A 57,671-nucleotide genomic window follows, 5' to 3' on the forward strand; every position below is an offset into this window, starting at 1 on the left:
ATGCAGTGATTATTATGCTTAGCGTCGAATGGAATATTGAAACAATTGATCGAACCGCAATGATTTCAGATATTGTGGAGGAGTTTATAAAATACAAGATTTACATAGACACTCTTCAAGTATCGCCATGTAATATTTTTGTTAGGTTTAACATCTCACCCGATTTTGAATTAGAGAAGTTACTCAGCGATCTGCTGTGCTTACATGACATTCTAAGCATTTCACCGTCTAAAGGCGATATATCTGAAGCGTCACTGGCTAACTGTGGACATATTATTTTTACCAACCAAGGCGTGATCACGCAATTTAATCAGATCGCAGAAAAACAATTTAGCGTCTCGAGAAATGATATTATTGGCGAACATATTTCCTCTATTTTAATTTGGGAAGAAATTAGTGAATTCCTATTAGGCAACATATGTCGAAAGGACATCCAAAATAGAACTAACCATAGTAAAATTAACTGTACAATCCGACCTGTTTTCCAGCATAAAAAATTGACCGGCGGGATTATTTTTATTAACGATTGTACCGTTAACCCGACCTACAATAAAATTTTGTCTCCAAGATTAAAGAACGGACAACCACGCTCTGGGGTCGATGACATCATTTATGCCAGCGCCAATATGTCTGCCTGTCTTGATACGGTAAGAAAGATCGCCAAGAGTAAATATGCCGTTCTTATCCGTGGAGAAACTGGTACCGGTAAAGAGCTAATCGCGAGAGCCGTTCATGACGCAAGTGATCGTAAAGATTGTGCGTTCGAAGCCCTAAACTGCGCGGCTATTCCGGAATCTTTGGTTGAGAGTGAGTTGTTTGGCTATGAGGGCGGTGCATTTAGTGGTGCGCTCAAAGGCGGCAAAATGGGTCTGTTTGAAAGCGCAAACAATGGAACGATTTTCCTTGATGAATTTGGCGAACTTTCTCTTTCGTTACAAAGTAAATTATTACGTGTACTGCAAGACGGTATGATTAAACGCGTCGGTGGCTTGACCGAAAAGTATGTCGATGTGCGAGTTATCGCAGCGACTAACCAGAATTTAGAGCAGCTGATTGAAGAGAAAAAGTTCCGTGAAGATCTTTATTACCGCGTCAACATTCTTCCAATCAATATCCCGCCATTGAGAGAACGTCCGAATGATATCATTCCACTCGTGGATTACTTTACGAACAAGTACGCTGGCGAATTAAATAAAGAAATCATGCTATTACCATGCGCTCTTGATGTACTGACAAACTATTCATGGCCGGGCAACATTCGAGAACTTAAAAATGTCTTGTTGAGAAGTATATTACTGGCAGAAAAAGCTGAAATTTCAGGGTTGGATATTTCAATCCCAACAGAGAAAAATCTAACTGTTAGTACTTGCACTAACACCAATACAGCGGATGGCAATATTAAGGCTATGATAGAAACTCAAGAGCGAGAAATGATAAAAAAATCACTTATATCGCTCGGTTCTGCGAGAAAAGTGGCTAACGAGGTTGGCTTATCGCACACAACGGTTCTCAATAAAATAAAACTGTATGATTTGGAATATCTGTTATCGAGTAAAAAGAAAACGGCTGTGGCTTAAATACCTTTTCTTAAAGTTATCATTAAACTATCACAGATTATAAAAAAAGCGGATTTCAGTCTTTTGGCTGAAATCCGCTTATTTCATTAAGCCGTTAAAATCACTACAACTGGTTAGTGAAGGTGCGGCTAATTACTTCTTGCTGCTGTTCGCTGGTCAGGGCATTAAAACGCACCGCGTATCCCGAAACACGAATAGTAAGTTGTGGGTACTTATCTGGGTTTGCTACCGCATCGAGCAGCATTTCACGATTAAGCACATTGACGTTGAGATGTTGACCCCCTTCAACTCTATGTTCAGTCCCTTCTCCTTCATGATGGAAATAGCCATCAATCAAACCGACAAGGTTCTTCTGCTGGTTAACACCGTCTTTACCGAGTGCATTTGGTACAATAGAGAAGGTGTACGAGATACCATCTTTTGCAAACGCAAATGGCAGTTTAGACACTGAGGTTAGTGACGCAACCGCACCTTTTTGATCGCGACCATGCATTGGGTTAGCCCCTGGTGCAAACGGTGTACCTGCGCTGCGACCATCCGGCGTATTGCCCGTCTTTTTGCCATAAACAACGTTGGAAGTGATGGTTAAAATCGACTGAGTTGGAACAGCATTGCGATACGTTGGTAGCGCTTGAAGCTTTTTCATAAAGCGTTCAACTAGGTCACAAGCGATATCGTCAACACGTGGGTCATTGTTACCAAATTTAGGGTAATCACCCTCAATGTTAAAGTCGATCGCTAACCCTTCTTCATCGCGCACTGGGCGAACTGTGGCATATTTGATCGCTGAGAGAGAGTCAGCGACAACAGACAAGCCTGCCAAACCACACGCCATGGTGCGATACACTTCGCGATCATGCAACGCCATTAACGAAGCTTCATAGCTGTATTTGTCGTGCATATAGTGGATAAGGTTTAATGCGCTCATGTATTGCACAGATAACCAATCCATAAACTGATCAAGGTTCTTCATCACGATGTCGTAATCTAGCACTTCATCCATCAGCGGAGCGGTTTTCGGACCCACCTGGATTTTTAGCTTTTCATCAACACCACCGTTGATTGAGTACAGAAGCGTTTTCGCTAAGTTGGCACGGGCACCAAAGAACTGCATCTGCTTACCGAGAACCATTGGACTCACACAACACGCGATACCATAGTCATCGCTGTCAAAGTCAGTTCGCATTAAATCATCATTTTCGTATTGCAATGAAGACGTCGCGATAGACATTTGTGCGGCATAGTTTTTAAACCCAACGGGTAGCTGTTCAGACCAAAGAATGGTTAGGTTTGGCTCAGGTGCAGACCCCATCGTATGCAAGGTATGAATGTAACGGAATGAGTTTTTACTCACTAATGTTCGGCCATCAAGCCCCATGCCACCAATAACTTCCGTTGCCCAAATGGGGTCGCCTGAAAAAAGAGAGTCAAACTCCGGGGTACGTAGGAAACGCACCATGCGAACTTTCATGATGAAATGGTCAATCAGCTCTTGTGCTTGAACTTCCGTTAGTCGGCCCGCTTGCAAATCACGTTCAATGTAGATATCGAGGAATGTGGCTGTTCGGCCTAGTGACATTGCGCCACCGTTTTGCGATTTAACGGCTGCAAGATACGCAAAATACAACCACTGCACAGCTTCTTGTCCATTCATCGCAGGACGTGAAATATCATAACCATAGTCGGAGGCCATTTTTTTCATTTGCAACAAAGCACGTCTATGCTCTGCTAGCTCTTCACGGCTACGAATAACATTTTCGATATCACGACCTGACTCAAGATCCGATTGAAGTGAAGCAAACTGCAATTCGCGCTCTTTAACGAGGTAATCAATACCGTACAGAGCAACACGACGATAGTCACCGATAATACGACCTCGTCCATAACCATCTGGCAAACCGGTTAGGACACCTGATTTACGGCAACGCAAGATATCTGGCGTATAAACATCAAATACCCCTTGGTTGTGCGTTTTGCGAATATCCGTGAACAGATGTTCAAACTCAGGATCCATCTCCTTACCATAAGCTTCAAACGAGCTGCGGATCATCTTGATCCCACCGTAAGGGTGAAGTGCACGTTTTAATGGTTTATCCGTTTGTAAACCTACGATGGTTTCCAGCGACTTGTCGATATAACCTGGTGCGTGTGCAGTAATGGTCGTCGCGACGTTGGTATCAAAATCGATCGGTGCGTGGGTAGCATTTTCTTGCTTGATACCAACTAGCACTTTCTCCCACAACGCTTTTGTTGCTGCAGTGGCCTCAGCTAAGAAACTCTCATCCCCTTCATAAGGCGTGTAGTTCTGCTGAATAAATTCTCGTACGTTAATGGATGTCTTCCATTCCACGCCTTTGAATCCACTCCATGCATCATTGTAGGGTGATGCTTTTGTATCGATTGGTAATTGCATAAAATTTATTTCCTACGTTATTTTTTAAACATTAAGCGTTGAGAGGCTTATGTCACTTAGACGAATCGCATCAAGTGCGATCATTTTTTCTTCATTTGTTGGGATCACTGCGCAAGTTACGCGAGAGTTTTCAGTGGTGATGATCCGCTCACCAAATCGGTTAGATAAATCGTTCTTTTCCTGATGCAGTTCGATATTGAATACTTGTAAATGTTCGAGAACCAAACGGCGAATGAGAGAAGAGTTTTCGCCAATGCCACCAGTGAAGATGATGCCATCGAGTCGAGATAGCGATGCCGCGTGACCTGCAATCTGACGAGCAATGCGGTGTACGAAGGTTTTTATTGTCACGATTGCTCGTTCATTACCTTGGTGCCACTCTTTCTCTAAGTCTCGAAGGTCCGACGAAATACCGGACAGTCCAAGCAAACCTGATTCTTTGTTCACTATCCGTTCTAAGTCATCGAGTGACTGATTGGTTTGCTTCGCGATCCAGACCATGGCGCCAAAATCCACATCACCGCAGCGAGTGCCCATCATCAATCCTTCCAGCGGCGTCATCCCCATTGAGGTATCGACACTCTTACCGTTTTTTACCGCGCAGATTGATGAACCATTACCTAAGTGCGCAATGACAATGCCACTATTTTGTTTTGGTGTTTTTAACAATCCGTATGCCTGATTAGAAACGTAGCGGTGTGACGAACCATGGAAACCGTAGCGACGAACGTGATGCTTTTCATAGTATTCCCAAGGAAGTGCGTATAAGTACGCTTCTGGAGCCAGTGTTTGGTGGAAGCTCGTATCGAACGCAGCAACTTGCTGAGCAGAAGGAAAGAGTTTCTGCGTCATTTCAATGCCCATAAGATTGGCTTTGTTGTGAAGCGGTGCAAGGTCGGAAACCGAGCGGATTTCTTCAATCACTCTATCGGTAATCAATACGGAGTCTTTAAACAGGTTTCCTCCGTGTGCGACCCGATGACCAATAGCCGCAATACGGTGAGCAAGTTCCCTTTGCTCCAACTCCAACGCGATTGCGATAAACGCCCCTTCATAACCCTGTTGAGTTAACACTGTTTTGGACTCGCCATTGACCGAGATCCAAGCGTTATCGCTATTCAGACCATCAACGATACCCGTCAGTAGTTCTTCACTACTTTGAGCATCGATGACAGAAAATTTCACTGAAGAAGAACCACAGTTAATCACCAATACAATCATTTCTTTACTCGCTTATTTCTCTCAAATCGTTGCTAAACGCTATTTAAATTGGCTGCACTATTCCGATGACTCATCGGTTGCCATCAGAACTTAATTTTATTTACCATCATAAATAGCAAGCTTTGCGCCAACTTTTATCTTATTGAAAAATAAGAAAAATTTAATATTGAGCTAATATATTGGAAAGAAATAAGGTTATCGATGGAAATAAAGTTTCCACACAAGGTTGATTGGATAATTTAAAAACGTGGTTGAATCCTGTCACCAAAATATAAAGAAAATATACTTAAGTAAGTTATTTACACAAGGATTGGAGCAACGAGAACTTCAAAGCGTTGCCTTGTCACTCATTGTCGCTGCGCCAAGCTTCTTGAGGTGACTTGGATGGGGTTAGATTGATGAATCGTCAAACATAAAAAAAGCAGGCTTTCGCCTGCTTATTATTAGTTCATTTCTCTCCCGGGAGCCGGTGCTAACACTTCCCGGTTACCGTTGTGCCCCGGCGCACTTACGATACCTTGCGCTTCCAGTTGTTCAACAATTCGAGCGGCTCGGTTATAGCCAATTTTAAAGCGACGTTGAACGCCCGAAACGGATCCCCGACGCGATTGAACCACATGCTCGACAACTTGATCGAACAGCGGGTCTATGTCTTCATCCGCTTCCATACTCTCACCCGGAAGTAGACTCTCAGGTCCTTGATCGCCACTAATAATCTCTTCGATATAGTTAGGCTTACCGCGCGCTTTCCAGTTGTTCACGACAGCATGAACATCATCATCAGATGCAAAAGCACCATGCACACGAACGGTATGGCTTGAGCCTGGAGGCAAGTAAAGCATGTCACCCATACCTAGTAGCGACTCTGCGCCACCTTGGTCAAGGATAGTCCGTGAGTCTGTTTTGGTTGATACAGTAAAGGCCACACGAGTTGGAATGTTCGCTTTAATCAAACCAGTAATGACATCCACCGAAGGTCGTTGTGTGGCAAGAATCAAGTGAATACCCGCCGCTCGCGCTTTTTGCGCTAGACGAGCAATCAGCTCTTCAACTTTCTTACCTACAACCATCATCAAGTCTGCAAACTCGTCGACGACCACAACAATATATGGCAATTTTTCAAGAAGTGGCGCTTCGGCATCCATGCTATCGCCTGGTTGCCAGAGAGGGTCATGAATCGGGTGCCCCGCTTCGGCTGCCATTTTCAGCTTGTCATTAAAGCCTTTAATATTACGCACGCCAAGTGCGGACATAAGCTTGTAACGACGCTCCATCTCGCCAACACACCAACGAAGTGCATTTGATGCGTCCTTCATGTCGGTGACAACTTCCGCCAACAAGTGTGGGATGCCTTCATAGATTGAAAGCTCCAACATTTTCGGGTCAATCATGATAAAGCGAAGGTCTTCCGGAGACGCTTTGTATAGCATACTCAGGATCATCACGTTTACCCCAACCGACTTACCTGAGCCCGTGGTACCTGCCACTAACACGTGTGGCATCTTAGCGATATCAGCGATTACCGCCTCACCCGCAATGTCTTGCCCCAGCACCACTGTCGTTGGTGATGTCGCATCCTTAAAGACTTGGCTACCAACAACGTCAGAGAAGTACACCGTTTGACGGCTCATGTTTGGCAGCTCTAAGCCAACGTATGGCTTGCCAGGAATCACTTCAACCACTCGCACTGCCATCGCAGAAAGAGAGCGTGCTAGGTCCATAGAGAGGCTGGAAATGCGGCTCACTTTCACCCCAGGGGCGAGGTCGAGTTCGAAACGGGTAATCACGGGGCCTGGGAAAATATCCACCACAGTGGCTTGAATTTTGTAATCTGCCAGTTTTGATTCAACCAAACGAGCAATGGACTCTAATGCATCACGGTCAATAAAGTTCTCACGCTTCTCTGGATGATAAAGAAGATCTAGCGTTGGCAGCGGCTCGGCAGGTTTCGGCAAGTTCACTTCCTGCTGTACCAAGAATGGGTTCTGTTGCGCGACCACTTTGGCTTGCGCGTCAGCAACAAGCGATTGGAAAGCCGCAACGTCAGTATCTGCCGCGTCGTCTAGTTGCTCTGATTCATCCTGAGCGTCCATTACTGGCTCAATGATTGGCTCCGTTGGAATCGTAGGCTGCGAAACAGACTCTATTGTCTCTTCATTTTGCTCAAGATTAGACTCTGCCACATCAAATGTGCTAATGACCGGTTCAACATGCTCACTGTCCGGTGCGACCTGCTGGCTGATCTGCTCTAATGTCGCATGATCAATCAGCGGCTCGTCTTCAACGACATTGTTCCAAGGTAGTTCTTCACTTTGTGGTTGAACAACTTGCGGCTCCTCAACTGGTGTCACCACCATGCTTTCATTTAGTGGCTGAGGCTCACTAATAAAATCTTGTTCTGCCATGTCATTGGAGTTCATGGCATCTTCTTCTAGTTGCTCAATCGTGGCACTCAACTGACGGGTGCGCTCAATAACAGGTTCTTCTGTTGGCACAGTTTGTTGATGATACGGCACGCTCTGAGTGACAACGACTTCTTCGCTCGGAGTTTGAACGACCTCTTCAGTGTGGCTTTCCGCCACAAGCGCGGAATCGGTTTCAACGACCTCAGCAGCTTCGACCACCATAGCTGGGGCTGTAGCGGCAGTCGCAGCGGTTTCCGGCATATGAATATTGTAACGACGAGGTTCCGCAGCCTCTGTAGTATTAGAGGCCGCTGGTTGTGGACGCTCAGTGCGTTCACTATCAAAATCATCGCCGTCTTTTAGCTCTGGTTCAATCGTTTCGTTTCGTTCGCCACGTATCAGGTTCACTACGCGAGTCAAACCTGCGATCGTCCAACCGCCAATCGAATCAACAATTGTCAGCCACGAAACTCCCGTCAATAAGGTAAACCCTGCCCCCCAAAGAAAAAGCAGCACGAGTGTCGTACCAAGGACGTTTAAAGTGGGTAGCGCTAAGCTGGTAAGAACATCACCAATCACGCCACCAGATGAGAAGTACCAAATATCATCAAAGTTGATGTCTGCTAACGCACAGCTTGTCAGGATAAGAATGGTTAAGCCTAGTAGACGGGTTCCCCACAGCATCAAATCAAGAGGTTCATCTTCGCCACGCTTGCGGAGGAAAACCCATGCGACAATAGTAATGATCGCGGGCAAGGTGTACGCCAATGAGCCAAAACTGAAAAACAAAGTATCAGCCAGCCATGCACCAATTGCGCCGCCAGAATTGGCAATTTCGCCTGCCCATGCAGTTTGCGACCATGAAGGATCCGCCGGGTCAAACGACAGTAGTGCGATGGAAAGAAAAATAGAGCCAAGTATAGCAACGATTAAGCTACACTCTTTAAGACGCTCTGGACCTGTTAGGCGAGAAGGTTGAGTCTCTTCTCCAGTCTTGATTATTGTTTCGATTTTATTGCTGTTCTTCTTGAACATAACCAACTTATCTTTAATAGAAAAAAAATAGTCCGAGAGGCAGTACCACTCGGACTATAGATTTAACCATATCAAGGTCAAAAACCCAATTGTCTAACGTCAGAATATCGGAAGGATTTCATTCCAACGCTTGATTTACTGCGATTTGAGTGAAGTGCAGCCCAAAAGGAGCGTCACTGACAGACCAAAATCCCAATTTGCCAATGCAAAATTATGAGGCTGCTCACCCTGCCTAGATTGCTTTATTAGACTCGACATCCACTTACCGTTTCAATGGCGAGCCACGCAAAACAAGGCAAAATCAATTTATCCCAGCGCTCTTATCGTGTTTTGATAACCAATTGGTTGGTCTGCTTAACTTCTTCCATTACCACGTAAGTTCGAGTGTCATTCACTCCAGGTAAACGCAGTAATGTGTCACCTAGCAGTTTACGATATGCACCCATATCTGCTACGCGAGTTTTAAGCAAGTAGTCGAAATCACCTGATACTAGGTGACACTCTTGGATATCGTCCAGCTTCTGAACCGCCGTATTGAACTGTTCAAATACGTCTGGCGCACCGCGATTTAACGTAATTTCAACAAATACCAACAACGACGCATCAAGGTATTGAGGGTTCAGCAATGCTGTGTAACCCGTGATGTAACCCTGACGCTCTAATCGACGTACACGCTCTAAACATGGTGTTGGCGAAAGGCCTACACGCTTAGAGAGTTCAACGTTTGAAATGCGACCATCTTTCTGTAATTCGTTCAGAATATTGCGGTCGATACGGTCTAGATCCTTGGACGGCTTCTTATTGTTGTCTGCCATTTTTTATTCCACCTTATTACTTCCTTGCAAATATATATACTACATCTTTTAAATATTTAGCAACAAATGTCAAACATTTGTTTATATACTAGATATTAAGTCGACAATACTACCCCACATCTAGTCATTACAACCAAAATAAAATGAGGAGTCAGGATGATCATTGGCGTACCTAAGGAAATTAAGAACCACGAGTATCGCGTAGGCATGATCCCAGCAAGCGTTCGTGAACTCGTATCTCAAGGCCACCAAATTTTTGTCGAAACCCAAGCCGGGGCAGGCATTGGATTCTCTGACGATGATTACATCGCTGTAGGCGCATCCATTCTTCCTACTGCTGCTGACGTTTTCGCGAAAGCAGAAATGATAGTGAAGGTTAAAGAACCTCAAGCTATTGAACGAGCAATGCTTCGAGAAGGACAGATATTATTTACATATCTGCACCTAGCACCAGATTTTCCACAAACTGATGAGCTAATCAAGAGCAAAGCCGTCTGTATAGCATATGAGACTGTAACAGATAATATGGGTCGCTTGCCACTACTAGCGCCAATGTCTGAAGTTGCGGGTCGAATGTCTATTCAAGCTGGCGCACAAACTCTGGAAAAATCTCACGGTGGCAGAGGCTTACTGATCGGCGGTGTACCAGGGGTTGAGCCAGCTAAAGTGGTGGTAATTGGCGGTGGTGTTGTCGGAGCAAACGCCGCGCGCATGGCAGTCGGTTTGCGCGCCGATGTAACGATTCTCGATAGAAATATAGATACACTTCGCAAATTGGACGAAGAGTTCCAAGGACGCGCAAAAGTCGTGTATTCAACTGACGATGCAATCGACAAACATGTGCTAGAAGCTGACTTGGTGATCGGCGCAGTTTTGATTCCAGGCGCGGCTGCACCGAAACTTGTCACCAAAGAGCATATTGCGAGAATGAAACCCGGCGCCGCAGTCGTGGATGTTGCGATTGACCAAGGCGGCTGTTTTGAAACCTCTCATGCCACAACGCATGCCGAACCGACTTATATCGTCGATGATGTTGTTCATTATTGCGTTGCCAATATGCCTGGCGCCGTAGCACGAACTTCTACCTTCGCGCTCAATAACGCAACATTGCCTTATATTGTCAAACTGGCCAATAAAGGCTACCGCCAAGCACTACTTGACGACAAGGGCTTCCTAGAAGGTCTAAACGTAATCCACGGTAAAGTAACGTGTAAAGAAGTAGCAGAAAGCTTCGATCTAGAATACGTAGACGCAGCTGACGCTATCGCAATGTTCAACTAATGTTGAATAATATTAAACAAGAGAAAGCGCTCACTTCGGTGGGCGTTTTTTTATGCGGGATGCGGGAAGATTATGCAGGGTTGATTTCCATAAATTAAACGATCATCCCGGAGAGGGAAGACGACCGAGTTGGGGATCTCTTAACGCAAGTCGCGAACTTATGGAGATTCCCTACTCCTTCCTTCGTCAGTCTAGGGAATGACGGCATATTGCATGGTTCTTCTCTAGAACGGCGAAATCCGTTCTAGATTCTCGAAGCAGATCGTTCTGTAGGGCAGCCCGTTCCCTCTCTTAGAACCACCTCTCCAGCGACGTTTTGTCTAACTGGCGGAAAGCACGATTAAGCAACTGAGCCAACTCTTTGTAACGCGGGCGTGATTTCATTGGCTCTAGCGCAAAACCACTTTCTATGATCTTGTGATGAAGCTCGCGATACCATCCTGCTAACGCTGGCGGTAGTTGAGTGTTTGAGCGATTGCCTAACCACCACATACCTTGAATTGGCATGCTGATAGCGAACAACGCTACGATCACGGCTTGAGGCAAAGCATGGTAGTTAGTGAAGGCCATTTGCGTTAACACGCTGATGGCGGCAACGGCGGGCATCACTTTCATCCCAAAACGCGTTGCTTTAATAATACGCTGCTCAGGGAATAGTGGAGCAAGCTCTTTGCGCATCGGCCAAGTATCCATGTACTTTTGTCCGTCACGCAAGCTGTGAACGATACCGACTTTATTATTCATAATACTCTCTCACTTCCAATGAAGGGCGTTTTACTAAAAAAGAGTTGAAAGATTCAACTAATAACGTAAAAATTTGACTAAAGTTAATATTCTTTCAAAATTTTTTTGTTATATTGCTTTATTATCGCTATCCTTTGCAGACCCTCAATCTCATTGTTGCTCTTATTTACAATTTAGGCAACTCTGAGAGACATCTGCAAGGATTGCACAAGTTGATTGCTTGGTAAAGCAACCTCTTTTTATATACGGATTTAAAAGTTTTTTAGTCACAAGTAGTACGCGGTCAAAAAATACCCGACTAGTCTTGTGATAAATTTTCATCCTAACTGATTTTGATACCTTCAGTGGTGAGATCAGAGCGGCGAAATCAGATAGGTTCACGATGTAGTGTTGTGAGCCTTTTTCGAATGAGTCAGCTTTGCTTTCTGCTAGATAGGTATTTCAGACGATTAACAGGTAGTCACTCATGTCTAAGCTAGTTTTAGTTTTAAACTGCGGTAGTTCTTCTCTTAAATTTGCTGTTGTAGATGCGGAAAACGGCGACGAGCATCTATCAGGTCTTGCAGAATGTCTGCACCTTCCTGAAGCACGTATCAAGTGGAAACTTGATGGTAAACACGAAGCTCAACTAGGTGCTGGCGCAGCACACGAAGAAGCACTATCGTTCATGGTAGAAACTATTCTTGCTTCTAAGCCAGAACTTGCAGAAAACCTAGCTGCAATCGGTCACCGTGTTGTTCACGGTGGTGAGCAGTTCACTCAATCAGCGCTAATCACTGATGAAGTTCTAAAAGGTATCGAAGACTGTGCAACACTAGCACCTCTTCACAACCCAGCACACATCATTGGTATCAAAGCAGCTCAAAAATCTTTCCCAGCACTGAAAAACGTTGCTGTGTTTGACACTGCTTTCCACCAAACAATGCCTGAAGAGTCTTATCTATACGCTCTTCCATACAACCTATACAAAGAACACGGTATCCGTCGTTACGGCATGCACGGTACTTCACACCTATTCATCACTCGTGAAGTAGCAAACATCCTTGGCAAGCCAGTTGAAGAAGTAAACATCATCAACTGTCACCTAGGTAACGGTGCATCTGTTTGTGCAGTTAAAAACGGCCAATCTGTAGACACTTCTATGGGTCTAACTCCTCTTGAAGGTCTTGTAATGGGTACTCGTTGTGGTGATATCGATCCTGCGATCATCTTCCACCTACACGACACTCTTGGTTACTCAGTTGAGAAAATCAACACTATGCTAACTAAAGAGTCTGGCCTACAAGGTCTTACTGAAGTAACTTCAGACTGTCGTTTCGTTGAAGACAACTACGGTGAGAAAGAAGAAGCGACTCGTGCAATGGACGTGTTCTGCCACCGTCTAGCTAAATACGTAGCTGGCTACACTGCATCTCTAGAAGGTCGTCTAGACGCTATCACTTTCACTGGCGGTATCGGTGAGAACTCTGGCCCAATCCGTGAGATGGTTCTTAACCGTCTTGGCATCTTCGGTATCGAAGTTGACAGCGAAGCGAACCTTAAAGCTCGTTTCGGCGGCGAAGGTGTTATCACTACAGAAAACAGCCGTATCCCAGCGATGGTTATCTCTACTAACGAAGAGTTAGTTATCGCAGAAGACACTGCACGCCTAGCAGGTCTTTAATCGAATTAACTGGCTAGCCATCGGCTAGCCAGTTTTCTTATGAAGGAAGGTTTCGGGGGCGCAAGTATTCATTTTTCTTGCCCCAAGCATGGAATGCACTGTTAAGCTTTGATCACAATAGCAAAAAGGTACCCATACGAATGTCTCGTACTATTATGCTTATCCCTACTAGCGCTGGTGTTGGTCTAACTAGCGTAAGCATGGGCGTACTTCGCGCCATGGAGCGCAAAGGCGTTAAAGTTTCTTTCTACAAGCCTATCGCACAACCACGTAGCGGTGGTGACCAACCAGATCTAACTTCAACTATCGTTGGCATTAACAGCGATATGAAGATTGGCGAACCAATGATGATGTCTGTTGCTGAACATATGATCGGCGCTGACAACATGGATGAGCTACTAGAAACGGTTGTTGAGCGTTACAACCAAATCAACAAAGATGCAGATGTAACGCTAATCGAAGGTCTTGTACCAACTCGTAAACACCCATTTGCAAACCAAGTGAACGCGGAAATCGCGGCAACACTTGGCGCGGAAATCGTTCTAGTTGCGACTCCTGGCACTGATAACCCAGCACAGCTTAAAGAGCGTATCGAAGTAGCATGTTCTAACTTCGGTGGCACTAAGAACAAGAACATCTCTGGTGTTATCATCAACAAGCTAAACGCACCTGTTGATGAAGCTGGCCGTACTCGTCCAGACCTATCTGAGATCTTCGACGATGCTGACGTTGCAAGCCAAAACCAACTTGAAGTAATGCAGATCTTCAACACGTCTCCAATTCGCGTACTAGGTTGCGTGCCATGGAGCATTGATCTGATTGCGACTCGTGCAGTTGATATGGCACAGCACCTAAATGCTGACATCATCAACGAAGGTGATATCAATACTCGTCGTATTAAGAGCATCACTTTCTGTGCGCGTTCTCTACCGCACATGATTGAGCACTTCAAACCAGGTTCACTACTAGTAACTTCTGCTGACCGTCCAGACGTAATCGTTGCCGCTTCTCTAGCAGCAATGAACGGCGTTGAAATCGGCGCAGTGCTACTAACTGGTGGTTACGATATCCCTGCTGAAATTGAAGGTCTATGTAAGCCAGCATTCGAAACTGGTCTACCTATCTTCAAAGCACAAGGTAACACTTGGCAGACTTCTCTGAACCTACAAAGCTTCAGCCTAGAAGTTCCAGCTGACGATAAAGAGCGTATCGAGTTCATTAACGATCACGTTGCAGGTCACATCGACGGCAACTGGATTGAATCAATGACTGAAGGCACTCAGAAGTCTCGTCGTCTAAGCCCACCAGCATTCCGTTACCAGCTAACTGAATTCGCTCGTAAAGCGGCTAAGCGTATCGTTCTTCCTGAAGGTGACGAGCCACGTACAGTGAAAGCTGCGGCTATCTGTGCTGAGCGCGGTATCGCAGAATGTGTTCTTCTAGGTAACCCAGAAGAAATCCGTCGTGTTGCAGCGCAACAAGGCGTTGAGCTAGGTGCTGGCGTAACTATCATCAACTCTGATGAAGTTCGCGAAAACTACGTAGCTCGTCTAGTTGAACTACGTGGCGCGAAAGGCATGACTGAAGTTGTTGCTCGTGAGAAGCTACAAGATTCAGTATTCCTAGGCACAATGATGCTTGAGAACGACGAAGTAGACGGCCTAGTTTCTGGTGCTGTTCACACAACTGCGAACACTATCGTTCCTCCGTTCCAAATCATCAAGACTGCACCTGATGCGTCAATCGTATCTTCTGTATTCTTCATGCTACTACCTGACCAAGTATTGGTTTACGGTGACTGTGCGATCAACCCAGATCCAACAGCTGAACAGCTTGCTGAAATCGCTATCCAATCTGCTGACTCTGCAGCAGCATTCGGTATCGAACCACGCGTAGCAATGATCTCTTACTCTACTGGTGAATCTGGTAAGGGTGCAGACGTTGATAAAGTACGTGAAGCAACTAAACTGGCTCAAGAGAAACGTCCTGATCTAATCATCGACGGTCCTCTACAGTACGACGCTGCAATCATGGAAAACGTGGCAGCTTCTAAAGCGCCTAACTCTCCAGTAGCGGGTAAAGCAACTGTATTCGTATTCCCAGACCTAAACACTGGTAACACGACTTACAAAGCGGTACAACGTTCAGCAGACCTAGTTTCAATCGGTCCAATGCTGCAAGGTATGCGCAAGCCAGTTAACGACCTGTCTCGCGGCGCTCTAGTAGACGACATCGTTTACACAGTAGCACTAACTGCGATCCAAGCAGATCAAGCTGACCAAGCTCGTGAAAAAGCCGTTAACTAATTAACGCGCTTTTCGATAGCCAAACCCTCGCCTAGGCGAGGGTTTTTTATTATCTGTGCACCATTAATACAACACCATCAACAGCGCTCCGCCTGCGACAACACAACCTATCATCACCGGTGCCACTTTTGCCCATAGCGCTTTATTACCAATACTAACCACCATACCCATTTTGACAATAGTATTGACGGAGGCGGCGATAAAAATACCAAGCGCCGCAGTTTGCACACTTAACTGCTGGGTACTCTGCCGCCCCAACGCCAATGAAATAGCGTCGACATCGGTAATTCCCGATAGCGCTGCCAGAATTAACGTCCCTGCACTGCCAAACCACTCCGACAGCGCATTGCTCAATAACATGATCACCGCCAATACCACGCCAAAGAACAGCGCAGACTGCAACGCAAGCGGATTACCCTTTTGGTTGGGTTGCTCAATGGTCTCGACTCTACTGCTTCGCCAAATCCACCACGCCGGTAAGTAAAGGGCTACCATCATGATCAGTATGATGGGCCAAAGTAACCGAACCAATGCTGGATTTAGCACCGACAGAACAATCAATAGACGGGGAAACATAGTGCCGCAGCTGAGTAGGATGCCACTGGCGAGCAGCGGGCTGATACTAGGTTGCTCTCTTGATAGATGGGAAAATTGTAAAGTTAATGCGGTCGAGGAGCTTAGCCCGGCAAAGACAGAAGTAAACAGTATTCCTCGCTTAGCGCCGCCAATCTTGATGGCAAAGTAACCGACAAACGAAATACTGGCGATCAATACAACCATCCACCAAATCTCGTATGGATTGAGCGAGTTCCAAGGACCAAAAGTTTGATTAGGTAGTAGAGGTAATAAAACAATAGAGATCAACAGTAAGCGAAGTGCGGCGTCAAGCTCATACTCTTGGAGCTTTTGTAGTGCTTGATGAAGCTCTTTTTTGTTATCGAGAACCACTGCGGTTATCACTGCTGCTGCCGCCGCTAACACCGCTTCACCTGATACTGCCAGAGCCCCCAGTACAAAAGTAATGATTAAACTCACTACTCCGGTAATACTGATATCTTCACTCTTCTTTTGTTGGATGACGAAAGCGATACACGCCAGTATCACTAACGCAATTAAAGCGAAACCGATTAGAAGCGGCGTGTAATGGAGCGACAGAATCCCCACTAAGCCACCGAGTAAACCAACCAGCGAGAAAGTTCGAATACCAGCAACCCGACTGCCTTCAACGCTATTACGCATCACCCAACCGCGCTGAGTACCAACAATCGCACCAAGCACCAAAGCAATAAACAGGTTCCAAACTGTGTGTTCCTGAGCAACATATGTGGTTAGTTCCATACTCACCTCACCGGGCAGCAAACACAAACTCGCTATGCTCAGTGTATGCTAATTGGTGCATTTAACTGTGAATTGAGTAATAAATTGCCACCATCAGAGCAGCAATTCACGGCTTTTGATTGGCGCATCACTAAATTATTGCCCACAATATTAGTAATACTATTACTGTGTGTTTTAGCGAGGATATCAAGATGAAAAATGAGTTGGATCCGAGCAAAGTGCTGCAAGCGTATGAGTGTGTGATGAGCAACGGTACGCCAACCGAGTTCGGCAAGATTTATGAAGGCGTTGAAGCTTTTTCTGACTACGATGGTTATAACGTATTTTTACGAGGCAATGGTGTGGAATTAAAAGTTGGTTTTCACAACACCTATCATCTCGAATATGACCAAGAACACTTACGCGATAGCTTCTTGAGAAAAGTAGCCATGCTCGCCAAGTAATCAAACGATATGAAAAAGCCCCGCAATAGTGACGGGGCTTTGTTTTATGTTAGCTTCGACAGCTAAACAACAAGTATTACATGCCTGCGGTCATGTGCATGCCATAGAAGACACCACGTCCGATTAGCTCAGAAACCACGATAAGTGCAAATGCAATCGCCATTGGTCCAGCGGTAACCGGTGTACGACGAACCACTGGCATCAACCAAAGTGCCATACCCAATGCCAACAGAACCAGACGAGTCGTTTGCAGCGAAGAGTAATCCGGTACTACTGCTAAGGCAGCCGCAACGCTAGTCTCAATCGCACCTAGATGAGCAGTCAATTGCATCACCACGATGGCAACCGCAAACAAACCAATCAAGCCCAAAACTGGTAGCACCTTGTCTGCAGCCGCATTGTCATGATTGGCAATTGATAGCAGCAACTGAGCAAGAGCAGTACCACTTACAAGCATGGTCACAACAAACGCAGCTGGTGTTAGCGACGTGTACCATGTTGGTACGGTATCAATCATATAGACCATCGCCATTGCGTACATAAACACAATACCAACAACCATCGCACCTAACATCAATACTTTGCGGATCGCATCACTGCCTTTGTCTAACACCGACAATAACCAGAACAGACCACCTAGAGCAAAGAACACGCTACCAGATGCAATTTCATTTGATAACCAAGAGCTACCCACCATGTTTAACGCATTCATTGCGCGCAGTGGGCTACCCAAGTGCATGATAGAAGCAAGGAAACCTAGCCCCATTACCGCCCAAAGACCAAACATCGCCTTGTGTAGACGCTCTTCAGCACCGGTCGATAACTGCTTAGTCAACAACATGGTCGCCAAAACTAAGAATGCACCTACTGAGGTTTGTGCCAATACCGTAAAAACGATAAGTGGCCATTCATGCCATGCCATATTAAACCTCCTTCGGGTTCGCCAAGAAGCCTGTGGTATCTCCACATGGGCGCGCATGGCGGTTTGGTTTGATAATGATATTTGGACTTGTCATTGATGCCGGTGGCAGTGGTGCAACTTCAGCGTTAGTGCCATATTTCGCACGTAACTCATCAATTGGACCAAACTCCAACGCACGTAGTGGACAAGAGTCAACACAGACTGGGTTTAGACCTTCCGCGACACGCTCATAGCAACCGTCACATTTCGTCATATGACCTTTTTCTGCGTTGTACTGTGGCGCACCGTAAGGGCAAGCCATAGAGCAGTATTGGCAGCCAATACACTTGTCTGTATCAACGACCACAAAGCCATCTTCACGTTTGTGCATTGCGCCACTTGGACACACTTTGGTACATGCTGGGTTAGTACAGTGGTTACAAGCAACTGAAACATAGTAAGAGAACACATCTTGACGCCATGTGCCGTTGTCTTCTACCCAATTACCGCCGGCGTATTCGTATACACGACGGTAGTTACTACCCACATCAAGGTCTTTGTTGTCTTTACAAGAAAGCTGACAAGTTTTACAACCGGTGCACTTACTTGAATCAATATAAAAGCCGTATTGTTTCATGGTTTAACCTTATGCCTTCTTCACCAGTTGAACTTCTACTAAGTTGGTATGCTGAGGGTTACCCTTAGCCAGCGGACTTGGACGATGCGTGGTCAACACGTTGATACAACCGCCTTTGTCTACCTTGTTCTTATCTGGTGCGTACCAAGCACCTTCACCAAGTGCAACAACACCAGGCATCATGCGTGGAGTCACTTTAGCAGGGATATGCACTTCACCACGGTCATTGAAAATTCGGATTAGATCACCATTTTCGATACCACGAGTTTGTGCATCCAATGGGTTAATCCACATTTCTTGACGTGCCGCTTCTTTGATAATATCCACGTTGCCGTAAGTAGAGTGACAGCGAGCTTTATAGTGGAAGCCAGTCAGTTGAAGTGGGAACTCATCACGCTTCTTCGAATCCCAACCATCGAAGGTTGACACATAGATTGGCAGTGGATGAATCACTTCATCTTCTTTTAGTTCCCATGTTGCTGCGATATTCGCTAGACGCTCAGAGTAGATCTCAATTTTGCCAGAAGGCGTGCCTAGTGGATTATTCTCAGGATCTTCACGGAATGCCTTGTAAGCAACGTAGTGGCCATTCGGGTCACGGCGTTTGTAGATGCCCATCTCACGCATCGTTTCAAAATCAGGCAGTGTCGGATCTTGCTCACGAGTTAATGCATACAGATGACGCAACCAACCTTCTTGGTCACGACCTTCAGTAAATTGTTCGCCAACGCCCATGCGTTTTGAGATTTCTGAACAGATTTCATAGATACCTTTCGCTTCGAACTGAGGCTCAATCGCTTTATCCGCAAAGATAAAGTAAGGCATGTTCGCCGCTTTGGTATCCATACAGAAGTCAGCTTGCTCAGACGTGGTTAAATCAGGCAATACGATATCGGCATATTTAGCAGAAGAAGTCATGTGGTTATCAATCACCACAATCAGCTCACATGCTTTGTCATCTTGTAGGATCTGGTGCGTTTGGTTGATATCTGAATGTTGGTTAATCAGACAGTTACCCGCGTAGTTCCAAATCATCTTGATCGGCACGCTAAGCTGTTCAACGCCACGAATACCATCACGAGTCGCGGTCATTTCAGGACCACGCACGATCGCGTCAGTCCAAAGGAACATTGGAATAGACGCCTTAACAGGGTTTGATAAAGTTGGGAAACGGACAAATGGGATGTTGTAGTCCGATTCACGCGCACCAGTACCACCACCGTTAATACCTACGTTACCAGTCAGTAGTGCTAGCATTGCGATTGCACGTGATGCAATTTCGCCATTTGCTGTGCGTTGTAGACCCCAACCTTGTAAAACGGCACAAGGTTTCGTTGAGCCAATTTCACGTGCTGTTTTGATAATGGTATCAACTGGAATACCAGTAATCTTCGCTGCCCATTCCGGCGTTTTAGCAATACCGTCAGGCCCTTCGCCTAGAATGTAAGATTTGTAATCACTCTTTGCTGGCGCTGAAGCTGGTAACGTCTTCTCGTCATAACCCACGCAGTATTGATCTAAGAATGGCTGATCAACCAAATCTTCGGTGATCATCACGTATGCCATCGCTGCAATAAACGCCGTATCAGTACCGGGACGAATTGGAATCCACTCATCTTCACGACCACCCGCAGTATCCGTGTAACGAGGGTCAATCATGATCATACGTGCTTTTGAGCGCTCTTTTGATTCCATCAAGTGGTGAATTAGACCACCACCAGACATACGAGTTTCTGCTGGGTTGTTACCAAACTGAACAATAAGTTTTGTGTTCTCTAGATCAGAGAAAGAGTTGCCGTATGCCCAACCACCACCGTAGGTGTAATCAAGGCCTACCGTGATCTGTGCAGTCGAGTAGTCGCCGTAGTGGTTTAAGTAACCACCGCTTAGATTCATCATACGAGCGATGAGAGAGCTACCCGGAGGCCAAGATTTGGTTACTGTGCCACCAAGCGTACCTGTACCATAGTTTAGGTAGATGGCTTCGTTGCCGTGCTCTTTGATGATTCGCTTCATATTATTAGCGATTTCATCGTAAGCTTCTTCCCAAGTAATACGTTTAAATTTACCTTCTCCACGTTTACCTACACGCTTCATTGGGTATTTCAAACGATCTGGGTTGTAAACGCGACGGCGCATTGAGCGACCACGTAAACATGCGCGAACTTGGTGATTACCGTATACGTCATCACCTGTGTTGTCAGTTTCGACCCACTTGATCTCGCCATCAACAACGTGCATGCGTAATGGACAGCGGCTACCGCAGTTCACTGTACATGCACTCCAAACCACTTTTTCTTCGACAGCTTTATTGGTTGCAGCAGCAACTGGGCTTGACTTAAAAGGAAGTGACATTGCACTGGCTGTCGCAGCCAGACCACCGACGGCGCTCGAAGACTTGATAAAATCGCGTCTCGACAGGCCTCCGGTCATTAATGCTTTCAGTGTTTTTTTCATAGGAGAACTTCTCATTGGTTGTGAGAAAAGACTCTGTGGTCTTTTGTAGATCCCCTTTTACCCCTTAAGTAGTAAGGTTAATCTTGCGCTTAATCAACAAATTTCACGTGCCACTCAAATTCTCACCCACCTAGTTTCATAAATGAGATCAAGATCATATTTTTGAACTAGTTAACACAATCTGAAATATTTAATCGAAATAGTTCGCATTATTAAATGAACCCTATTGCATTTCATTTTTTGATTAAGCGCATTTCTTTCAACAGCCGAAGTGAGTATGCTCAGGAAAAAACATAACTAAGTATCGATGATGCAAAACGAATCCACTTTTTTCCGTCTGTTGGGCGGTCTTTGCTACTACTCTCCCCACTCTGAAAACGGTCAAAACATCTTAAGTGCATTTGCGACACAAGATGACGAATTATTACAAAACTTAGCAAAGCTGGCGCAATCCATTGACAGCGACCAACTTGAAGCGGACTACTTCAACTTGTTGCAAGGTAGCGGCGACATGCCTGCACCACCTTGGGGCTCAGCCTACTTAGACAAAGAAAACGCGCTATTTGGTGCCTCGACAATGGAATACCGCGAGTTTACTCGCCAGCAAGGGCTAGCTTGTGATACTGGCATGCGTGAGCCTGACGACCATATTGGCTTAATGCTGATGCTGGTTTCCTTGCTTCTTGAGCAAAACAAGGTCGAAGCAGCCAACCAACTGCTCAGTCAGCACCTAATGCCCTTTGCTCCTGCAATGCTCAAAGGCATGGCAAAGCATGCTGATAGCGAGTTTTATCGTCAACTTGCACAAATCACGTTGACTTGGTTAACCCTCTACTGCGAAGAGCACCAATTGCAAATATTGGAGCGCCGCAACTACTGGCAAGAGATCGCGTAATGAAACCTGACAGTGTCGAGCTAACGATTGAGCTAAATGAAATCAACAGCAGCCGCCGTGGTTTCTTTCGTGCTGTGTCGCGGGGAGTCTCTCAATCTATCGAAGAGCCAGAGGTGACAATCAACGCAGCAAGACCGCTGGGCGCTGTTGAAGAGGCGATTTTTACGCGCTTGTGTAACGGGTGTGGTGAATGCGTCACTGCTTGTCCGCAAGGGGTATTAAGCATGCAAGCCAATGGCCCAGTGATGGACTTAAGCCTCAACCATTGTAATTTTTGCAACCAGTGCATTGCGGCCTGTCAAACTCAGGCACTAAATCAGCTCAATGCGACCGACACTGGCTGGCGTCCAAGGTTCAGTCAGAGCTGCAATGCGCGGCTGTTTGGTAATTGCCAAGAGTGTGTTGACGATTGTCCTAATCACGCCCTAACCTTGCTGGATAATGCAACGCCAACACTAAACGAACAATGTAACGGGTGTGGCGAGTGTCTTTCCAGTTGTTACATTGGTGCGATTTCGCTGGTCGAATCTAACTAAGCCGCTGGTTTAGAAATAAGAAAGCCACCGCAAAAATGCGGTGGCTTTTCTTTTCCATCCAATTACTGCTCTACTTTGACTCTAAAAAAGAGAGCGTAAAATAACGGAATAACCACGAGCGTAAGGATGGTTGCAAACAGCAAACCAAACATGATGGTTACCGCCATACTCTTAAAGAACGGGTCAATAAGTAGCGGTGCCACACCTAATATCGTGGTCAATGCGCCAAGCAATACCGGGCGCGCACGGCTGGTCGCCGCATCGATAATCGCAAAGTACGGCAGTTTACCTTGCGCTATCTCAACATCGGCTTGATCCACCAGCACAATGGCGTTTTTCACCATCATACCAATCAAGCTGAGGAAGCCTAAAATTGCCATAAACTCAAATGGCGTTTGGAAAATAATCAAACCGACAGTCACACCAATCACGGCCAATGGTGCGGTTAACCAAATAACCAATGGCTGACGAATGGCGTTAAACATAAAGATCACCGATAAAATCATCGCAGCAAAACCATACGGCGCTGAAATCACTAGACCTTCGTTAGCGTCTTTCGATGCTTTATGTTCACCATACCAAGTCAACTCGTAACCCGGTGGCAACTCAATCGCCTCAATCTTGTCGCGAACACCATTAAATGCATCAGCAGTCAACACACCCGGAGCAGGGTCCGCTTGCACTAGGATCGTTGGCATACGGTCAATACGACGTAAAATCGCATCTTGCCAAACGACATCCACAGAATCGACGAGTTGGCTCACCGGAATGAAGCCTCCTGCTGTTGCACTGTACACTTCCGTATTCTCAACTGCTCGTTGGTGGTCACGCTCATTTTCTGGCGCCCGCACGACAATCGGGATCAAATCATCGCCTTCGCGGTAAACACCAACATTACGCCCAGACAAGGTTTGAGCGATAGCTTGGTTAATCTCTTGCGTCGTCAAACCAAAGCGCTGTGCTTTCTCTGCCGAGTAAACTGGGCGAAGCACTGGTACTTGCTGTCGCCAATCGTCTTGCACCGCAATTAGATGGCGGTCAGCAGCCATAATCGCTTTGGCTTGTTCTGCCAATTGTCGCAACACGTGACTGTCTGGGCCTTTAAAACCCGCTTCAATCTTCTTACCGCCGCCACGACCCAACATAAACTTCCACACTTTAATCGACGCGTCTGGGTATTTCGCTGAAAGTTCATCTTGCAACTCAACCAGCAGTGGCGCGATTTTTTTGTAGTCGTCGATGTCAATCAGCAACTGTCCGTAACTGATGTTGCGAGCCTCTGGGGCATAAGTCAGCATAAAGCGTAAACCACCACCGCCAATAAAGCTGGTGATGTTAGTAATACCCTCTTTGGCTTTCACATCTTTCTCAATCGCCGCGATGTAACGTTCAGTACGACTGATATCCGACCCTTGTGGTAAGTAGACATCCACTACAAACTGAGGGCGCTGAGAATCTGGCATAAAGCCCGGCGGCACATAACGTAGACCGTAAATTGCAACAACCATCAAGCCAAGGATCGCCATTAAGCTCATCATACGATTACGCAACACCCAAGCGAGCAAACCTTTGTACATGGTCATCATGCGACCCGGCTTAATCTCGCCCTTAGTCGCTTTCACTTTCAAGAAGTCAAAACAAAGCATTGGCGTAACGGTCACCGCAAATACCCAGCTGAGGAACATTGAGTAGAGGATTACCCAAAACAGCGAGCCTGCGTATTCACCCATATCTGAAGGAGATAAACCAATCGCACTGAAAGCAAAGATACCTACAACCGTACCCCCTAGTAGCGGCCACTTAGTTGCATCCACCACTTCAGATACGATAGTTTGCTTGTCTTCTTCGGGGTTTTGCTGCAAACGCACCAAAATACCATCTGTTACCACAATCGCGTTGTCTACCAACATCCCGAGCGCAATAATTAACGCCCCAAGAGAGATACGCTGCATCGCAATATCTTCGATAAACATAATGCACAGTGTACCTGCAACAGTGAGCAGCAATACAAAACCGATAATGATGCCTGAGCGTACGCCCATAAAGAGCAGTAAAACGATAAATACAATCGCCACTGCCGCAATCAAGTTGTCGATAAAGTTTGCAACAGAAGCGCGAACAGAGTCGGACTGAATTGAAATTTCGTGCAATTCCATCCCTAACGGGCGTTGGCTGTCTAGCTCTGCCAAACGCGCTTTAACCGCGTCACCCATTTCAACAACGTTACCGCCTGTCACGTTAGAGATACCAAAACCGACCGCGCGTTGACCGTTGTAACGCATCAACATACTGGCAGGTTCTTGGTAACCGCGTGTTACGTTAGCAATATCGCCAAGACGCATCACTTGGTTGTCTTGTCCTACGCCAATTTGCAGATTGCGCAAATCATCAAAAGAGCGAATGTTCGAACTTGGAATAACCGGTACACGCATGTCTTGCGTATTGATTGAACCAGCGACCGTCACCAAGTTTTGCTTTTGCAGAACTTGGAACACTTGTTGAGCAGACACACCAAAACTGGCTAATCTTTCACTCGAAATCTCAACAAAAATCGTCTCTTGTTGCTCGGCAAGCGTGGCCGTTTTTGCCACACCCGGGACGAGAACCAACTCGCGGCGCAAACCATCAACATAATCTTGCAACTGCTTGTCCGTAAAACCTTCGCCAGTCACGGCATAGAACAGCGCATATACGTCAGCAAAATCATCATTAACTATCGACGCACCTGCCCCAGGCGGTAATTGACGCTGGGCATCTGCAACTTTGCGACGTAACTTATCCCAAACCTGCTGTAAGTCTGCCGAACTTTTAGCAAACTCAAGTTTGATCTCCACCGTCACTTCCGACATACCTTGCTTGGAAACAGATTTGACTTCTTTTAGCTCTTGCAATGACTGGACCGCCCCCTCAATCACATCAGTGACTTCATCAGAGACTTCTTGTGCCGTTGCACCAGCGTATGGGGTATTGATCACCGCTTGACGAATCACAAACTCAGGGTCTTCAAAACGCCCCAGTTTTAGGTAGCTGATATAGCCACCTAAAAGAATCAATGCGATCAACACCCAGACACTGGTACGTTTCGCGATTGTATAGCGAGCAATGTTCATTATCGCGCCTCGTTGCTACCGTTGGTCATAGGACGAACTTCCATACCATCTTGTAAACTCGACATTCCGGCTACTACTACCTGCTCGCCGACGTTTAAATTATCTCGAATCACGACGCGGTCACGACTCAACGCGCCAACATCAACGTAGCGTTTCTCTACTTTGTTGTCTTTACCAACCACCCACACATATTGCTTACCTTGGTTATCTGGAACCACGGCGATAATGGGCAAAGTAATGGTCGTCGCAACCGACTCCCCTTCCGCCTCTGCTGGAATCACTTTTGCTGTCATTCCCGGTAGCACGCGATAGCCAGCTAGGTTGTTAAAACCAAGTACCACCGCATAAGTTTGGCTGACTGGGTCGGCTTGAGTAGCATATGTACGCAGTGACAAATCAAATAAATGATTCGGAATCGCACTGATTTCTGCTTTTGCCTCAGTCCCAGAAACCGACGACAACATTACGCTGTCTGGGATGTAAATCACCACTTCTAAATCGTCAAGATCGTGCAAAGTAAACACCGGAGAATTTGCCTGAATTTGCACGTAGTTATCGACAAAACGACGACCAATAATGCCTTCAAATGGCGCGGTTATTTGCGTGTAATCCAACTGTCGCTGGGCTTCATCACGACGATTTTTAGCAAGGTTATAGCGGGTCGTGATCTCGTCTAACTGACTTTTTGAAATCGCTTTGCTTTTTTCGTAGATCGCTTTTGCGCGCTGATACTCAACCTCAATATTTGACAGCTCCAATTTTGCTGATGCCAACGCCGTTTGAGCATCACGTGAATCTAAACGAGCCAACACTTGCCCAGCAACCACGCGGTCGCCCTCATTAACCAATAGTTCGTTGATTAAGCCATTAACGCGAAAAGAGAGATCCGCTCGCTCAGCGGCACGCACCACTCCGTTAAAACTCAAGCTATCACTGCGAGTTGCCGAGACTATTTCAGTCAGTGCCGGCTTGATCACAGGGGCAGCGACTGTTGGCTTAACCTCTTCACCACACCCAGCCAAAGACAAGCTCGCGACGGTTAACCCAATCGCCAAAGCAAGCTTCTTTAAAGAATTCTTTGTAGATAATTTGTGCGCGTTTTTCACAGCAATCTCCAATTAGGAAAATATCGACCCGACTAAATCAGCGAACCATAAAAGTAAACTCATTAGTGTACTTTTGGATTCTATTGCAGCTTTTTATTAAAGTAAACTCTCAAGTTTACCTATTAAGCAACAATTGCTACACTAGCGGCGGAAAAATCTTGGAGTAATACCATGACCCGCTCGGAACAGAAGCGACTCGCCATCATTGAGGCCGCAAAACAAGAATTTATTGAGAATGGATTTCTCGCCGCAAATATGAACAACATTTGTACGGCAGCGGAGGTGTCTAAGCGCACTTTATATCGTCATTTCGAAAGCAAAGAGTTGTTGTTTGAAGCGGTACTTGCCGAAGTACAAGCAAGCACCATCAGTAGTCGTAACTACCCTTTCGACGCGAATGCGCCTTTAGACGAGCAACTAAAACGCATTACCTATCAAGAAATTACGGTAATGTATCAAACTTATGGTATTGCACTATCACGTACCATCATTATGGAATTTTTCCGTCAGCCAGAACTGGCAAAAACCATGACACAACGTCTGTACCGGACGCAAGCGGTCAGCCAATGGTTTGAGCAAGCTATCGCCGCGAACCAACTTGTCGCCCCGAACGTAGAGACCATTACTAATGTCTATATGAGTGTGTTCCAAGGCTTATTGTTCTGGCCCCAAGTACTGGATCTCCTCGCCCCACCTGAAGGTGAGTTGCTGGATCAGAAAGTAGACGTTATCGTCATAACGGTGTTACGCGCCTTTGCCCCTCAATAGTTGTGGGTATCATCCAGCACAAAAGCCCGCAAGCGAGCCTTTGCTTAGTGACTAACTAATTTGCGCTCGTTGATGAGGAGACTCTAAGTCCAAATCCGGTCCTTTGGGCACCACTTGCGTCGGGTTTATACCTGTATGGCTGAAATAGTAGTGGCGTTTGATGTGGTAAAAGTCAGTGGTCTGTTTAATACCTTCGATTTGATAGAGATCTTTTAGATACCCTTGCAGGTGAGGGTAATCCGCAATGCGTTGTTTGTTGCATTTAAAGTGTCCGACATAAACCGCATCGAATCGCACCAAAGTAGTGAACAGTCGCCAGTCCGCCTCAGTAATTTCTCGACCGGCTAAGTAACGATGCGTCGCCAAATGGCGCTCCACTTTATCCAAGGCCTCAAACAACTTGTCATAAGCCTCTTCGTAGGCTTCTTGTGTGGTAGCAAAGCCACAACGATACACTCCATTGTTTATATTCGGATAAATATAGTCATTCCACTCGTCAATTAAGCCACGGAGATGCTCGGGATAGAAATCAAGATGATTGTCAGTCAGATGGTTAAACTCACTGTTAAACATCCTAATGATCTCTGATGACTCATTGCTAACAATCGTGTTGTGCTTTTTATCCCATAACACAGGTACGGTAACTCGTCCGGTATAGTCGGGCTTCGCTTGGGTATAAATTTGGTGTAATCGGGTATGACCGAATAATGGCTCTGGTAGCCCCATTTGCCAGCCCTCAGACAGCATATCTGGACACACAACGGTGACATCAATATGTGCTTCTAGCCCCTTTAGAGTGCGGAATATCAGGGTACGATGAGCCCAAGGACAGGCCAGCGACACGTAAAGATGATAACGACCACTTTCAGCTTGAAAGCGTGAATTGGGTTGGTGCTGAATCCAGTCGCGGAATCCTGCATCTTCACGTACAAACTTGCCACGACTGGCCTTAGTGTCATACCAAATATCTTGCCAAACGCCCTCAACTAACTTACCCATCTTTTTCTCCATCTATCACTGATTGAGCCAGTATAAAACGTTGCTCAAATCAATTAAGCCCAAGAAATTGCCGGAGTTGTTCAAAATTTTCTAACGAAGATAAAAAAACACCCTCTTTACAGAGGGTGTTCATCAGTTAGTTTTTAAAACCATCAAGCACGGCGACGGTGTTGTAACCAAGGTCATCCACCGCGTAGCCACCCTCAAACACAAACAGGGTTGGAATGCCGAGTTTACCTAGCTGTTCACCAATCGCGCGGTAATCTTCACGTTTCAGTTTAAAGTAGCTGATCGGGTCATTCTCATACGTATCCATTCCCAATGAGATAACCAATGCTTGCGCATCAAACGCTTGGATTCTGCTCAGAGCCGTGTGCAGCGCTGGTTGGTAGAGCGACCAGTCGGTCTTCCCTTGCGGCAGTGGAAGGTTAAGGTTATATCCTTTGCCTTTCCCCTCTCCGACTTCATCAGCAAAACCGAGATAATGTGGGTAGTCGTAGTCAGGGTCGCCATGAATCGAAACAAACAACACGTCATCACGATCATAGAAAATACTTTGCGTACCGTTGCCGTGATGGTAATCCAAATCCAGGATTGCGACACGTTTTTTACCATTGCGACGCAGAGACTCTGCTGCAATCGCCGCATTATTGATATAGCAGTATCCACCCATCATATCTGGCGCAGCGTGGTGACCTGGTGGTCGACACAACGCAAACGCAGAATGCTCACCATTAATTAATAGTTGAGCACCCGTTAATGCACAGTCTGTCGCCGCTTGAATCGCGTCCCAACTGGTTTTGGTGATGGCTGCAGTCATATCAAAGCTGTAGTAGCCAAGTTTACCTTCGATATCTTTAGGGATACGATGGCGCAAATAACGTGGGCTTACAAAACAGTATGGCGATGCATCGTGCTCGCTACCAAAACGTGCTTCCCATTCAGACCAAGCGGACTGTAAGAACTCAACGTAGTCGGGAGTGTGCACCCATAGCATAGGGTCGGTACCAAAGGCGTCTGGCTCACAGACGGTAAAACCACCCTGCTGATGGATAGCATTCAACACCATATCGGCACGCTCAGGTTTCTCAAAACACGGTGTCGGTTCCCCCGAGAGGAACTCGTATTTCACACGGTGCAGACGTTGCTTTTCGGTGTAGATGACTTTCACTATTTCTTTAGCTCCATCCAGTAGCGTTCGTATTTGCTGACCGCATCGCCAACGCTACCTAAAAATTGCCCTTTTTGCTTCACTTCATCGGTCGGGAAGATCACTTCACTGTCACGAATTTGTGGCGGCAAAAACTCTAGTGCTTGTAAGTTAGGCACAGCATAACCAATCTCTTCAACAATAATGGCTTGGTTCTTTGGCTTAAGCAAAAAGTTGATAAACTGATAGGCGGCTTGTTTGTTTTCCGCTTGTTTTGGAATAACAATGTTATCCATCCAGAAAATTGCGCCTTCAGATGGGTAAACGAACTTGATTGCTGGGTTTTCGTTTTGGGCGCGGTAAGCGGTACCATTCCACTGCATACCAACGTTTACTTCGCCAGTCACAAGCGGAACGTGCGGTGCATCTGAGTTAAACACAGTCACGTTCGGTTTAATTTTTTGTAGACGCTCAAACGCCTGTTGCAGCTCAGCATCGTCTTGCGAGTTAACACTGTGTCCATCAATCATCAGCGCCATACCCATAACGTCACGTACGTCATCAGTTAGCAGTAGTTGACCAGCATATTCACTGTTCCATAGGTCTGCCCAGCCTTTTAAACTGCTGCCATCGATAACATCTGCATTGTAAGCAATCGCAGTACTGCCCCACATATATGGCACAGAGTAAGTGTTATCTGGGTCAAAGCTTTGGTTTAAAATCGTTGAGTCTAGTTTCGCAAACTGCTCAATCTTTGATTTATCCAACTTGTGTAGCAAGTCATCACTTGCCAGCTTAGAAACGTAGTAAGTCGAAGGCACAACAATATCAAAACCTTTGCCATCAAGCAGTTTAAGCTTGGCATACATGGTTTCGTTGCTTTCAAATGTCGCGTAATTGACTTTGATGCCCGTTTCTTTGGTGAAATCTTCGATAATTGATTGAGGAAGGTATTCAGACCAGTTGTACACATTCAGTGTGGTTGAAGCGAAAACTGGAGATGAAGCGATAAGGCCCACTAGGGCTGCTGGAACAAGTGTTTTTTTCATTTTACGTTAACATACTATCAATTGGTCATGACGCAGGATTACGCCGTGGCAAAATTAGATAGTATGCAAACACTTAATTCAAGATGTTGCGTAATCACCTAGTGACATAAGTCACAATTTGAATGTCACTTATTACAAGTTAAGCCAATAAACTAACGCCAGAAATAAAAAAAGCGCGGCCTACTAAGAAGCCGCGCCATAGCCCGTCACAGGCTGAATTTGTTAAATTCTTACATTTAAACAGGAAACGGAGTGAACGTCCGAACCTTTGATTGTCGGTCGAGTTTGCGCACAAGACTCGGTCGCCTCTGGACAACGCGTGCGGAACACGCATCCTGATGGCGGGTTAATTGGGGACGGCAAGTCACCCTCTAACATTTGAATCTTTTTGCTGCGCTCAATCGCTGGATCAGGAATTGGCACCGCTGACATCAACGCGCGAGTATAAGGGTGCTTAGGATCGGCAAACAGTGCATCAGCTTCGCCTAACTCCACCGCATTACCTAAGTACATCACCAATACACGGTCAGAGATGTGCTTAACCACCGATAAGTCATGGGCAATAAACACCAATGAAAGACCTAGCTCTTTTTGTAGCTCTTTCAATAGGTTGACAACTTGCGCTTGAATCGACACATCCAATGCTGAAACTGGCTCATCACAGATAATCATCTTAGGCTTTAAGATAAGTGCGCGAGCAATCCCGATACGCTGACATTGACCACCAGAAAACTCATGCGGGTAACGGTTAATGACGTTAGGCAGTAAGCCCACTTTTGCCATCATTTCCTTCACTCGGTCTTTCACTTCTTGCTTGGAAAGATCTGGATAGAAGGTCTCTAATGGCTCAGCAATAATATCCCCTACCGTCATACGCGGGTTGAGAGATGCCAACGGGTCTTGGAAGATCATTTGAATCTCTTTACGAGTTTCACGACGTTTCACTTCCTTCATTTTAGTTAAGTCTTGCCCTAACCAAACGACCTCACCATCTGTCGCCTCAACCAAACCAATGATGGCACGAGCAAAGGTAGACTTACCACAACCTGACTCGCCCACTACGCCCAAGGTTTCACCCTCAAACAGGCGAACATTCACACCATCAACGGCTTTCAAGTTAGACGGTTTGGTCCAAGGCCACGCTGACTTGGCAGCGATGCTAAAGTGCACTTTTAGGTCTTTGACGTCTAACAGTAATTTTTTATCTACACTCATTTGCTCCAAGCCTCCCATTCAGAAAAACAAGCACGTTGGCGGCCATCGCCAAATGGCGTCAAGATTGGCGCTTCACGCTTACAACGATCCATCACACGATGGCAACGCTCTTGGTATGGGCAGCCCGGTGGCAAATGTAATAAGTTTGGCGGGTTACCAGGGATAGTCGGTAAAACTTCGCCTTCCGTATCCAAACGAGGAATCGCTTTAAGCAAACCTTCCGCGTATGGGTGACTTGGTTTATAGAAGATTTCATCAACCGTGCCGTACTCCATGGTACGACCAGCATACATGACCAATACTTTGTCACACGAGCCAGCAACCACACCCAAATCGTGGGTGATCATAATAATCGCAGTGTTAAACTCCGCTTTTAGCTCGTTAAGCAAATCCATAATTTGCGCTTGCACTGTTACATCAAGTGCCGTGGTAGGTTCATCAGCAATCAACAGTTTTGGACGGCACAGTAGCGCCATCGCGATCATGACACGTTGACGCATACCACCAGAAAACTCATGCGGATACATGGTGATACGCTTGCGCGCTTCAGGAATCTTAACCGCTTCAAGCATGCGTACAGACTCTTCAAACGCTTCTGATTTACCCATACCTTTGTGTAGCATCAATACTTCCATCAATTGATCGCTAACTTTCATGTATGGGTTGAGTGAAGTCATCGGATCTTGGAAGATCATCGCAATCTGCTCAGCTCGAACTTTGTTCAGCTCTTTTTCTCGCAGGTTAAGGATCTCTTTCCCTTCAAACTTCGCACTACCTGAGATCTTGCCGTTCTTTGCCAGCAACCCCATGATAGAGAAAACAGTTTGTGATTTTCCTGAACCTGACTCACCCACAATACCCAAGGTTTCACCTTGGTTGAGTGAGAAGTTCAAATCGTTTACTGCGGTGACGATACCATCTTGAGTGGTAAACTCTACGCGCAGATCTTTGACATCTAATAAGCTCATCATTGCTTCCTTAATCTTATAATTTTTACTTATCTGTCTTTTGGATCAAGCGCATCGCGCAGACCATCACCTACGTAGTTGAAGCAGAATAGCGTGACAACCATAAACAGCGCAGGGAATGCTAGCTGCCAAATTGCCACTTCCATTGTCTGAGCACCCTCTTGCAGCAGTGCGCCCCAACTAGTCATAGGCTCTTGAACACCAAGACCAAGGAATGAAAGGAATGATTCTGTCAGAATCATGCTTGGGATAAGTAGCGTTGAGTAAACAGCCACAATACCCAAAACGTTTGGAACAATATGACGAGTAATGATCTTCCAGTTGCTCACACCCGATACGTGAGCCGCTTCGATAAACTCTTTGCTACGTAGACTTAGCGTTTGACCGCGTACAATACGCGCCATATCTAGCCATGCGATAGCACCAATCGCGACGAAAATCAGCACGATGTTGCGGCCAAAGAAGGTCACCAATACGATCACTAAGAACATGAACGGTACTGCGTACAAGATCTCTAGGATACGCATCATAATGCGGTCGACTTTACCACCGATAAAGCCAGAGGTTGCACCGTATAATGTACCAATCAGTACCGCAACAAATGCCCCCATCACACCAACCATCAGCGAGATTCGACCACCGATAAGAGTCCGTACAAATAAGTCTCGTCCCAATGAATCAGTACCAAACCAATGCTCTGCATTAGGAGCCACGTGCATTGCATACCAATCTGTATCATCAAATGTGTATGGCGCGACCATTGGCAAGAAAATCACTGCCAAGATCATTATTAGAAGAATAAATAGGCTCACCATCGCCGCTTTATTACGCATAAAGCGAATGCGAGCATCTTGCCAAAGGCTGCGACCTTCAATCTCGAGGTTTTCCGAGAACTTCTCGATCGCTTCAAGGTTTTCTTTTTTCGTTAACATAACCATATACGTCCCTGTTAGTAGCGAATCTTCGGATCGATCATAGCTAGTAAGATGTCAACGATAGCGTTGAACAAAATAAAGAGGAAACCAATCAAAATGGTCACACCCATTACTAGCGAGTAATCACGGTTAAAGGCAGCGTTAACAAACAACTTACCGATGCCCGGCAGACCAAAAATGGTCTCAACCACAACCGAACCCGTGATGATGCCTACAAATGCAGGACCCATGTAAGAAACGACAGGTAATAGCGCTGGCTTTAGCGCATGTTTAATAATGATGTAACGATAGCTTAGTCCCTTCGCTCGAGCAGTACGGATAAAGTTACTGTTCAACGTTTCAATCATTGAACCGCGCGTAATACGAGCAAATGTTGCAACATACAGCAGTGACATCGCAATGACCGGTAAGATCAAATATTGCCACGAGCCATCAAGCCACCCACCAGCAGGTAGCACTTTTAAGTTGAGCGCGAAAATATAGATCAATGCCGGAGCGAGTACGAACGACGGTAACACCACCCCAAGCATGGCGGTCGACATAACCGCGTAGTCAATCCAGGTATTTTGCCGCAGCGCCGCAATTGTCCCGACAGCTACCCCAAGGATAACGGTAAAGATAAAGGCAATCGCACCCACCTTTGCAGATACTGGTAAAGCCACTGAAATTAGCTCATTCACTGAGTAATCTAAGTACTTAAACGATGGACCAAAGTCACCTTGAATAACGTTGGTCAAATAAGTGAAATACTGTTCCGATACCGGTTTGTCCAAGCCATATTTAGCTTCAATGTTAGCCATTACTTCAGGTGGCAAAGGACGCTCACTTGAAAATGGGTTACCCGGTGCGAAACGCATAAGAAAGAAAGATACGGTGATCAAAACCAACATTGTTGGGATCGCCTCAAATATCCTTTTAGCGATGAATTTAAGCATAAACTCACTCTTTCAGTCTGTGACAGTTAAATGTAACAAGACTCTACGCGTGATAAATCACGCGCAGTGTCTTTATAGTTATAGTTGTTTGAATTAGAAAATTACTCGATGATGTATAGATCTTTCGAGTAGATCTTCTCTTCTGGGTTGTTTGATGGGAATCCACCAACTTTCGGAGAAAGAAGACGAGATTTCACGTATTGGTAGATAGGTGCCAAAGGCATATCATTCGCCATCAACTTCTCAGCTTCTGCGTAAAGCGCTTTGCGCTCTTCTTCAGACTTAGAAGTGATCGCTTTTTCCATGATCTCATCATACGCTTTGCTGTCGTAGTGAATACCACCTGTCGTGTTACCACTCTTCATTAGCGTTAGGAAAGATGATGCTTCGTTGTAGTCGCCACACCAACCAGCGCGAGCGATTTGGAAGTCACCAGAATCTTTAGTTGATAGGTAAGTTTTCCACTCTTGGTTCTCTAGCGTTACATCAACACCAAGTGTCTTCTTCCACATAGAACCAAGTGCTACTGCGACTTTCTTGTGGTTCTCAGACGTGTTGTAAAGTAGTGAGAAGTCCAGAGGGTTATCTGCACCGTAACCGGCTTCAGCAAGAAGACGTTGTGCTTCTGCATTACGCTCTTCCTGAGTCATTTTACCGTATGCTGGCATTTCTGGATCGAAACCAGCAGTAATTTCAGGCGTTAAGAAGTAAGCAGGTTTTTGACCTTGGCCCATGATGGCATTCGCAACCACGTTGCGGTCAATGGTGTAAGAAATCGCTTTACGAACGCGAACGTCGTCGAATGGCGCTTTCTTAGTATTGAATAGGTAGTAGTAAGTACATAGGTTGCCCACTACTGATACTGATTCAGGATGCTCTTTAGTTAGACGCTTGTAGTGTTCAAGTGGTAGTTCATTGGTAATATGAATTTCACCCGATAGGAAACGGTTCATTTCCGATACTTGGTTTTCAATCGGTAGGAACGTTACCTTATTGATGATGGTATCAGCGTTATCCCAGTACTTCTCATTGCGCTTAAGCGTCAAACGCTCATTCACAACCCACTCGTCTAATACATAAGCACCGTTACCAACAAAGTGCTCAGGCTTAGTCCATTGGTCACCGTACTTCTCAACAGTGGCTTTGTGCACTGGAGCTGTCGATTGGTGTCCCATCATCATAACAAAGTATGGTACTGGCGAATCGAGTTCAACAACGAGCGTATGATCGTCTAGCGCTTTAACACCTAACGTTGACTTGTCTGCTTCACCAGCGATGATTGCTTTCGCATTCTTCATCTTAGTGTATTCCATATACCAAGAGTATGGAGAAGCGGTATTAGGATCGACTAGACGCTGGAAGCTATATACAAAGTCTTCTGCAGTGACAGGATCACCGTTTGACCATTGTGCGTCTTTACGTAGGTGGAAAGTGTAGGTTTGGTTGTCAGAGGTTTCCCAGCTTTCTGCTGCCCCTGGAAGTAGATTACCATCTGCATCTTGGTTCACTAGACCTTCAAGGATGTCACGAATCACGTGAGACTCTGGAACACCTTGAGTTTTGTGCGGGTCGATTGTTGCAACTTCAGTACCATTACCACGAACCAGTTCTTGTACTGCGGCTAGTTTAGGTTCTGCTGTTTCAGTTGTCGCTTCAGGCGCAGCAGCAGGTTGTGCTGCTTGTTTAGGCTCTGCCTGCTCACCACATCCTACGAGTGCAAGCGAAAGGCCAGCACCAACAAATAGTGAACGTGTGATTTTATTCTTATACATGCGTAAAACTCCGAGTTTTTCATTTGCATCCATGACTGCTCTGTATGATTACTGAACGGCAGTGTTTTAAAGTGATACAGTTCACAAAAGAAGCATATTACTCTAAAAACATACAGAGATTGCGCACACATTATCAATCATCGACGTGATTTGCCATTAAAATGTATTAAAAAATAGAATAATTCTTTTGATACGTTCAATGAATAGCAAATAAATCTGCGTATCATTAAATAAATGACATAAATAATGGAAATTGGTTAAACCGATAGCGTGAACTACCAATTAAACTGGAAATGATCTTTTTCCTAGCATGTTATACCACACCAGCGAATAATTGATTAACATTATTCTCACATGGTGGCGGCAATATAACACAATCCACACGAATAGATTTGGCAATTGAGAAACACATCACAGATGTTGTGACATGAGTAGTTAGGTCAAGTATGGTGGCTAACGAAACTGAGTTAAGCTGGTTATTTTTTACACAAAAAAGCCCCTTCAAAAGGGGCTTTTGTTCATCCAAAAGGTGATCAATTAAGGCTGTTGGCGAGTCGGTGCGATCACGATTTCACGCACACAAACACCTTGCGGCTGGTTATAAGCATATTCTACTGCTCTAGCAATATCATCAGAGGCTAATACTCCACCCATTTCCTCTTTCCAACTATCGTAACCCGCTTTGATTTCATCTGAAGAGGTATGCGAAAGCAGTTCAGTCTCAACGGCTCCAGGCGCAATAGTGGTCACTCGAACATCATAGTTCGCCACTTCTTCGCGAACATTCTCTGAGATAGCATGCACAGCAAACTTAGTTCCACAATAAGCGGCATGATTTGGAAACGTTTTGCGTCCAGCAACAGAACTAATGTTGATGATGGTTCCCGCACGACGTTGTTTCATCGGAGCCAGTACTGCTTGCATACCGTTCATCAAACCAATGACGTTCACGTCAAACATTCGTTTCCACTCTTGTGGGTCTTGAACATCAAGTTCACTCAGCAGCATTACACCAGCGTTGTTAACAATGCAATCTGTTGGGCCAAACTGTTCTTCTGCTTTCGCGATTGCCGCTGCGAATGAAACATTGTCCAGCACGTCGACCTTCTCACAAAGCGTATTTGGCAAATCTAATGCTTGCAGGCGTTCAACTCGGCGCGCGATCAGTAGCAATGGATGGCCAGCCTCACTTAAACGACGTGCAATTGCTTCACCAATACCAGAACTTGCACCTGTAATCACAACTAATTTTTTCATTATTATCTCCAAACATTCTGATTTGCCGAAGACCTTCTGCGGCAATAACGACATATTACTCAGTGTCGGATAGTTGATATATAGCATTTAAGTTCAAACACTGTTGCACAGGTGCAACAATCTGCCATACTGCGATTATCGCCTCCCTTACTATTTTGTCCTTGGATTATGCTGAACAATATTAATCTCGCTGATATTCGCTCGTTTGTGTTGATAGCCAAACTCGGGAACTTCACTAAAGCGGCCAATGCGCTTGAAGTTTCTCGTTCCCATGTATCGAGACAAATTAGTGCGTTGGAAAAACAGATGGGTGTCACGTTGTTGACTCGCACCACGCGAACGCTTCGCCTAACTCAGGCAGGAGAGCGCTTTTTCCATCAATGTGAAACTGCCATGCAGCAGATAGACCAAGCCTTAATTGCGGCGGTTGACGACACTCAAAATCCGCAGGGATTAATACGCGTCAACTGTGTCGGAGGCTACTTAGGTGAAGAAATGATTGCTCAAGCGATTGGCGAGTTTATGTTGCAGTATCCGCAAATGACCGTCGACTTAGACTTTTCTAGCCCCCGTATCGACTTGATTGAAGATCAATTTGATATCGCCTTTCGCATGGGAGAATTGGAAGACGCGGGCTTTATTGCGCGCAAGCTAATGAATGTTGAAATGGTGACACTGGCAAGCCCTGACTATATTGCTAAATTTGGTTCACCTTCCCACCCTAAAGAGTTGGTTGAACATCGAACCCTAACAGGCTCTGTAACCAAATGGAGCTTTGTCCATGCGACGCAGGCTGACAAACATTACGATTGTCACGTTAAAGGCAAACTTACTTGTAAAAATGGGCGTGCATTGGTCAAGGCTTGTTTACTGGGTAACGGTTTAATTCGTGTACCCAAGATCTATTGCGAAAATGAAATCAACCGCGGCGAACTGGTACCAGTAATGGCTGATTGGCGCATCAATAGTGTTCCGTTTTCTGCTATTTTCCACAAAGATCGCTACCAACCACAAAGAATACGAGTTTTTGTTGATTTTGTTACAAAATGGTTTTCATTACATCGCTAACTTTATTCACTTACAAACATTGATCGTGCAAATATATAAAACCCGGCGGATTATGCAAAATTGTCAGAGAAAACCTACAAAATAAACCATTGTAATTTATGAATTTTTTACATAGTCTGTTTTTATTTTGACAGTCACTTTATTGCTGCTAAAATCGCCGCGTTAATAGTGACTAAAAAGATCTACCGTGCCCAAATTTGTATCGACCTCAATGGTTGTTTACCGTACATTTTTCTTTTCATATTCCGCCCGAATCACTGCACTTTTGCATTAAAAACTCGTGGTTAACACACCAAACACCATAGGGCTTCACATTCGCACAAGGTAGGTTTTGCTCATCACTTATCTACGGTACTTCCGGTTATTTGTTAGCGCTTATCTCTCATTAAGATTATGAGCGTCTCTTAAAGCCGACTCAGTAGCAAAGCATCATGAGCTGTGGTCTAAACAAAGGCAAAATGCATGAAAATACTCATTATTGAAGATGATATCATCCAAGCGACTAAGCTAAAGCTGTCTCTCATTGCTTTGGGCTATCATGAAATTGCTTTGGCAAGAGAAGCAAAAACCGCATTGGAAATCTGCCAAAATGAACAGATAGACTTTATTATCTGTGACATCAACTTGCCCGACATGGACGGTGTTCAAGTCCTTTCCCAGTTGTCTGCTATTGCGCCTAACCTCAATATCGCTATTCACAGCGCGATGAAAGAGGACGTGATAGAACTAACCAGCAATATGTGTGTTGCCGCGGGCTTTAAGTTCGTCACCACAATCAACAAACCACATTCACTCGCAGCGCTGCAACAAGTGTTCGAACGCTTGAAAAGCGGCAGTGAAACATATACAGAAGACGCAAAACACATTCAGCTGACTGAGCAAGAAGTGCTCACTGCATTCGAGCAAAATTGGTTTACTAACTACTATCAACCCCAGTTCAACGCGCAAACCAAACAAGTTGTCGGTGTTGAGGCGCTAATTCGATGCATTCATCCAAGATATGGGGTGCTAACACCTGCCAGTTTCCTCGATACGATTCATCAACTGGGGTTAAGCAGTCGTTTGTTCTGGCATGTCGCGGAAAAATCTATTTCTGCGATTTCGTTACTCAACAACAGCATCCATCTGTCAATCAACTTGAGTCAGTCCAACTTTGAAGAAGATATGTGTGATGATCTGCTTGCTCTTTGCAAGGATTACCATTTCTCACCATCCAGACTGGTACTGGAGTTGACGGAACATGAAGCCTACAGCTATACCCGTAACTCTTTAGCAAACCTTGCTCGTTTGCGTATGCATGGTATTTGTCTCTCGATTGACGATTTTGGAACGGGGCATGCTTCTCTGAGTCAACTGGCGCTGTTGCCATTTACAGAGTTAAAAATTGACCGCAGTTTCGTTAAAAACATCACTAATGATTATCGCAACCAGCAATTGGCCGGGATGTGCGTTCAGTTGGCGAACTCGCTTGGCCTGAATTGCGTCGTCGAAGGCATTGAAGACGAAGAAACACTGCAATACCTCATTAGCCTTGGGGTGGACTGTTATCAAGGCTTCCACGCGTGCAAACCGTTGCCAATCTCAGCCTTGTGGGAATATGTTGGCCACCACTTAGAGCCCGATACACTGACCACGACGCATCATCAGCACGATGCGGTGATCATGAGTCCAAACAGTGCCTCATCGCACGCCATTTGCAAGACGATGGCAAAAGAAGGGTTGTTTGCCAGCATCGAAATCGTTCGCGTGATTAATCAATTAACTGATAACCAAAACATTCAACATATCAGTCTGTTAGTTATCGATATGGATTTTATCGAAGGCGATGTCAATGAGATGATTGCTCAGTTGAGTGCGACTAACTTTGTTGGCTCAATCTGCCTATTGGAAGGCAATAACCCTATCGCCCATGAAGTAAGCAACCAGAGCTACTATTGCTTTGTCGCGAATAAAAACCCTCGCTACGTCAAAACCATCGCCTCGACACTGAGCGATAGGGACAAAGCGAGCATCCAAAAAATTTACCAACTGCTGTCAACACAAGAGATCAACGTTGCCAACTTGCTATTAAATGGCTATAACAACAAGAAAATCGCTGCCACACTTGAGATCAGTGAAAAGACAGTAAGTACCTACAAAAATCGAATATTTAAAAAACTAGACATTCAATCTGTTATCGAGTTGGCGCAATTTAGTAAGTAAATGAAATCTTTCTCCAATTTAAAAGTGTTAATCATTGATGACGCTTCAATTGTTATCGTCACGCTAAAAAGCATGTTAGTCAAAATCGGCTTCAATGATCGGCTGATTAACTATTGCTCTACCTCCAGAGCGGGCATCCAAATCGCCCGCCAAGAACAGTACGATTTGATCTTGTGCGACTACAACTTAGGTCGTGGGATGAATGGCAAGCAAGTATTTGAAGAGATGAGATATCACGGCCTGCTGCATGATAAATCCGTGTTTATCTTGATTACCGGAGAAAGCTCGTCCACTGTCGTTCATTCCATTATTGAACTGAAACCGGATGATTACTTGCTCAAACCTTTCAACGTTATGTCGTTGAAAGAGAGGGTGACGTCTGCACTGAATCGTAAGCACGCGCTGTACCAGCTGTATCAAATGCAAAGTAAACATCAGTTTGAGCAAGGGCTTGAATTGTGTGATGAGTTGCTGCCCTTTTACCCTCAGTATCAATTCATCATCGCGCGATTTAAAGGTGAGTTCCTTAACCGCTTACAATTGCACGATGAATCGAAGAAGCTTTACGAAAGTATTCTAGAGCGCCGCAACTATGACTGGGCAACGATTGGCTTAGCCAACTCGCTGATGCATCTTGGGGACAAGAAAACAGCCCAAGCGATGATCAATAAATTGCTCGCATCAAAGCCGAACAGTACCGTCTTTCGTACCGCTGCTGCTAACCTCAGTTTGGTCAATAATCAGATCCCATCCGCTATTCGTCACTTTGAATTGGCAAGTAAAATAGTGCGTGGCAACTCCGAACGTGAACTGGTTATTTGCAACCTTTGCTTAGCGGTCGGAGACTACCAAAATGCGCTGGAGCGCTATCGTATTTACATGGAGATCAACAAAGAAACCTACCGAAATACGATATACGCAAAACTCAACTTAATTCGAATCATTCTCTACTCTTGCTATAACTGCGCACCAGAGCAAAAAGTCGCGAGATTGAACGAAGCGAAGAGTCTCTATACTCAAGTCGCAGGAATGAAGGAAGCAGCCAAACTGCAAGTTGAACTCGATCTGATGTTGGCGCATATTGCCCTCGAAGAGCAACAGTATCGATTGGCGATCAGCAAGTTGAACCAAGTGCATCGTCAACTTGAATTGGCGCACTTCTACCCGTTCAACCAATTCGCTTGGCTACTCAATCATATGAATTTTGATACTGAGTTTAGTAAGCTTATCCCTAGGTGCAGTGAAAGTATTCAGCGCAAGCAAAATGAGAATATTTACGCCAGCCAAATCACAATGCTTGAGCAACTGCAACAAGCAAATGTAGATAAACTTCAATGGCTTGAAAGTAAGCATAAGTATATCCAAGCCAACAAAATGACGCTCACGGAACTGCTTAAGATCTACATTGAAATCAATCAAAAGTGTCCGTTTTTGCAGTCTGTTTGCATGAGTATAATCAAGCTATTAGCCAAGCGTTTACCAAGAGAAGCCGATATCAATATGCTCAAGCGAGTCGTTGAACAGTGCGATGGCTTAATTAGACAGTTGATGGAACCGGAAGAACTGGACAAAGCCAACTATCAACAACTCTACACCTCAATCATTGATAACTACTCTGATCGTTAAGTCCCTTCGGGGACTTTTTTTGTACTTAGATGAACTCAATGCACTTAATGCAGCAAGAAGGACTTGGTTTGCAGACAGACAACGAGTTGAAGCTCCAGTGGTTCTAAACCCAAAATCGTTAACAGCCTCTACGACCCCGTGACAATACTCTGAATCCGGTATCTTAAAGTCACTTACGCATATCGCCGCAATTTTTGCCATTCATTCCTCTCACGATCTAGCCAACTCAATATCGGTTCAACTTCGCGACAAATTCAATCCGTTTTTTGTCGGAATTGACCTACAAAACCCGTCATTTTTACCACCCAATATTACTCGTCACGATTAAATTTATTAATTAGTTGATGACGTGCTACATGGATAAAATCCCTGCAAATTTAATAACTTAACCATAAGAATTTCCTGAATGAAGATCAAACTTTTGGCCAGCACAGTGTCAATTTTGCTGGCCACTGGCTGCAACGATGAAAGCATAACGCTTTCATCCTCTGATAATCCTGATATCGTCGTACCAAGTAATTATCTAGCGACACTCGAAGTGGGCAATCAAACCATTGTCGGTGATGTCGTCTGTAATGATATCAATTTGGATCATACTGGCAGCGTAAAGTTGGCTTATGGTGAGGAAGTCACTTGCCTATTTGGTCAAGTAGAGCTTGGACACTTTGCTGCCATCGAAGCGGAGCCTACCCCATCAAAGCTTGATTCGCTGGCAAGAAAAAAACTGACTATTTCCGGCCCTTTCTCTGACAATGCGCACCGCGTATTAAAAAAAATTGACGCGTGCCCTACTCAAACCAGCATTTGCTTACAAGCCATTGATAGTATTGATATTGAAGAGGTCTACAATAACCTTAACAACCAAGAGTTGGTGCAAGATTTCCTCACACCTAAACCAGAAGAAAATACTGGCGAAGCCCCTTCTTCCCACGTAGACGATACAGTCGTACCAGAAGTCACTGAAGGGACAGAAGACGATAAGTTTGGACAAGAGGGAGCATTTGTCTCTCCCAACGTAGAAAATAACTTAGCTTATCAACCCAATCCAGAGAACCCAATTTACACCATTGCTTCGCTGACCGATGCAGAAGGTCGACCGATCGTCGGCATCCAGTTTTACACTCACAGTAAACAAGGCATCACCAGCGACAAGGGCGAGTTTGAGTTCGTTTGGGGTGAAGATATCACCTTCGGTATTGATACATTTACATTTGGTAAAGTCAAAGGTAACCAAGTCACTTTTAAACTCAGTGACGTCACGTCAAATCCACTTATCAAGCAAAACATTCAACATCTGCTTGAACGCTATGACACAGACACTCAACTCGATACCATCACAATGGGAGAAGAGGTGCATCGAGTCTTTGCTCTCTACCCAAATGTGGTGAATGAGGCGATTAACCTCAGTTTGCCAAGCAAATCAAACCTGCTCGATGAACAAGGTAATCCCACGGAATTTTTCACACCGGATGAGTTTATAGCACAGTTTGATCGGGGTCTTGCAGCACTGATTGACGCCCAACTCTATAAACCAACAAGCTACCAATTTAGCCAGATGTTTGAGCCAACCAAAACCGTACCTCTGCATTCTGGTGGCTACGTAACCAAAACGCTTCAAGCGCTTTACCAAGGTGTTGATCAGTTCCACGTGTTTCATGACACCTACTCTTGGTATGGTGCCAGCGGCGAAGCTCGTGGACAACGCGCGCTCAACTTGTCGAACCGTGCTTTCCCAATCATGATGGCACGCAACGATAACAGTCATTGGTTAGGTATTGGTCAAGAAGCCGCTTGGACACGCGGTGCTGGCAGCGATAAAAAAGCTTACTTTGTCGATGCAACCGTGTTGGACGCAGATGCCACGATTACACTAGAACGCCCAATGGAGTTGGTGGCAGACAATATCACCTTTAACCTGCCATTTGTTACCAGTGGTGAAATTGGCAAAGGAAAAGTGGTTTATATGGGCAACTCGATGTACCCAAGTATCCTCTCTTGCCCAGACAACTATTGGGCAGGTGCGGAGTTAACCATTAATGGCGAAGAAAAACGCTGCATTTATAAAGGTACAGTAGCAGAACAACAGGCTGATAGTCGCAACGACAACGGCTCAATGGCGGCATTTTTCACCAACATGTTTGAATGGTTTGATGCAGATTATAGAACCAAGGCTATCGCTTCTAATATTGAACTTGGTTATGCGTTTGAAACTTGGCACAAAGACAAAACCTACCCGTTCTTCGTTGACGCGACATTTGGCATCAACCATTTCGAGTTTTACTCAACCAACCAGTTTGGTGATCTTGACCCTGACACCACACCAATTTTGCTATTGCAAGGTTATCAGCAGCTTACAAGCGGCTATGATAGCAAGGCAACCATGGCAAACATTGATGAACCAATTCTAACGCCAGACGACATCAGTGACTTAGTTCGCTACGTTACCAACGGTGGTAATATTCTTGTGATGGAAGCAATTGGACCACGCAACCCTGAGCCGATTGCTCGCTTATTCGATTCTGCAGGTATGGTCGTCGGTGAAAGCAATACCGTCATTACTCGACAAGCTTACTGTGGCTCAAGCTACTTCTGTCATGGTGATAGTATTACGCCTAATTTACACGCTCAGTTAAGCGGTGGATTAGTGGTTTATGAGCGCTACGCCGATACCTCAAACATCACCATAAAGAAAAAAGAAAATGGTCAAGGCACGGTAGTATGGCCAGGGCCGGTTGACATGCCAACACTTGAAATTCCTCGCTTTAAAGATGAAAACAATCAAGCAACTGGTGAGTACGCCTTCTTTGCAGTCAAGGATGAGAAAGAGCGCGCTCAAGCTATAGAGAAAATCCAAGCAGAGTTTCCTGGAGTGCCGGTCTGTAAAGACGAGTACCCATATGAAGTCAACTGTATTGAGTATCGCGAAGGCCATGGAATCCAAACCCGCGGTAACTATGAACGCCCAGACTTTACGCGCTACCCGATGAGCAGTGTGGTCGTTGATGCGATGGTCAAGGCTGCTAATCTGGGTGACAACCTTGTTGCGCTCTACAATCACGAACTCTACTACCGCACTAAAGCGACACAAGGTAAACGCCTACCAAGTGCCGAATTGAATGCGGTTTACGATAACCTGTCGATCTGGTTATGGAATAATGAGGACTATCTGTACGAAAGCACGGTCCAGCATGATGAGTTGGGCTTCAAAACACTGGTACAGTTCCTAAACTGCTACACCAGTAATGAACATCAAACTGGTGCCGATGTCTCTTGTCCTGCCGCATTAGGTCAATCACTGGTCGAATACGGCCTTCTTCACGCCAATGGCGAGCTTAACCCAAGTTATCCATTAAATTACATGGAGAAACCATTAACGCGTATCATGTTGGGACGCTCTTATTGGGATCATGATATCAAGGTTGATACCACCCGTTACCCGGGGCGTCCTCAAAATCAAACAACGTCTGCTGAGGTAGAAATTCAAACCTATCAAAACCCAGTGACCTTTGCGGCTAACAATCGCCAAGCAACCGGTTTGTGGGCACCACAGCTTGAAGAAGTGCGCGTCACTGGTGGTACGGCGGGTACCATCACTGTTGCTTTAGTTGACGACCTTACTGGCCGCAACAATCACGAAATGGCATTAAATCGCCCTCCTCGTGTCGAAAGCAACTTCGATTACGACGGCCAATCTCTTACGTTCACCGTACCTTACGGCGGACTGATTTATATCTCACCAACCGCCAGCGATCAGCAACAGACTGTCACTTACAGCTTTAGCAACGTTGTCAAAGGCTCCTACTGGAAACAAGGCAAATGGGTGCATGGCTATCATGAGGATGTACCGTTAGCCGATATTGATACTGGGCATTTTATCTACACTACGCCAGTCAAAAACGCCAGCAACGAGCAACATGTTGCCGAGTTTTCTGAGCAAATGAACCGCTTTGCAGACGCGGCGAGTGATTTTTATGGGCGAGACCAAGATGCCTTAACAGGCAATCATCGTCGCTTTACCAGCCCTGAAGTATTACCAGATCACCGCCATCATTTTGTTAATGATCGCCAGATCTCTATTGGCGCTGCGCACTCCGGTTACCCAGTACAAAGTGCCTCTTTCAACGTTGACGCAACAACCATACCGACCAACCCCGTCAACGACTGGCTACTTTGGCATGAAGTTGGACATAACCTTGCCGCAGCTCCATTTAATGTTGCAGGTTCAACGGAAGTGACCAACAACATTCTGGCTCTTTATATGCAGGAACAGCGTGAAGACTTACCGGAGATGACTCGTGTCAAACTGGACATCCAGAAAGTAGGCCACTGGATGTCAATGCACGGAGGAAACGCATGGAGTGAAGCAGACGCAGGGCTTCGTTTGGTGATGTTTGCCCAACTCAAATTGTGGGCTGATGAGCACTTCGATATCCAAGATTGGTACCAAGATGGCTCAGCGATCCCTTCAATTTATAGCGACGACCAAGGTTGGAACTTGTATAAGCTGATGCATCGTAAGGCGCGTGAAGAAACCTTCTTCGGTGAAACAAACTACTGCCGCCAGCAAAGTACTGGTTTAAACGCTAGCGATACTATGATGCTCTGCGCGTCTTACGCGTCAGGGTTCGATTTAGGAGACTTCTTTGAACAATGGAACCCTGGTGAAGTAAAAGCCGATCTGCCAAATGGTGAGAGCGATTACAGCGGCGGTATTACAGAGCAGGGTCGACAAGCGCTTCAACGACTCAACTTACCTACCGCCCCACGTTCAGCGCTGAGTTATAACTCTTTGTAAAACGATAACTCTAACTTCTCAAACGGCTACTTTATGTAGCCGTTTTTATACCTCGCCTGCCAATTGCGCTAAATATTGACGCATAAACTCTGTACGCTTCTCACCTTCACGACGAGCAGAGTCAGTGCACATGGTGTCTTTTAGCGTAAACAACTTGGTATAAAAATGATCAACCGAATAGAGGCGATCATCTGGATCACGCTGCTGACAAAATGGGTCTTGCGGATTATACAAAGCCACGCCTAAGGCTGTGCCGACTTGAATACAACGCGCCACACCAATTGCGCCCAATGCATCCAATCTGTCTGCGTCTTGAACAACCTCCGCCTCAAGCGTTTTGGGAATCACTTTGGCACTGAAACTATGCGCAACAATCGCATGATGTATGTCCTGAAAATACTCAGCAGGGTATCCAAGTTGCTGGAGAAATAGGATCGCTTTATCCGCAGCTAAGTGGGAGCTTTTCGCTCGGTCAGGATGATTTTTTGCCAACGAAACACAGTCATGCAGATAAGCCGCAGGTACGACAACTTCTAGTTGCGCTCCTTCATTTTGAGCCAGTTGTTTAGCGGTGCGAACAACGCGCAGCACATGGGCAATATCGTGGGCGGGGTCTTGAAGCATCTGCGCTTTTGCGTATTCAAGTAGGCTATTTTCGTAATGGTCGATGGACAAAGTCATTGTTCACTCTCCAACGAGATAGAGAGCCGCAACATATCTTGATGTTGAATACCGTGCTCGTAGATGGGTTCAGGATAATGATCGACAAAGTGATTTTTGATCACGCCGTCAACGCGAAAACCTAGCCGTTGGTAATAAGTCAATTGATAACCAAAAGTGCCTGTCCCGAGTTCAACTCGCGTTATCGCTTTTAGCGACAGCTGCGCTAAAACGAACTTAAGAAGTTGTGACCCTATGCCTTGCTGTTGCCATTGCGGATAGACGGCAATATTGAATATTTCAGCAACTGAGGCCGATGTCGCCTTAACGACACACGCGGCGAGAATTTGAGAGTTATCTTGTGCAATGAAACACCAGCTACCATCAAGGTATGACGCGATACTTTGCCAGTCGGGATCGGCTTCAAGCAATAGATCTTGTGGCAACACAGTATACGAACACTCTAAGAATTCCATCCTTACCTCATTGAATTGCTGTCGTTTATGGCAATACGCACTTTACCAATACGACGCATTCATCGCGAGATAAAAAAAAGCGGCTCAACTGAGCCGCTTTGGTACCACTGTTAATTATTCAATTACATGAATGCTAGCAACGGAGAGATACAAAGTAGAATACCCGTTACAATAATCAAGTTCGTCGCTGCACCTTTGTATTTATTTAGGTGAGGCACTTTGTGAACTAGGTAAGCAGGGATCAAACAGCCAACCATACCGAAGATTGGGCTACAGATTGACGTAAACGATAGAATTGGAGCGTTTAGTGCAATTGCAGACCATGCAAGTAGGATGATAAATACGGTTACCAGCTTGTTTACTAGGTCCTTGTTGATTTGCGACTCATCACGGCTACGAAGCAGAACGTTCATTGCTAGACCACGACATGCTTCTTGGAACGCAAGGAACACACCGAAGAAAGATGTCACTACTGCGAAGATGTTGATAACAATACCTGCTACAGTCGCCCAGCTACCTGGGAAGTAGTGTGCAATAATTGCTAGCGCAGAGATGTTTTTGTTCATCGCTTCAGTTGCTTGCTCTTGGCTAATCGCAAAAGTGAACGATACAGCGAAGAAGAACACGATAACAAACAAGATGCTAAATGCGATTTTCATTGCGCGCTCAGCTTTGTAACGAGCAACTTCAATTGATTTCTCGTGAGAACGGTAAGAAATCACCATTGGGCTTAGCGACTGGATAAACAAGATAGACGTTAGCGTAAATGGTAGTGTGATGATCGCGTCTTTTAGCATCGGACCAAAGCTGCCGATAGCTGGAATGTTCGCCATATCCCAACGAGCCATTAGAAGAATACCCATCACAGCAACAAGAGATAGCACGGTTACAGCCATAAAGCCTGACAGTTTGAATAGTAGTTTCTCACCCTTAGAGCCAATAAATGCTAGTACGCAGATCAGTGCTAAACCATAGAACACGTTGTCATTTAGGTAGCCTTCAGTCACTCCGAAAGAGTGTAGGTATGAAGCACTATCGTTCGTTACCGCTAGAGAGTATACCAATACCCAGATAACCAACATTAGGAAGTAAAGAACACCTAATGCTACGCCCCAGTTTTTGCCGAGGTAACCTTCAATAACACCCGGGTAGTCAGTACATTTCTTTGATTCAGCTAAGGTATTGATAAACAGTTTTTGGAACAGGAACATGGCAGGGTAGCCAATGACCGAAGAAAGGAGGAATACCCAAAGCCCCATCACGCCTACTTGTACAGGCAGAAATACGATACCAGCACCGATAGCCATACCGATACTCATTACTACCCAACCTACATCGACGCTGTCGAACTTGATGGCTTTTTGCCACTCTTGTTTGGTCATGTTTGCACGCTCATGGAGCGGTCTAGTGTCATTCGCGCCGGTAGGGACAGCTTGCATTGTTTCACTCATAATTAGATTCCATTTTGCTTGGTTTTTTATTTAGTATTCGCCGACAGATTACAGTGTCTGACTGGATTTGGTTAGGAGCATACTCGAGGTTTAGTAGAAATTGTTTATTAAAAATATCGTCAAAACAGCTTAAGGTAGGAAAAATTACTATAAATAACCCTATTTTCTTTGATGGTTTCTTTGTACTGACATAGATCAATTGTCCTAAAATCTAATCACCAGCAAAATATGATCGACCTCACCTTTCAACATTTTTTATGTGCTAGATTTCGTACTCTCAGCACGAGAGCTTGTTCACACTTTTATTAATTAGCCACCGATTTAAAAAGCAAAAAGTCACTATTTTTCGGCAAATGTACATTTTTAAACTTTAAATTCAATATTTATCATATTATTTGAATGATTTTACGCTCACTATTCGACCATAAGTTAAAGTTGACCAAAGACCTAGGTCATAAATAGCGTGACTTAAAATAGCAATAGTTACCATTTCAACCCTTTTAGCGAGTATCAGATACCAAATTCAAGCTGACCACACATAAGTCAGCGTTATTGAGCAATATCATTTGAGATAAATAGCTATTTAACACCCTAACCAACTACACACCAGAAAGTCACTAAACCGCCCCACCACCTCGCCGCAAGTTATAAGGACAAGTAGTAATAGGGACAGACACTTCAAGCAACTAGGACAGTCACAATTAAAACAGTCGATTAGATAACACGAAAAGAGAACGTTATTGAGTTACACGCAGTTAAAGGGACAGGCACTAGTGAAGAATAATAAGAGGGACAGACACCGAACGGCAGGCATAAAAAAACCAAGCTAACCGACCTAAAGGCAAGAGAGCTTGGTTTGAGAGGAAGATATTATCCGATTACTTTTGCATCATAATATCGAGAATTTGCACATCAGTTTGAGTCATTGAACCATTTGCCAATGCCGATAGGTTAACGATTGATGCATCTACATCGTTTGCCACAATGCCTTCATTGCCCGTTACACGGATACCATCAATAGCCATCAATGCTGATTTAACCGCTGAGCCTGCTGAAGATGACACTTTCATCGCACATGAAGTTTTTGCACCGTCACAAATCACACCAGCTACATCGCCAATCATGCTACAGATCGACGCACTAATTTGCTCAAAGTCACCACCCAGCAAATAAGTGATCGCAGCTGCAGAACCCATTGACGCTGTCGTTGCACCACACAATGCTGATAGTTTGTTCTGGTAGCTCTTCACATAGATTGCCATCAAGTGAGATAGCATAAGAGCTCGAATTGTTTGCTCTTCTGATGCTTTAAGGAAATCCGCTGCTGCAACCACTGGCATGGTAGCGGCGATCCCTTGGTTACCTGAGCCAGAGTTACTCATTGCTGGCTTCATTGCACCATCCATACGCGCATCTGATGCCGCAGATGTACGAATCAATACTTCTGTTAGCAAGCCACCAGATAGCAGACCACGCTCTTCATTTTTACGGAATGTGGCACCAATTTCTAAGCCATAGCGGCCAGAAAGACCTTCTTCAGACAACTCTGTGTTAAGAACTTTAGCTTGCTCGATAAAACGGATATCTTCTAGATCTGCGTTCATTGCGAAGTCGTAAACATCTTGCGCTGTCGCTTCATCAAATGGATTTGTGCTTGGTGCACTCTCACCTTTCACTTGCGGTTCTGCTTTAAATACAGTGATACCATCTTCTTCGATTGCAACGATATTAGTGTGGCCATCGGCAATGGTTACCGCAACACTGCGTTGTTGGTAAAACACTGTCACTTTTGCATAAAGGATATTAGAGACATCCGCGACACCCACTGAAACTTGCTTGTTTTCCAGCATCTGCTTCGCGATTGCGACATCTTCAGCGGTCACATTTTTAAGCACTTCTAGGTTAGCAGTGTGATCACCGGCGATAGCACCAATTGCGGCAGCCATCGTTAAACCGACTGTGCCTGTTCCAGGGATGCCCACACCCATACCGTTTTTCATTAGGTTTGGTGACACGCTTGCTTCAATGTTTACTGAGCTAGCTTCGGCTTTTACACCTAGTCGATCAATAGCAATAGCTGTCGCTAATGCTACAGAGACTGGTTCAGTACAGCCTAGTGCAGGGACGACTTCACGGTTGATTACATCAATAAATAAAGGCCATAGGTGTTGTTTCATGTATTGGCTCGCTTCCAGTAATAGTTATAGCTTTGGGTCAGAGGGACCGCGATTTAGTTCTATTCTAATTCAATACTTGAAGAAATTTTTTGCCAATTTTTCTCGATTTTAGTCAATATAGAGAAAATTTTCCTACCAAAGCATTGCTAAAATAACGATAATCAACGCAAACAAAATCATATGTGGCCTAGCTTCACGACAAAAACACAATGAGTGATCTTGATCACGAAAATTCCCTGATTTTGTGAATTTATAGTAAATATTACTTATCAACTTTATGAGCAATGTGAGGACAAGGTGGGAGAGCGAGTCAAATTAGATAAAGTAGACCGGCTGTTGCTAGCCGCTTTACAAGAAGATGCGACCATGCCATTAAACGAATTGGCAAAAACGGTCAACCTAACAACAACCCCCTGCTGGAAGCGATTGAAGCGTCTAGAAGAAGAAGGGGTAATCACCAAGCGTGTTGCACTGCTTGATCCCGATAAGATCGGCATCAACTTCACCGCTTTTGTGCAAGTAAAAACCTGTGACCACTCACATGCATGGTATGAAAGATTCGTACTTGCCGTGTTTGATATGCCTGAAGTTATGGACTTTTATCGCATGGCTGGTGAATACGATTATATGATGCGGGTGCAAGTCGAAGACATGGCCGCATTTGACCGTTTCTATAAGCAATTGGTCAATCAGGTTGATGGACTTACTAACGTGACTTCTACGTTTGCTATGGAATCACTCAAGTTCACCACTGTTTTGCCACTCAAATAGCCCTATAAGGCGGTACGGTGTAATTAGCCTGAAGTTATACTGTATCGCCGCTACACCTCTCACAATCGACTACAGCGCTTCCTAGGTAGGAATACTTTCTTATACAGGGACACACACCACAAACAGAAAACTCTAGGACAAGCCTAAAAGGACAGACACCTCAAACAAAAGCCGTAAGTTCCGGCTAGCAAATGACTAAAATACTTAAATGCTAGAAGGACAGACACTTCAAGAAAGCTCGAAATCGCCGCAACTAGCGAACTCGTCCTCGATTTCAAACTAAGAATGGATATCAGCAAGTGACATTGGTTCGCATCGTATTGCGGACTCGCTGGAAAAAACTGAAGATAAAAGATTTGTGCGTTCAATGCTTCGATTCGGTCGTTAAGAACCATCAGCACTGCTCGATTTAAGCTAGTTAACCATCGAGACGAAACAGATGTATACGCTTTTTATTGAATACACGCCTAGCAGGCTCAATCGTACGGCTACACCCTACCGCCGTGCACCGCTGTCGTTCCAGTTGCTTGCATGCAATAAGCCAGGTCGATTGCGTAAGATTAAGACGTTGTAATATCGGTAACGTATTTAAGCTCATTGATGCTTTGCCTTCACGATATTGTCTTGCGCTCCAATCAACAAGCTCGATGTAGTCCAACAGTCTAAATGGAATTCCGTTTTGGCACTCCTTAGCAGAAACTCCAGTAAATGGATAAAGGTACGGCGCAGTTTCTTGACCTCTTTTTAAAGCCACCATTCTTGCTCGAATGGAGGTAAATTCGGCATTTTCTGGTGTTTCAGCCTCGCCAGCCCTGAGCGGATTTAAGTCAACATATGCCATTGCTGTCAGCAAAGCCTGCTCATCTAATAGCGCCTGACTTTTAAATCGGCTTTCCCAAAAATGTCCTCGACACTCATCTTCCCTATTCGCTTGGCAAGCAATATCAAAGTTCAGCTCTTTCATAAACCAACTCAGGCTCCACAGACGAGTTCGCCATGATTCAATGATGGTCAATGAGGCCTCTATTTCTGCACGACTGGTCAACTCCGAGTTTAACCAACGTGACACTAGGCTTGGCAGTTTGTGCTCCTGCCGCCAACGTTCAACCACTTCAAAGTGAGAGAGCGACTGTGCTTTGTCTCGATTGATATGAACCACTAGATGGTAATGGTTGCTCATAATCGCGTAAGCACAAACGTCAATACAGTACACTTGCGCAAGACACTCGATTTTCCGTTTTATCCACTCTCGCCGGTGCTCGTAGCTTCGCTCCGTGAACGGATCAATCCCACATAAGAAACTGCGTCTAACGCAGCGGGAAACGCAATGATAATATGGAGTTGCATCAACAGAGACTTGGTGCTTTCTTGCGGTAGTCATTTGGTAACCCAAACAGTGATTTGTCTGGTCAGAATAAGATCGTAAGGCGCGATGACAATCTTCGTCGAGTCAAACTCCAACAAGAGTATCAGCAAATCATACTTTCCTTTCTTTGTCACGTCTGTCCCTATTTGATCTCTAAAGGAATGGTGTGTGTCCTAAGAACAGTGTGTGTCTTACGAGCAAAGAAAACAATGAGGAGGTGTTGCGGTGTGTGTCCCGAGAAAAACAGGAATTACAGATAGCAAAAAGCCGCTTCTAAAAGCGGCTTTTCTAAATTGGGTGGAGACCCAGCCACATCCCGGCACACAAGTCACCCGCTGCGGCTGCTTCCTTCCGGACCTGACCGAGTTCACGAGCTATTGTTGCGAGAGGACCAGACCTCCATAGTTCATCTCTGTTTAACCAGAGAGTGAGGGGATTATCTGGTATCGGTGCGGGCAATGCAACCCCATCAATGAAGAAAAATGCGGTTTTTAAATCAAGTGCCTAGCAATTAATCAGTTGCGTATGATATCTAAACGAAATCCAACGCGGACATCATGACACCAAAGACTCATCTAATCTGGTTTGAAGTTGAGACTTAAGTAACTTCGTCTCTACATGATTGGCTTTGCGTTTGTTTGAATACATCGACAAGTCCGCTTCATGCATCACATCTTCAAGTGACATGAGTTCGCCGCGAGGTTTAGAGACACCGAAGGCCACCGAAACATCGAGTGTGATGTCGTTTGTTCGCGAGGAAAACTTGATTTTTTGCAAGTGCAGTAAAGCATGCCCCAGCTCAACACCATTCACCACGCCAACCAGAATAAACTCATCGCCACCAATGCGGTAACTGCGCCCTGTCCAGTAACGAATAATGTTTCTCGCTAATTTCTTTAAGACTTGATCACCAATCTCGTGACCATAAGTATCATTGATTGGCTTAAACTTGTTTACGTCGAGGTAAATCACTGTCGCTTCCGGCGGTACACCTTTGCTATAACGGCGTTTAAGCGCTCTACGGTTATTTAACTTGGTTAAGTTGTCAGTGTTGGATTGGTGGTTGAGATAAAAACTAAGTAGCAGTGAGGCAAACAAAACCAAAATAATGATCGATAAGCTGAGTCGAGCCAATTTTTGCTCGCTTTGCAACGTCGCCCTCCAGTCAGGCAATATATAGTGATTGTTCACAATACGTTCAAGGTCAAGCATGGTAATCGCTTGCGAAAACAACGGCGCCAACGATGAGCCCAGTGCTGTTTTAGGGAACCCTATCGCAATATCGTTAGAGTAAAACTCGCCAATAAGTTTATCCTCCACAATTGGCAGCACATTCTCTGATTCTCTTAAGATCTTGTTAAAGCTGGAGCGCGTGGTGACCAAATAGTCGATTTCCCTACTGAGCAAGGCTTTTAGTCGCTCGCTGTCGTTGTTGTAGGTATAGAGTCTTTTCTGCGGCAACATTTCCTCTAATACCTCGTGGTAAATATCATCCCTCACCACGCCTATTTTCTCGACAATCATCTCAGAGACACTGCTGTAGACGTTGTCTTTGTACCCCTCTCGCTTGATGACTACTCCAGTAGAGGTGTAATAAGGCAGGCTAAAATGGGCAATGCTTTTACGGGGTTCAGAAATAGCGATGGGAGACAACACGTCGATGCGCTGTGATAAAAAGTCATCGTACATTGATTCCCAAGTCTCATTGCTGTGGCTCACCAACTGGCAATCAAGTAGCAAGATTTGACAGGCAGAGAATATCACTTCGGGAGTGACCCCAGTCACGCTGCCATTATCGTGATAGGTAGCATACTGCCCCGTATGCTCTATCTTGACTCTTAACGGCTGATTTCTATCAATACCAGCGCGAGTCACCATCTCCCGCAACGCCGATTGACGCAACTCGAACTGGTAATCCTCAACAGATTCTCGCAACGCTTTCTGCACTTTCGCGGTGTGAATATACTGTTCGAACTGGCGCAATTGCTCTGAGTGCAGTCCTTTCGTTGCGATTAGAGACACAGGCTTGATCGATATTTGGTGATTGAGCAACTTCGCATCAAACCCTGCCAGCAGCATAGGTTTAAGCTGATTTATCGCATCCACCACACCTTCCACTTTCCCCTGCTCAAGTAACTGTCGGGCTTCAAGGTGCCCACTGTACTCTATCAACTTAAGCTCAGGATAATTCTTGACGATCAAATCCCCGTAGATGGTACCGTGAGGCACTCCAACCGTTGTAATGCTGCTTAGCGTGGCGCCATTGCTGCTGTAAAGGTAGGTGTATTCGATATTGGTGGGGCTTGAGAAGTCGAATCGCTCTTGACGAGCTTCGGTAAAGGTAACATTCGCCGCGAAGTCACTCTCTCCCGTTTCGATAGCAGTAAGGATATCGTTGAAACTTGGGTAATAGACGTACTCTATCGGCAGTTCAAAATGCTCAGAAACTGCATTAAATAAAGTACGCGTAACAATATCGTCCGCTTCCATACCAACCCGGATGCTATTGGCAGCATATAGGGGAAGCGAGAAACATAACGCTACTATCCATAGAAGAGTGTGTTGTAGCAATCCTAGCCTAACCTTTGTTCCAACTGTCAGAGAAATGTCGCGTCGCTAATTTAGTTGAACTGATTTATACGCTTACACGCCAAATTCGCTGTATGAATATCAAACAATTGTGTCACAAAGTCGCTATAAACAACAGCCATGAATAGCAACAACTCTCATATTTCTTCGTTATACTCCGCAGTTTGAAGCACGTAGTCGGTAATCCATGCTGTACCAAGTAAGCACAGCCAGACCACGAAAACAGGATTAGGAACTTCAACTTGCGGGCTAATGACCAAGGCGGCAAAGCCCACTGTTGGCAAAGTCCAACACATCAGTTTTCCCCATTTGAAGCTTTTGTTTCTTAACAAACTTTCCAACGACGACATTATCCCTATCGCCGACAAGGCAAACAAAATACCGTAAGTAAACTGCGCCACCCAGAGCGGAAGAAGTAACACCAATACCCACCAGCGATGCTCCTTGGCTGGTTTCCAGTGACTCGCAGACCACCAAATGAAGATAACCGCCAGAGTTTGAAAACCTGTCATCACCGCTGAACCTTCCAACTTACCTGAGGTTTGCGTCGACATGATGC

The 57,671-nt window shown here is 45.3% G+C and carries 40 protein-coding genes and 1 other RNA gene (1 of these 41 only partly in view); 13 read left to right on the forward strand and 28 right to left on the reverse strand.

Annotation, left to right across the window (positions count from 1 at the left end):
• Positions 1-14 precede the first annotated feature (14 nt).
• Positions 15-1,577, forward strand: a complete 1,563-nt coding sequence (locus GZK95_RS09165; RefSeq protein ID WP_075708629.1) for a sigma-54 interaction domain-containing protein — start codon at positions 15-17, stop codon at positions 1,575-1,577.
• A gap of 103 nt (positions 1,578-1,680) precedes the next feature.
• On the opposite strand, the gene pflB is transcribed toward GZK95_RS09165, so the two are convergent.
• The 4 genes from pflB to lrp form a co-directional block, all read right to left on the reverse strand.
• Complete coding sequence (gene pflB, locus GZK95_RS09170) at positions 1,681-3,990, reverse strand: formate C-acetyltransferase (protein WP_075714024.1); 2,310 nt, start codon at positions 3,988-3,990, stop codon at positions 1,681-1,683.
• 24 nt (positions 3,991-4,014) lie between these two features.
• Entirely contained in the window at positions 4,015-5,211 is a 1,197-nt protein-coding gene (gene tdcD, locus GZK95_RS09175) for a propionate kinase (protein ID WP_075714022.1), read from the reverse strand.
• A gap of 443 nt (positions 5,212-5,654) precedes the next feature.
• Entirely contained in the window at positions 5,655-8,651 is a 2,997-nt protein-coding gene (locus GZK95_RS09180) for a DNA translocase FtsK (RefSeq protein ID WP_075713923.1), read from the reverse strand.
• A 320-nt stretch (positions 8,652-8,971) separates the two neighbouring features.
• Positions 8,972-9,466 (reverse strand): leucine-responsive transcriptional regulator Lrp, encoded by a 495-nt coding sequence (lrp, locus tag GZK95_RS09185; RefSeq protein ID WP_006710825.1) that lies wholly within the window; start codon positions 9,464-9,466, stop codon positions 8,972-8,974.
• Positions 9,467-9,622: 156 nt separating this feature from the next.
• Here lrp and ald point away from each other — a divergent pair, with 156 nt between their 5' ends.
• Positions 9,623-10,747, forward strand: coding sequence for an alanine dehydrogenase (gene ald / locus GZK95_RS09190; protein WP_075716470.1), 1,125 nt, complete (start codon positions 9,623-9,625; stop codon positions 10,745-10,747).
• A gap of 291 nt (positions 10,748-11,038) precedes the next feature.
• On the opposite strand, the gene yfbV is transcribed toward ald, so the two are convergent.
• Positions 11,039-11,491: a terminus macrodomain insulation protein YfbV gene (gene yfbV, locus GZK95_RS09195; protein WP_075707979.1), complete on the reverse strand. Its 453-nt coding sequence runs from the start codon at positions 11,489-11,491 to the stop codon at positions 11,039-11,041.
• A 466-nt stretch (positions 11,492-11,957) separates the two neighbouring features.
• On the opposite strand from yfbV, the gene GZK95_RS09200 reads away from it, so the two are divergent.
• Positions 11,958-13,154, forward strand: a complete 1,197-nt coding sequence (locus GZK95_RS09200) for an acetate kinase (RefSeq protein ID WP_075707981.1) — start codon at positions 11,958-11,960, stop codon at positions 13,152-13,154.
• A 140-nt stretch (positions 13,155-13,294) separates the two neighbouring features.
• Positions 13,295-15,460: a phosphate acetyltransferase gene (gene pta / locus GZK95_RS09205; protein ID WP_075707984.1), complete on the forward strand. Its 2,166-nt coding sequence runs from the start codon at positions 13,295-13,297 to the stop codon at positions 15,458-15,460.
• 63 nt (positions 15,461-15,523) lie between these two features.
• Here the strand turns inward: pta and GZK95_RS09210 are convergent, their stop codons facing one another.
• Positions 15,524-16,798 (reverse strand): MgtC/SapB family protein, encoded by a 1,275-nt coding sequence (locus GZK95_RS09210; RefSeq protein ID WP_075716469.1) that lies wholly within the window; start codon positions 16,796-16,798, stop codon positions 15,524-15,526.
• 191 nt (positions 16,799-16,989) lie between these two features.
• Between GZK95_RS09210 and GZK95_RS09215 the strand changes: the two genes are divergently transcribed.
• Positions 16,990-17,241, forward strand: a complete 252-nt coding sequence (locus GZK95_RS09215; protein WP_075707988.1) for a DUF3081 domain-containing protein — start codon at positions 16,990-16,992, stop codon at positions 17,239-17,241.
• Positions 17,242-17,317: 76 nt separating this feature from the next.
• Here GZK95_RS09215 and GZK95_RS09220 read toward each other — a convergent pair whose 3' ends face one another.
• From GZK95_RS09220 to GZK95_RS09230, 3 genes are read right to left on the reverse strand one after another with little or no spacing between them, the layout of a single operon-like run.
• Positions 17,318-18,163, reverse strand: a complete 846-nt coding sequence (locus GZK95_RS09220) for a DmsC/YnfH family molybdoenzyme membrane anchor subunit (protein WP_075716468.1) — start codon at positions 18,161-18,163, stop codon at positions 17,318-17,320.
• Position 18,164: 1 nt separating this feature from the next.
• Complete coding sequence (locus GZK95_RS09225; RefSeq protein WP_075716467.1) at positions 18,165-18,779, reverse strand: DMSO/selenate family reductase complex B subunit; 615 nt, start codon at positions 18,777-18,779, stop codon at positions 18,165-18,167.
• A gap of 9 nt (positions 18,780-18,788) precedes the next feature.
• On the reverse strand, positions 18,789-21,236 hold the full coding sequence (locus tag GZK95_RS09230; protein ID WP_075707994.1) for a DmsA/YnfE/YnfF family dimethyl sulfoxide reductase: 2,448 nt from the start codon (positions 21,234-21,236) through the stop codon (positions 18,789-18,791).
• A 307-nt stretch (positions 21,237-21,543) separates the two neighbouring features.
• On the opposite strand from GZK95_RS09230, the gene GZK95_RS09235 reads away from it, so the two are divergent.
• Together GZK95_RS09235 and GZK95_RS09240 are read left to right on the forward strand one after the other, a co-directional pair.
• On the forward strand, positions 21,544-22,131 hold the full coding sequence (locus tag GZK95_RS09235; protein WP_232061562.1) for a molecular chaperone TorD family protein: 588 nt from the start codon (positions 21,544-21,546) through the stop codon (positions 22,129-22,131).
• Positions 22,131-22,667, forward strand: coding sequence for a 4Fe-4S binding protein (locus GZK95_RS09240; RefSeq protein ID WP_075707996.1), 537 nt, complete (start codon positions 22,131-22,133; stop codon positions 22,665-22,667). The genes GZK95_RS09235 and GZK95_RS09240 overlap by 1 nt, the downstream gene beginning before the upstream one ends.
• A gap of 62 nt (positions 22,668-22,729) precedes the next feature.
• Here GZK95_RS09240 and GZK95_RS09245 read toward each other — a convergent pair whose 3' ends face one another.
• Both GZK95_RS09245 and GZK95_RS09250 read right to left on the reverse strand, forming a co-directional pair.
• A complete protein-coding gene (locus tag GZK95_RS09245; RefSeq protein WP_075716466.1) occupies positions 22,730-25,777 on the reverse strand; it encodes an efflux RND transporter permease subunit in 3,048 nt (1,015 codons plus the stop codon).
• On the reverse strand, positions 25,777-26,883 hold the full coding sequence (locus tag GZK95_RS09250) for an efflux RND transporter periplasmic adaptor subunit (RefSeq protein WP_075716465.1): 1,107 nt from the start codon (positions 26,881-26,883) through the stop codon (positions 25,777-25,779). Before GZK95_RS09250 ends, GZK95_RS09245 begins: the two co-directional genes overlap by 1 nt.
• A 171-nt stretch (positions 26,884-27,054) precedes the next feature.
• On the opposite strand from GZK95_RS09250, the gene GZK95_RS09255 reads away from it, so the two are divergent.
• Positions 27,055-27,651, forward strand: a complete 597-nt coding sequence (locus tag GZK95_RS09255) for a TetR/AcrR family transcriptional regulator (RefSeq protein ID WP_075716464.1) — start codon at positions 27,055-27,057, stop codon at positions 27,649-27,651.
• A gap of 51 nt (positions 27,652-27,702) precedes the next feature.
• Here the strand turns inward: GZK95_RS09255 and GZK95_RS09260 are convergent, their stop codons facing one another.
• The 9 genes from GZK95_RS09260 to GZK95_RS09300 all read right to left on the reverse strand — a co-directional run bounded on the left by GZK95_RS09260 (position 27,703) and on the right by GZK95_RS09300 (position 37,931).
• Positions 27,703-28,650, reverse strand: a complete 948-nt coding sequence (locus tag GZK95_RS09260) for a glutathione S-transferase family protein (RefSeq protein ID WP_075716463.1) — start codon at positions 28,648-28,650, stop codon at positions 27,703-27,705.
• Between the two features lie 136 nt (positions 28,651-28,786).
• A complete protein-coding gene (locus tag GZK95_RS09265; protein WP_075716462.1) occupies positions 28,787-29,821 on the reverse strand; it encodes a histone deacetylase family protein in 1,035 nt (344 codons plus the stop codon).
• The gene (locus GZK95_RS09270; protein WP_075716461.1) at positions 29,821-30,849 is read right to left on the reverse strand and encodes an ABC transporter substrate-binding protein; all 1,029 of its coding nucleotides are present in this window, start codon (positions 30,847-30,849) and stop codon (positions 29,821-29,823) included. The genes GZK95_RS09265 and GZK95_RS09270 overlap by 1 nt, the downstream gene beginning before the upstream one ends.
• A 222-nt stretch (positions 30,850-31,071) precedes the next feature.
• Complete coding sequence (gene oppF / locus GZK95_RS09275) at positions 31,072-32,064, reverse strand: murein tripeptide/oligopeptide ABC transporter ATP binding protein OppF (RefSeq protein ID WP_075708010.1); 993 nt, start codon at positions 32,062-32,064, stop codon at positions 31,072-31,074.
• The gene (oppD, locus tag GZK95_RS09280) at positions 32,061-33,032 is read right to left on the reverse strand and encodes an ABC transporter ATP-binding protein (RefSeq protein WP_232061579.1); all 972 of its coding nucleotides are present in this window, start codon (positions 33,030-33,032) and stop codon (positions 32,061-32,063) included. Before oppD ends, oppF begins: the two co-directional genes overlap by 4 nt.
• Before the next feature lie 29 nt (positions 33,033-33,061).
• Complete coding sequence (oppC, locus tag GZK95_RS09285; protein ID WP_075708633.1) at positions 33,062-33,964, reverse strand: oligopeptide ABC transporter permease OppC; 903 nt, start codon at positions 33,962-33,964, stop codon at positions 33,062-33,064.
• A 17-nt stretch (positions 33,965-33,981) separates the two neighbouring features.
• Entirely contained in the window at positions 33,982-34,902 is a 921-nt protein-coding gene (gene oppB / locus GZK95_RS09290; RefSeq protein ID WP_075708014.1) for an oligopeptide ABC transporter permease OppB, read from the reverse strand.
• Between the two features lie 101 nt (positions 34,903-35,003).
• Entirely contained in the window at positions 35,004-36,674 is a 1,671-nt protein-coding gene (locus GZK95_RS09295; RefSeq protein ID WP_075708635.1) for an ABC transporter substrate-binding protein, read from the reverse strand.
• A 537-nt stretch (positions 36,675-37,211) separates the two neighbouring features.
• Positions 37,212-37,931, reverse strand: coding sequence for an SDR family oxidoreductase (locus GZK95_RS09300; protein ID WP_075708016.1), 720 nt, complete (start codon positions 37,929-37,931; stop codon positions 37,212-37,214).
• A 168-nt stretch (positions 37,932-38,099) separates the two neighbouring features.
• Between GZK95_RS09300 and GZK95_RS09305 the strand changes: the two genes are divergently transcribed.
• The 4 genes from GZK95_RS09305 to GZK95_RS09320 all read left to right on the forward strand — a co-directional run bounded on the left by GZK95_RS09305 (position 38,100) and on the right by GZK95_RS09320 (position 47,622).
• Complete coding sequence (locus GZK95_RS09305) at positions 38,100-38,999, forward strand: LysR family transcriptional regulator (RefSeq protein WP_075708018.1); 900 nt, start codon at positions 38,100-38,102, stop codon at positions 38,997-38,999.
• 462 nt (positions 39,000-39,461) lie between these two features.
• Complete coding sequence (locus tag GZK95_RS09310; protein ID WP_075708020.1) at positions 39,462-41,201, forward strand: EAL domain-containing protein; 1,740 nt, start codon at positions 39,462-39,464, stop codon at positions 41,199-41,201.
• The gene (locus GZK95_RS09315) at positions 41,202-42,827 is read left to right on the forward strand and encodes a tetratricopeptide repeat-containing response regulator (protein WP_075716459.1); all 1,626 of its coding nucleotides are present in this window, start codon (positions 41,202-41,204) and stop codon (positions 42,825-42,827) included.
• Between the two features lie 406 nt (positions 42,828-43,233).
• Positions 43,234-47,622 carry an SslE/AcfD family lipoprotein zinc metalloprotease gene (locus GZK95_RS09320; protein WP_075716458.1) on the forward strand — a complete coding sequence of 1,463 codons (4,389 nt, stop codon included), beginning with the start codon at positions 43,234-43,236 and terminating at the stop codon, positions 47,620-47,622.
• Between the two features lie 45 nt (positions 47,623-47,667).
• Here the strand turns inward: GZK95_RS09320 and GZK95_RS09325 are convergent, their stop codons facing one another.
• The 4 genes from GZK95_RS09325 to GZK95_RS09340 all read right to left on the reverse strand — a co-directional run bounded on the left by GZK95_RS09325 (position 47,668) and on the right by GZK95_RS09340 (position 52,386).
• Complete coding sequence (locus GZK95_RS09325) at positions 47,668-48,303, reverse strand: HD domain-containing protein (protein WP_075716457.1); 636 nt, start codon at positions 48,301-48,303, stop codon at positions 47,668-47,670.
• A complete protein-coding gene (locus GZK95_RS09330) occupies positions 48,300-48,758 on the reverse strand; it encodes a GNAT family N-acetyltransferase (RefSeq protein ID WP_075716456.1) in 459 nt (152 codons plus the stop codon). Before GZK95_RS09330 ends, GZK95_RS09325 begins: the two co-directional genes overlap by 4 nt.
• Positions 48,759-48,880: 122 nt before the next feature.
• Positions 48,881-50,140 (reverse strand): SLC5/6 family protein, encoded by a 1,260-nt coding sequence (locus tag GZK95_RS09335; RefSeq protein ID WP_139315105.1) that lies wholly within the window; start codon positions 50,138-50,140, stop codon positions 48,881-48,883.
• A gap of 947 nt (positions 50,141-51,087) precedes the next feature.
• Positions 51,088-52,386: an L-cysteine desulfidase family protein gene (locus tag GZK95_RS09340; RefSeq protein ID WP_075716454.1), complete on the reverse strand. Its 1,299-nt coding sequence runs from the start codon at positions 52,384-52,386 to the stop codon at positions 51,088-51,090.
• Positions 52,387-52,683: 297 nt separating this feature from the next.
• Here GZK95_RS09340 and GZK95_RS09345 point away from each other — a divergent pair, with 297 nt between their 5' ends.
• Positions 52,684-53,157: an Lrp/AsnC family transcriptional regulator gene (locus GZK95_RS09345; protein WP_075708033.1), complete on the forward strand. Its 474-nt coding sequence runs from the start codon at positions 52,684-52,686 to the stop codon at positions 53,155-53,157.
• A gap of 418 nt (positions 53,158-53,575) precedes the next feature.
• On the opposite strand, the gene GZK95_RS09350 is transcribed toward GZK95_RS09345, so the two are convergent.
• From GZK95_RS09350 to GZK95_RS09365, 4 genes are all read right to left on the reverse strand, one after another.
• Positions 53,576-54,538 carry a transposase gene (locus GZK95_RS09350; protein WP_171972123.1) on the reverse strand — a complete coding sequence of 321 codons (963 nt, stop codon included), beginning with the start codon at positions 54,536-54,538 and terminating at the stop codon, positions 53,576-53,578.
• 285 nt (positions 54,539-54,823) lie between these two features.
• Positions 54,824-54,920, reverse strand: an RNA gene (gene ffs / locus GZK95_RS09355) — signal recognition particle sRNA small type.
• A gap of 158 nt (positions 54,921-55,078) precedes the next feature.
• The gene (locus tag GZK95_RS09360; RefSeq protein ID WP_075716453.1) at positions 55,079-57,013 is read right to left on the reverse strand and encodes a GGDEF domain-containing protein; all 1,935 of its coding nucleotides are present in this window, start codon (positions 57,011-57,013) and stop codon (positions 55,079-55,081) included.
• Between the two features lie 236 nt (positions 57,014-57,249).
• Positions 57,250-57,671 carry the 3' portion of a VP0952 family biofilm-associated protein gene (locus GZK95_RS09365; protein WP_075708037.1) on the reverse strand. It continues 319 nt past the right edge of the window, so 422 of the gene's 741 nt are visible here — the last part of the coding sequence; its start codon lies off the right edge, out of view — the gene reads right to left on this strand; it ends in the stop codon at positions 57,250-57,252.

Origin of the sequence: Vibrio panuliri (genome assembly GCF_009938205.1) — a bacterium.
Classification (GTDB): Bacteria; Pseudomonadota; Gammaproteobacteria; order Enterobacterales; family Vibrionaceae; genus Vibrio; species Vibrio panuliri.

Bases quoted from the DNA above. Each gene is read 5' to 3' on its own strand.
- GZK95_RS09235 (WP_232061562.1), top strand. From the start codon at position 21,544: ATGATGCAAAACGAATCCACTTTTTTCCGTCTGTTGGGCGGTCTTTGC.
- GZK95_RS09260 (WP_075716463.1), bottom strand. From the start codon at position 28,650: ATGGGTAAGTTAGTTGAGGGCGTTTGGCAAGATATTTGGTATGACACT.
- GZK95_RS09240 (WP_075707996.1), top strand. From the start codon at position 22,131: ATGAAACCTGACAGTGTCGAGCTAACGATTGAGCTAAATGAAATCAAC.
- GZK95_RS09330 (WP_075716456.1), bottom strand. From the start codon at position 48,758: ATGGAATTCTTAGAGTGTTCGTATACTGTGTTGCCACAAGATCTATTG.
- oppB (WP_075708014.1), bottom strand. From the start codon at position 34,902: ATGCTTAAATTCATCGCTAAAAGGATATTTGAGGCGATCCCAACAATG.
- pflB (WP_075714024.1), bottom strand. From the start codon at position 3,990: ATGCAATTACCAATCGATACAAAAGCATCACCCTACAATGATGCATGG.
- pta (WP_075707984.1), top strand. From the start codon at position 13,295: ATGTCTCGTACTATTATGCTTATCCCTACTAGCGCTGGTGTTGGTCTA.
- GZK95_RS09360 (WP_075716453.1), bottom strand. From the start codon at position 57,013: ATGGAAGCGGACGATATTGTTACGCGTACTTTATTTAATGCAGTTTCT.
- GZK95_RS09320 (WP_075716458.1), top strand. From the start codon at position 43,234: ATGAAGATCAAACTTTTGGCCAGCACAGTGTCAATTTTGCTGGCCACT.
- GZK95_RS09305 (WP_075708018.1), top strand. From the start codon at position 38,100: ATGCTGAACAATATTAATCTCGCTGATATTCGCTCGTTTGTGTTGATA.
- GZK95_RS09325 (WP_075716457.1), bottom strand. From the start codon at position 48,303: ATGACTTTGTCCATCGACCATTACGAAAATAGCCTACTTGAATACGCA.
- GZK95_RS09350 (WP_171972123.1), bottom strand. From the start codon at position 54,538: ATGACTACCGCAAGAAAGCACCAAGTCTCTGTTGATGCAACTCCATAT.
- GZK95_RS09295 (WP_075708635.1), bottom strand. From the start codon at position 36,674: ATGTATAAGAATAAAATCACACGTTCACTATTTGTTGGTGCTGGCCTT.
- GZK95_RS09230 (WP_075707994.1), bottom strand. From the start codon at position 21,236: ATGAAAAAAACACTGAAAGCATTAATGACCGGAGGCCTGTCGAGACGC.
- yfbV (WP_075707979.1), bottom strand. From the start codon at position 11,491: ATGAATAATAAAGTCGGTATCGTTCACAGCTTGCGTGACGGACAAAAG.
- GZK95_RS09200 (WP_075707981.1), top strand. From the start codon at position 11,958: ATGTCTAAGCTAGTTTTAGTTTTAAACTGCGGTAGTTCTTCTCTTAAA.
- oppF (WP_075708010.1), bottom strand. From the start codon at position 32,064: ATGAGTGTAGATAAAAAATTACTGTTAGACGTCAAAGACCTAAAAGTG.
- GZK95_RS09165 (WP_075708629.1), top strand. From the start codon at position 15: ATGCTTAGCGTCGAATGGAATATTGAAACAATTGATCGAACCGCAATG.
- GZK95_RS09255 (WP_075716464.1), top strand. From the start codon at position 27,055: ATGACCCGCTCGGAACAGAAGCGACTCGCCATCATTGAGGCCGCAAAA.
- GZK95_RS09225 (WP_075716467.1), bottom strand. From the start codon at position 18,779: ATGAAACAATACGGCTTTTATATTGATTCAAGTAAGTGCACCGGTTGT.
- GZK95_RS09310 (WP_075708020.1), top strand. From the start codon at position 39,462: ATGAAAATACTCATTATTGAAGATGATATCATCCAAGCGACTAAGCTA.
- GZK95_RS09340 (WP_075716454.1), bottom strand. From the start codon at position 52,386: ATGAAACAACACCTATGGCCTTTATTTATTGATGTAATCAACCGTGAA.
- GZK95_RS09220 (WP_075716468.1), bottom strand. From the start codon at position 18,163: ATGGCATGGCATGAATGGCCACTTATCGTTTTTACGGTATTGGCACAA.
- GZK95_RS09215 (WP_075707988.1), top strand. From the start codon at position 16,990: ATGAAAAATGAGTTGGATCCGAGCAAAGTGCTGCAAGCGTATGAGTGT.
- GZK95_RS09210 (WP_075716469.1), bottom strand. From the start codon at position 16,798: ATGGAACTAACCACATATGTTGCTCAGGAACACACAGTTTGGAACCTG.
- GZK95_RS09300 (WP_075708016.1), bottom strand. From the start codon at position 37,931: ATGAAAAAATTAGTTGTGATTACAGGTGCAAGTTCTGGTATTGGTGAA.
- GZK95_RS09335 (WP_139315105.1), bottom strand. From the start codon at position 50,140: ATGACCAAACAAGAGTGGCAAAAAGCCATCAAGTTCGACAGCGTCGAT.
- GZK95_RS09270 (WP_075716461.1), bottom strand. From the start codon at position 30,849: ATGAAAAAAACACTTGTTCCAGCAGCCCTAGTGGGCCTTATCGCTTCA.
- ald (WP_075716470.1), top strand. From the start codon at position 9,623: ATGATCATTGGCGTACCTAAGGAAATTAAGAACCACGAGTATCGCGTA.
- tdcD (WP_075714022.1), bottom strand. From the start codon at position 5,211: ATGATTGTATTGGTGATTAACTGTGGTTCTTCTTCAGTGAAATTTTCT.
- oppC (WP_075708633.1), bottom strand. From the start codon at position 33,964: ATGTTAACGAAAAAAGAAAACCTTGAAGCGATCGAGAAGTTCTCGGAA.
- GZK95_RS09315 (WP_075716459.1), top strand. From the start codon at position 41,202: ATGAAATCTTTCTCCAATTTAAAAGTGTTAATCATTGATGACGCTTCA.
- lrp (WP_006710825.1), bottom strand. From the start codon at position 9,466: ATGGCAGACAACAATAAGAAGCCGTCCAAGGATCTAGACCGTATCGAC.
- GZK95_RS09180 (WP_075713923.1), bottom strand. From the start codon at position 8,651: ATGTTCAAGAAGAACAGCAATAAAATCGAAACAATAATCAAGACTGGA.
- oppD (WP_232061579.1), bottom strand. From the start codon at position 33,032: ATGAGCTTATTAGATGTCAAAGATCTGCGCGTAGAGTTTACCACTCAA.
- GZK95_RS09245 (WP_075716466.1), bottom strand. From the start codon at position 25,777: ATGAACATTGCTCGCTATACAATCGCGAAACGTACCAGTGTCTGGGTG.